This is a genomic window from Allobosea sp. RAF48 (assembly GCF_052114025.1).
In the GTDB taxonomy this organism is placed as follows: Bacteria; Pseudomonadota; Alphaproteobacteria; order Rhizobiales; family Beijerinckiaceae; genus Allobosea.
Map to the genome: position 1 here is coordinate 333,011 of NZ_JBFRDZ010000001.1, position 56,467 is coordinate 389,477.

Annotated in this window: 50 protein-coding genes (2 of these 50 cut by a window edge); 29 read left to right on the forward strand and 21 right to left on the reverse strand. The window is 67.0% G+C overall.

Annotated features, from left to right (window positions below; translation table 11 throughout):
- Positions 1 to 639: the 3' portion of a S1 family peptidase gene (locus tag AB4Z10_RS01675; protein ID WP_441468621.1), read on the forward strand. Its footprint begins 207 nt before the window's first position; the window shows 639 of its 846 coding nt (coding positions 208-846); its start codon lies beyond the left edge, outside the window; its stop codon occupies positions 637 to 639.
- Positions 640 to 645: 6 nt separating this feature from the next.
- Here the strand turns inward: AB4Z10_RS01675 and AB4Z10_RS01680 are convergent, their stop codons facing one another.
- The 5 genes from AB4Z10_RS01680 to AB4Z10_RS01700 all read right to left on the reverse strand — a co-directional run bounded on the left by AB4Z10_RS01680 (position 646) and on the right by AB4Z10_RS01700 (position 5,355).
- Entirely contained in the window at positions 646 to 1,893 is a 1,248-nt protein-coding gene (locus AB4Z10_RS01680; protein ID WP_441468622.1) for a phage major capsid protein, read from the reverse strand.
- Positions 1,894 to 1,914: 21 nt separating this feature from the next.
- Complete coding sequence (locus AB4Z10_RS01685; RefSeq protein WP_441468623.1) at positions 1,915 to 2,421, reverse strand: HK97 family phage prohead protease; 507 nt, start codon at positions 2,419 to 2,421, stop codon at positions 1,915 to 1,917.
- Between the two features lie 172 nt (positions 2,422 to 2,593).
- Positions 2,594 to 2,794 (reverse strand): hypothetical protein, encoded by a 201-nt coding sequence (locus tag AB4Z10_RS01690; protein WP_441468624.1) that lies wholly within the window; start codon positions 2,792 to 2,794, stop codon positions 2,594 to 2,596.
- Positions 2,791 to 3,972: a phage portal protein gene (locus AB4Z10_RS01695; protein WP_441468625.1), complete on the reverse strand. Its 1,182-nt coding sequence runs from the start codon at positions 3,970 to 3,972 to the stop codon at positions 2,791 to 2,793. Before AB4Z10_RS01695 ends, AB4Z10_RS01690 begins: the two co-directional genes overlap by 4 nt.
- Positions 3,973 to 4,092: 120 nt before the next feature.
- Positions 4,093 to 5,355, reverse strand: coding sequence for a DNA-packaging protein (locus AB4Z10_RS01700; RefSeq protein WP_441468963.1), 1,263 nt, complete (start codon positions 5,353 to 5,355; stop codon positions 4,093 to 4,095).
- 82 nt (positions 5,356 to 5,437) lie between these two features.
- Between AB4Z10_RS01700 and AB4Z10_RS01705 the strand changes: the two genes are divergently transcribed.
- Positions 5,438 to 5,923 (forward strand): hypothetical protein, encoded by a 486-nt coding sequence (locus AB4Z10_RS01705; protein WP_441468626.1) that lies wholly within the window; start codon positions 5,438 to 5,440, stop codon positions 5,921 to 5,923.
- Here AB4Z10_RS01705 and AB4Z10_RS01710 read toward each other — a convergent pair.
- Positions 5,893 to 6,474 (reverse strand): LOG family protein, encoded by a 582-nt coding sequence (locus AB4Z10_RS01710; RefSeq protein ID WP_441468627.1) that lies wholly within the window; start codon positions 6,472 to 6,474, stop codon positions 5,893 to 5,895. The two genes, AB4Z10_RS01705 and AB4Z10_RS01710, sit on opposite strands and share 31 nt — an antisense overlap.
- A complete protein-coding gene (locus AB4Z10_RS01715; protein ID WP_441468628.1) occupies positions 6,471 to 7,853 on the reverse strand; it encodes a M20/M25/M40 family metallo-hydrolase in 1,383 nt (460 codons plus the stop codon). Before AB4Z10_RS01715 ends, AB4Z10_RS01710 begins: the two co-directional genes overlap by 4 nt.
- 185 nt (positions 7,854 to 8,038) lie before the next feature.
- Between AB4Z10_RS01715 and AB4Z10_RS01720 the strand changes: the two genes are divergently transcribed.
- A complete protein-coding gene (locus AB4Z10_RS01720) occupies positions 8,039 to 9,382 on the forward strand; it encodes an Nramp family divalent metal transporter (protein WP_441468629.1) in 1,344 nt (447 codons plus the stop codon).
- Between the two features lie 141 nt (positions 9,383 to 9,523).
- On the opposite strand, the gene AB4Z10_RS01725 is transcribed toward AB4Z10_RS01720, so the two are convergent.
- Positions 9,524 to 11,068, reverse strand: coding sequence for a helicase HerA-like domain-containing protein (locus AB4Z10_RS01725; protein ID WP_441468630.1), 1,545 nt, complete (start codon positions 11,066 to 11,068; stop codon positions 9,524 to 9,526).
- Between the two features lie 156 nt (positions 11,069 to 11,224).
- On the opposite strand from AB4Z10_RS01725, the gene AB4Z10_RS01730 reads away from it, so the two are divergent.
- The 4 genes from AB4Z10_RS01730 (at position 11,225) to scpA (ending at position 16,770) form a co-directional block, all read left to right on the forward strand.
- Positions 11,225 to 11,611 (forward strand): DUF2267 domain-containing protein, encoded by a 387-nt coding sequence (locus AB4Z10_RS01730; protein WP_149130337.1) that lies wholly within the window; start codon positions 11,225 to 11,227, stop codon positions 11,609 to 11,611.
- Positions 11,612 to 11,792: 181 nt separating this feature from the next.
- Positions 11,793 to 13,766 carry a methylmalonyl-CoA mutase subunit beta gene (locus AB4Z10_RS01735; RefSeq protein WP_441468631.1) on the forward strand — a complete coding sequence of 658 codons (1,974 nt, stop codon included), beginning with the start codon at positions 11,793 to 11,795 and terminating at the stop codon, positions 13,764 to 13,766.
- 14 nt (positions 13,767 to 13,780) lie between these two features.
- Positions 13,781 to 14,605, forward strand: a complete 825-nt coding sequence (gene thiD / locus AB4Z10_RS01740) for a bifunctional hydroxymethylpyrimidine kinase/phosphomethylpyrimidine kinase (protein WP_441468964.1) — start codon at positions 13,781 to 13,783, stop codon at positions 14,603 to 14,605.
- Positions 14,602 to 16,770: a methylmalonyl-CoA mutase gene (gene scpA / locus AB4Z10_RS01745; protein ID WP_441468632.1), complete on the forward strand. Its 2,169-nt coding sequence runs from the start codon at positions 14,602 to 14,604 to the stop codon at positions 16,768 to 16,770. The genes thiD and scpA overlap by 4 nt, the downstream gene beginning before the upstream one ends.
- Before the next feature lie 64 nt (positions 16,771 to 16,834).
- On the opposite strand, the gene AB4Z10_RS01750 is transcribed toward scpA, so the two are convergent.
- From AB4Z10_RS01750 to AB4Z10_RS01770, 5 genes are all read right to left on the reverse strand, one after another.
- Positions 16,835 to 17,107: a hypothetical protein gene (locus tag AB4Z10_RS01750; protein WP_441468633.1), complete on the reverse strand. Its 273-nt coding sequence runs from the start codon at positions 17,105 to 17,107 to the stop codon at positions 16,835 to 16,837.
- 101 nt (positions 17,108 to 17,208) lie between these two features.
- Complete coding sequence (locus AB4Z10_RS01755) at positions 17,209 to 17,997, reverse strand: ABC transporter permease (RefSeq protein WP_441468634.1); 789 nt, start codon at positions 17,995 to 17,997, stop codon at positions 17,209 to 17,211.
- On the reverse strand, positions 17,994 to 18,896 hold the full coding sequence (locus AB4Z10_RS01760) for an ABC transporter permease (protein ID WP_441468635.1): 903 nt from the start codon (positions 18,894 to 18,896) through the stop codon (positions 17,994 to 17,996). The genes AB4Z10_RS01755 and AB4Z10_RS01760 overlap by 4 nt, the downstream gene beginning before the upstream one ends.
- A 148-nt stretch (positions 18,897 to 19,044) precedes the next feature.
- Entirely contained in the window at positions 19,045 to 20,214 is a 1,170-nt protein-coding gene (locus tag AB4Z10_RS01765; protein WP_441468965.1) for an ABC transporter ATP-binding protein, read from the reverse strand.
- A gap of 26 nt (positions 20,215 to 20,240) precedes the next feature.
- Positions 20,241 to 21,353, reverse strand: coding sequence for a polyamine ABC transporter substrate-binding protein (locus AB4Z10_RS01770; protein ID WP_441468636.1), 1,113 nt, complete (start codon positions 21,351 to 21,353; stop codon positions 20,241 to 20,243).
- Between the two features lie 148 nt (positions 21,354 to 21,501).
- Here AB4Z10_RS01770 and AB4Z10_RS01775 point away from each other — a divergent pair, with 148 nt between their 5' ends.
- From AB4Z10_RS01775 to AB4Z10_RS01785, 3 genes are all read left to right on the forward strand, one after another.
- A complete protein-coding gene (locus AB4Z10_RS01775) occupies positions 21,502 to 22,257 on the forward strand; it encodes a DUF3750 domain-containing protein (RefSeq protein ID WP_441468637.1) in 756 nt (251 codons plus the stop codon).
- A gap of 72 nt (positions 22,258 to 22,329) precedes the next feature.
- Positions 22,330 to 22,551: an antitoxin MazE family protein gene (locus tag AB4Z10_RS01780; protein ID WP_441468638.1), complete on the forward strand. Its 222-nt coding sequence runs from the start codon at positions 22,330 to 22,332 to the stop codon at positions 22,549 to 22,551.
- Complete coding sequence (locus tag AB4Z10_RS01785) at positions 22,548 to 22,871, forward strand: type II toxin-antitoxin system PemK/MazF family toxin (protein ID WP_441468639.1); 324 nt, start codon at positions 22,548 to 22,550, stop codon at positions 22,869 to 22,871. Before AB4Z10_RS01780 ends, AB4Z10_RS01785 begins: the two co-directional genes overlap by 4 nt.
- A 111-nt stretch (positions 22,872 to 22,982) precedes the next feature.
- Here the strand turns inward: AB4Z10_RS01785 and AB4Z10_RS01790 are convergent, their stop codons facing one another.
- Positions 22,983 to 24,266 carry a cystathionine gamma-synthase family protein gene (locus AB4Z10_RS01790; RefSeq protein WP_441468640.1) on the reverse strand — a complete coding sequence of 428 codons (1,284 nt, stop codon included), beginning with the start codon at positions 24,264 to 24,266 and terminating at the stop codon, positions 22,983 to 22,985.
- A 134-nt stretch (positions 24,267 to 24,400) separates the two neighbouring features.
- Here AB4Z10_RS01790 and AB4Z10_RS01795 point away from each other — a divergent pair, with 134 nt between their 5' ends.
- Positions 24,401 to 24,871, forward strand: a complete 471-nt coding sequence (locus AB4Z10_RS01795) for an Lrp/AsnC family transcriptional regulator (protein ID WP_441468641.1) — start codon at positions 24,401 to 24,403, stop codon at positions 24,869 to 24,871.
- Positions 24,872 to 24,883: 12 nt separating this feature from the next.
- Here the strand turns inward: AB4Z10_RS01795 and AB4Z10_RS01800 are convergent, their stop codons facing one another.
- Together AB4Z10_RS01800 and AB4Z10_RS01805 are read right to left on the reverse strand one after the other, a co-directional pair.
- Positions 24,884 to 25,888 carry an alpha/beta hydrolase gene (locus tag AB4Z10_RS01800; RefSeq protein WP_441468642.1) on the reverse strand — a complete coding sequence of 335 codons (1,005 nt, stop codon included), beginning with the start codon at positions 25,886 to 25,888 and terminating at the stop codon, positions 24,884 to 24,886.
- A 134-nt stretch (positions 25,889 to 26,022) separates the two neighbouring features.
- Positions 26,023 to 27,171, reverse strand: coding sequence for an alpha/beta hydrolase (locus AB4Z10_RS01805; protein ID WP_441468643.1), 1,149 nt, complete (start codon positions 27,169 to 27,171; stop codon positions 26,023 to 26,025).
- A 133-nt stretch (positions 27,172 to 27,304) separates the two neighbouring features.
- Here AB4Z10_RS01805 and meaB point away from each other — a divergent pair, with 133 nt between their 5' ends.
- Positions 27,305 to 28,291 carry a methylmalonyl Co-A mutase-associated GTPase MeaB gene (gene meaB / locus AB4Z10_RS01810; RefSeq protein ID WP_441468966.1) on the forward strand — a complete coding sequence of 329 codons (987 nt, stop codon included), beginning with the start codon at positions 27,305 to 27,307 and terminating at the stop codon, positions 28,289 to 28,291.
- A 104-nt stretch (positions 28,292 to 28,395) separates the two neighbouring features.
- Positions 28,396 to 29,766 (forward strand): TIGR03808 family TAT-translocated repetitive protein, encoded by a 1,371-nt coding sequence (locus AB4Z10_RS01815; protein WP_441468644.1) that lies wholly within the window; start codon positions 28,396 to 28,398, stop codon positions 29,764 to 29,766.
- A gap of 6 nt (positions 29,767 to 29,772) precedes the next feature.
- On the opposite strand, the gene AB4Z10_RS01820 is transcribed toward AB4Z10_RS01815, so the two are convergent.
- Entirely contained in the window at positions 29,773 to 30,771 is a 999-nt protein-coding gene (locus AB4Z10_RS01820; RefSeq protein ID WP_441468645.1) for an asparaginase, read from the reverse strand.
- 136 nt (positions 30,772 to 30,907) lie between these two features.
- Between AB4Z10_RS01820 and AB4Z10_RS01825 the strand changes: the two genes are divergently transcribed.
- The 5 genes from AB4Z10_RS01825 to AB4Z10_RS01845 all read left to right on the forward strand — a co-directional run bounded on the left by AB4Z10_RS01825 (position 30,908) and on the right by AB4Z10_RS01845 (position 37,481).
- Positions 30,908 to 31,732: an alpha/beta hydrolase gene (locus AB4Z10_RS01825; RefSeq protein WP_441468646.1), complete on the forward strand. Its 825-nt coding sequence runs from the start codon at positions 30,908 to 30,910 to the stop codon at positions 31,730 to 31,732.
- A 112-nt stretch (positions 31,733 to 31,844) separates the two neighbouring features.
- On the forward strand, positions 31,845 to 32,081 hold the full coding sequence (locus tag AB4Z10_RS01830; RefSeq protein ID WP_066610093.1) for an Lrp/AsnC ligand binding domain-containing protein: 237 nt from the start codon (positions 31,845 to 31,847) through the stop codon (positions 32,079 to 32,081).
- Between the two features lie 245 nt (positions 32,082 to 32,326).
- Positions 32,327 to 34,627: an NADP-dependent malic enzyme gene (locus AB4Z10_RS01835; protein ID WP_441468647.1), complete on the forward strand. Its 2,301-nt coding sequence runs from the start codon at positions 32,327 to 32,329 to the stop codon at positions 34,625 to 34,627.
- 208 nt (positions 34,628 to 34,835) lie between these two features.
- Positions 34,836 to 36,437, forward strand: a complete 1,602-nt coding sequence (locus AB4Z10_RS01840) for a peptide ABC transporter substrate-binding protein (RefSeq protein ID WP_441468648.1) — start codon at positions 34,836 to 34,838, stop codon at positions 36,435 to 36,437.
- A 186-nt stretch (positions 36,438 to 36,623) separates the two neighbouring features.
- The gene (locus AB4Z10_RS01845) at positions 36,624 to 37,481 is read left to right on the forward strand and encodes a D-amino-acid transaminase (RefSeq protein WP_441468649.1); all 858 of its coding nucleotides are present in this window, start codon (positions 36,624 to 36,626) and stop codon (positions 37,479 to 37,481) included.
- A 122-nt stretch (positions 37,482 to 37,603) separates the two neighbouring features.
- Here AB4Z10_RS01845 and guaD read toward each other — a convergent pair whose 3' ends face one another.
- A complete protein-coding gene (guaD, locus tag AB4Z10_RS01850; protein ID WP_441468650.1) occupies positions 37,604 to 38,923 on the reverse strand; it encodes a guanine deaminase in 1,320 nt (439 codons plus the stop codon).
- Positions 38,924 to 39,040: 117 nt separating this feature from the next.
- On the opposite strand from guaD, the gene AB4Z10_RS01855 reads away from it, so the two are divergent.
- The 10 genes from AB4Z10_RS01855 to AB4Z10_RS01900 all read left to right on the forward strand — a co-directional run bounded on the left by AB4Z10_RS01855 (position 39,041) and on the right by AB4Z10_RS01900 (position 51,075).
- Entirely contained in the window at positions 39,041 to 40,615 is a 1,575-nt protein-coding gene (locus tag AB4Z10_RS01855) for a xanthine dehydrogenase small subunit (protein ID WP_441468651.1), read from the forward strand.
- On the forward strand, positions 40,608 to 42,950 hold the full coding sequence (gene xdhB / locus AB4Z10_RS01860) for a xanthine dehydrogenase molybdopterin binding subunit (RefSeq protein WP_441468652.1): 2,343 nt from the start codon (positions 40,608 to 40,610) through the stop codon (positions 42,948 to 42,950). The genes AB4Z10_RS01855 and xdhB overlap by 8 nt, the downstream gene beginning before the upstream one ends.
- Before the next feature lie 139 nt (positions 42,951 to 43,089).
- A complete protein-coding gene (gene xdhC, locus AB4Z10_RS01865; RefSeq protein WP_441468653.1) occupies positions 43,090 to 43,932 on the forward strand; it encodes a xanthine dehydrogenase accessory protein XdhC in 843 nt (280 codons plus the stop codon).
- Positions 43,916 to 45,463 (forward strand): ABC transporter ATP-binding protein, encoded by a 1,548-nt coding sequence (locus tag AB4Z10_RS01870; RefSeq protein ID WP_441468654.1) that lies wholly within the window; start codon positions 43,916 to 43,918, stop codon positions 45,461 to 45,463. Before xdhC ends, AB4Z10_RS01870 begins: the two co-directional genes overlap by 17 nt.
- Positions 45,456 to 46,520, forward strand: a complete 1,065-nt coding sequence (locus AB4Z10_RS01875) for an ABC transporter permease (RefSeq protein WP_441468655.1) — start codon at positions 45,456 to 45,458, stop codon at positions 46,518 to 46,520. The genes AB4Z10_RS01870 and AB4Z10_RS01875 overlap by 8 nt, the downstream gene beginning before the upstream one ends.
- The gene (locus tag AB4Z10_RS01880) at positions 46,517 to 47,440 is read left to right on the forward strand and encodes an ABC transporter permease (protein WP_441468656.1); all 924 of its coding nucleotides are present in this window, start codon (positions 46,517 to 46,519) and stop codon (positions 47,438 to 47,440) included. Before AB4Z10_RS01875 ends, AB4Z10_RS01880 begins: the two co-directional genes overlap by 4 nt.
- Positions 47,441 to 47,473: 33 nt before the next feature.
- Entirely contained in the window at positions 47,474 to 48,553 is a 1,080-nt protein-coding gene (locus AB4Z10_RS01885) for a BMP family ABC transporter substrate-binding protein (protein WP_441468657.1), read from the forward strand.
- Positions 48,554 to 48,848: 295 nt separating this feature from the next.
- On the forward strand, positions 48,849 to 49,148 hold the full coding sequence (locus AB4Z10_RS01890; protein WP_441468967.1) for an HU family DNA-binding protein: 300 nt from the start codon (positions 48,849 to 48,851) through the stop codon (positions 49,146 to 49,148).
- Between the two features lie 143 nt (positions 49,149 to 49,291).
- Complete coding sequence (locus tag AB4Z10_RS01895; RefSeq protein WP_441468658.1) at positions 49,292 to 50,467, forward strand: vWA domain-containing protein; 1,176 nt, start codon at positions 49,292 to 49,294, stop codon at positions 50,465 to 50,467.
- A gap of 11 nt (positions 50,468 to 50,478) precedes the next feature.
- Entirely contained in the window at positions 50,479 to 51,075 is a 597-nt protein-coding gene (locus AB4Z10_RS01900) for a hypothetical protein (RefSeq protein ID WP_441468659.1), read from the forward strand.
- 3 nt (positions 51,076 to 51,078) lie between these two features.
- Here the strand turns inward: AB4Z10_RS01900 and AB4Z10_RS01905 are convergent, their stop codons facing one another.
- The 3 genes from AB4Z10_RS01905 to AB4Z10_RS01915 form a co-directional block, all read right to left on the reverse strand.
- Complete coding sequence (locus tag AB4Z10_RS01905; protein WP_441468660.1) at positions 51,079 to 51,501, reverse strand: universal stress protein; 423 nt, start codon at positions 51,499 to 51,501, stop codon at positions 51,079 to 51,081.
- Between the two features lie 114 nt (positions 51,502 to 51,615).
- The gene (locus AB4Z10_RS01910; RefSeq protein WP_441468661.1) at positions 51,616 to 51,936 is read right to left on the reverse strand and encodes a 2Fe-2S iron-sulfur cluster-binding protein; all 321 of its coding nucleotides are present in this window, start codon (positions 51,934 to 51,936) and stop codon (positions 51,616 to 51,618) included.
- A gap of 84 nt (positions 51,937 to 52,020) precedes the next feature.
- Entirely contained in the window at positions 52,021 to 52,359 is a 339-nt protein-coding gene (locus AB4Z10_RS01915) for an Hpt domain-containing protein (protein ID WP_441468662.1), read from the reverse strand.
- 253 nt (positions 52,360 to 52,612) lie between these two features.
- On the opposite strand from AB4Z10_RS01915, the gene AB4Z10_RS01920 reads away from it, so the two are divergent.
- Positions 52,613 to 56,467, forward strand: partial view of an apolipoprotein A-IV repeat region-like domain-containing protein gene (locus AB4Z10_RS01920; protein WP_441468663.1) — the 5' portion only. It continues 2,541 nt past the right edge of the window; the window shows 3,855 of its 6,396 coding nt (coding positions 1-3,855); the start codon lies at positions 52,613 to 52,615; its stop codon lies beyond the right edge, outside the window.

Consider the following 56,467-nt stretch of genomic DNA (forward strand, 5'->3'; position numbering starts at 1 on the left):
ATGGGCGGTGGCTCGATCAGCGTCGTCAGCCTCGATCCCCGTTTCCGGGCGCGGCGGCAGCTGGTCGTTGCCGTCCTGCCGCATCCGAGCTTCGTGCCCGGCACCACGCCGCGCACGCAGCCCGGCACCGACCTCGCCCTGCTGCGACTGGCACAGCCGCTGCCGCAGGACATTGAGCCGCTCACACTGGGCGGCGGCCTATGGCAGGGCGAAACCGTCACCATGGCGGGCTTCGGCCTCTCGGCCGAGAACAACAAGCGCACCGCCCRTCGCCTGCGCGAAACGCCGCTGCTCAACGCCGGCAACTATACGACCCAGAACACGGTCAAGGTCGCGGTGGATGTCGAGGCGCGCGGCGAAGCGCCGGGCGCCGGCGCCTGCCGCGGCGATTCCGGCGGCCCGGTGCTGCGCGGCTCGACGCAGTCGCGGGACCTCGTGGGAATCGTGAGCTGGTCGAGCGGACCGCTCAACACGCGCGCCCGGCGCATTTGCGGCGGCTTCACCGCCATCACGCCGATCAGCGATTACCGCGGCTGGATCTCCGAGGGTAGCGCGCGGCTGCTTTCATTCGGCGGCGAAGCGCAACCGAACGAAGCGGCCCAGCCGCGCGCTGCCTTCAGCTGGTGGTTTTCGCACTGAGCAACTTCAGACCGCGAATTTCAGCCCCTTGATCGCCGCAAAGTCCTGGACGCCGCCGCCGACGCGCTTAGTCGTATAGAACAGCACATAGGGCTTGGCGGAGTACGGGTCGCGCAGGATGCGCACGCCCGCCCGGTCGACGACGAGGTAGCCGCGCCGGAAATCGCCGAAGGCGATCGAGACCGCGTTGTTGGCGATATTCGGCATGTCCTCGGCCTCGACCAGCGGGAAGCCGAGCAAGGTCGCCGGCRCACCGGCGGAAGCCGGCGGCTGCCAGAGATAATTCCCGGTGGAGTCCTTGAACTTGCGGACCGCGGCCTGCGTCTTGCGGTTCATGACGAAGGAAGCGTTCTGGCGATAGCCGGCCTTCAGCGCATAGACCAGGTCGACCAGCACGTCGGACGGGTTCGAGGCGGCGAAGGCGCCGGCCACACCGGTGTTGAGCACGCCGATATTGCCCCAGGCCCAGCTCGCATCGGCCACGCTCGGATAGGCGAGGAAACCCTTGGGCTTGTCGGTGCCGTCGCCATTGACGAAGGCTGCGCCCTCCTGCTCGGCGAAAGCGCTCTCGACCTCTTCGGCGATCCACTGGTCGACGTTGACGATGGCGTCGTCGAGCAGCGTCTGCGTCGCGGCCGGCATGGCGTAGAGTTCCATCGCCGGAAAGGAGAGCTCAGCCAGGGTGGGCGAGCCTGTCTGCGGGCGCGCCGCCGTCTCCGCTACCCAGCCGGAGGCCGGGCCAGTAGTGGAGAAGGCCTTCTTGTAGGTGCCCGACGAGATTGTCCGCACCGTCGCCAGCGAACGGATCGGCGAGGCGTTGGCCAGGCGGCGTAGGATCTCGCCCTCGACGGTCGAAGGAGCCAGGTAGCCGCCATCCGGGCCGGAGCCGGCGGAAAGGGCCTTGGCCTCCAGCCGCTTCAGCCCGCCGGCTTCGCCCGTGCGGACATAAGCCGCGAAGGCGGCCTTGTGCTCGGCGACGAGCGGGTCGCGGGCCGGACCGTCCTGTCCGAGGGACGGCCGGGCGCGCTCCAGCGTCAGCCGGTCGATGCGGCGCATGGTGTCGTCGAGCGCGGCATCGATGCGGGTGAGCTTCTCCTCGGTCAGCGGATCGGCGCCGTGGCGGGTTTCGATGCCGGCGAGGCGCTCGTCATTGGCGGCGCGATAGCTCTCCAGCGTGTAGCGCAGGTCCTCGAAGGCAAGCGCGAGATCCGCGCCGGCGGCCTTGGTCTCCGGAGCAGTGTCGAGATGGGTCATGGCTTCTCCTCAGGGTGATGGTCAGGCGAAAGCGGGCCGGGGCCAGGCCGTCTTGACGGCACTGATCCGGGCCTGGGGCAGCATCGGGAAGGTGACGATCGAGACCTCCCAGAGGTCGACGCGCTCAAGCCGGCGCAGGCCCGTGCGGGGCTCGTTGCGGGCGCGCTCGGGGCGGAAGCCGATCGACAGCCCGTCGATCGCGCCTTCCCGCATCAGGGCGTGGATTTCGCGAGCCCGGGTGACGACGAGCGAAAGCCTGCCGCGGACGAAGAGGCCGCGGCTGTCCTCGGCGAGACTGAGCCAGCGGCCGAGCGGCTCGGCCGGGTCGTGCTGCCAGAGCAGCTTGACGCCGGAGGGGCCACGCCGGGCGAGACTGTCGCGGAAGGCACCGGGTTCGACTACGTCCTTGCCGAGATCGGGGATGCGGAAGAGGCTGGCATAGCCTTCGAAGACCCCGTCCGGCATGACGCGCGCCGGCTGCAGCGGCAGCAACTTGGATTCGAGCGGGAGCCGATGCGAGCCGCTCATTGGCCGCCCTCCCCGCCTTTGCCGGCTCGCGGACGCCCGCCCTCCAGCTTCGCAAGGTTGCGGACGAAGCTGCTGAAAGTCTCCGTCGTCACCCCTTGGGGACGCGCCTTGGCTGGTTGTGCCCGTCCACCCCCCTGCCGCTTCGACGGAGGTTTCGCGTCGCTACTGCCCTTCATGACTGGTCCCCCTCGTGGCGTGCATTGAAGCGGTTGAGTTCGCGGACGAAGTCGTCGAAGCGGCGGTTCGCGGCCGTGAGTTCGCGCAGGACGAGCCAGGCGAGGCCGGAGGCGCTCGCCGCCCAGAGCAGCAGGCCGAGATGGCCGACATCGGCCCGGCCGATGAAGGCTGTAACGATCTGGTCGAGCAGGTTCATGATCGCTCCTTGCCGAAGGCGCGCCGGCCGTAGCCGACCGCCTCGCGTTTCTCGTCGTCGTCGAGGAAATTCGCCGCGCCGAGGCGCCGCCAGAGCGACTCGCGCTCGTCGGCCAGTGCCTCGACCGCGTCGAGATCAGGTTCCAGCAAAAGGTCATCGCCGAAAGCCGGGCCAAGCCATTGCGCCAGAGACTGCGCCGTGCGCCTCACCAGCGGGATCACGGTCTGGCGCCAGAGTGCGCGGTTGGCCTCGGCGAAATTGGCGTGGGTGTTGTCCCCCGGCAGGCCGAGCAACAGCGGCGGCACGCCGAAGGCGAGCGCGATCTCGCGCGCCGCCACGCCCTTCGCCGCAACGAAGTCGAGCTCCGCCGGGGTCAGCGAAAGCGGCTTCCAGTCAAGCCCGCCTTCGAGCAGCAGCGGGCGGCCGGCATTGCGGGCGCCCTGGAAGGAATCCTCCAGTTCCTGCTTCAGCCGGTCGAACTGGGCCTCGGTCAGCGTCGCGCCTTCCGGCCCGTCATAAACCAGCGCGCCGGAGGGCCGTGCGGCATTGTCGAGCAAGGCCTTGTGCCAGTTGCTGGCGGCGTTGTGGATGTCGAGCGCGCTCGCCGCCGGCTCGACCGGCGAGAGGCCGTAGTGATCGTCGACCGGATGGAACAGCGTCAGATGCAGGATCGGCGGCAATTCGCCCTCGTCCTGCCGGAAGCGCACCGTGTCGCCGCCGACCGTGTAGTCGTAAGCCTCCGGCCAGCCGTCGCGGCCGGGCACGACCCGCATCCGGTCGGGCCTGAGCGCATAAAGCTCGCGTGGCTCGCGGCCCGTGCTTACCCCCTCGACATAGGCGTTTCCCGCGACGAGCAGATGGCCGAACAGCATCTCGCGGAAAGCGATACCGCACTGGCGCGGGTTGGGCCGCTCGATCAGCGCCAGCGCCGGATGCTCCGGCATCTCCCGCGCCCCGACCTTGGCGACGAGCGGCGTCTGCGCCGCAGCTTCCGCGATCAGGCGCACGCAGCGATGCACCACGGGATTGCGCTCATAGCCCTCGCGCGACAGGGCGACATAGTCGCGCGGGGTCCAGACGGCGCGCCCAGCCTCGTGCAGCGCGATCAGCGGCCCGACGCGCGAACGCTTCTGGTCCGGCGCGGCACCGCCGCGCAGGTTGCGAAGAAAATCGAACATGGGAATCTCGCTTTCTGACGTGCCGTCATGCTCGGGCTCGACCCGAGCATGTCGGAAACCAGCGCTGTCTCGTCATGAGATTCTCGGGTCGAAGCTTCGCTTCGCCCGAGAATGACACCCTTACATCCCCCTCACCCGCGGCCGGCCCTTCGGCGCGAGCATCAGATGGGTCAGCGCCCAGACGAGCGCGTCGAGCCGGTCGGGCGAACGGCCGCCTTCGAGGCCGCGTGGCCCGAAGGCGCACATCTCGTCCTCCAGATCCGGGAAGGTGCCGGCATGGCGCACCCGGCCCTGCGCATAGAGCGCGGCGACCGGCTCGGCGCGCAGGTATTTGCCCCGCGTCGCCCTGACGGAAACGACGGGAACGCCGGCATCGACCTCGCGGATCACGCTCTCGACCATCTCGCCGCCCTGGTTGACCTCGACGACCAGCGCGTCCGCCTCGTGCCGGCGATAGAGCGCGACAGCCTTCTCGGCCCACTCATGAGGTCTCGCGCCGGCGAGCGTCGCATCCTCCAGCACGTGGCCGATGCCGTCGCTATCGATGCCGGCCACGACCAGCCCGCAGCGATCGGCCCGCTGTGAAGAGGAAGCCGGCGGGTCGACGGCGACGGCGATGCGGGCGAGCGGCGGACGCTGCCGCTCGCGAGCCGACTCGATCATCACGCGGGTCCAGAGCGCGTCCGGGCTCTCCTCGACGATCTCGCCATCGAGCTCCTGCCGGCCAAGCCGCGTCCCGCCATAGGTTTCGGTGACGGTTCGGACGAAATCCGCGGCAAGGTTGAAGCGGTTGTCCTGTGTCTTCGCCCGGCTGACCGCGACATGCGGCTCGACCAGCAGACGTCTGACCAGAGGCACCGGACGCGGCGTCGTGGTGACGACCTGGCGCGGGCTGTCGCCGAGGCGCAAGCCGAATTGCAGCATGTCCCAGCACTCCTGAAGGTTCGGCCATTTCGCCAGCTCGTCGGACCAGGCGGCGCCGAATTGCGGGCCACGCAGCCCCTCCGGATCCTCGGCGGAGAAGACCTGCGCGATCGCGCCGTTCGGCCATTGCAGGCGGCGCAGCGAAGGCTGCCAGGTCGGTCGCTCCCAGCGCGTGTGGATCGCGAGCAGGCCGGAGACGCCTTCGATCATCACGTCACGGACCTGACCCTGTGTCTCGCCGACGAGGGCGATCCGCTCCGTCGGCATCTCCGCGAAGGGCGGATGGCCCAGAGCCATGCCTTTCACCCATTCGGCGCCAGTGCGAGTCTTGCCCGCGCCGCGCCCGCCCAAAACCAGCCAGATCGGCTTCAGCGGCTCGGGCGGCAACTGATCGGGGCGTGCCCACATGTCCCAGGTACAGCGAATGAGTTCGACGTCATCCGCGGTCGCCGTCGGCATCAGCTTCTTGAGAAGGCTCACCCGCATCCTGAGCGGCCAGCGCTTCAAGACGTCGAGCAAGATCCTGACGGAGCTGTGCGACATGTCGCAGATCGTCGGCAGCGGAAGGCTCATCCGTATGCTTGTCCTTCCTCGCGGCCTGAGGCTCCTCGATCGCGACCAGCTCGCGCACGGTGCGCGCAAGGACCGCCAGCGCCTTGGCGTCGGCCTCGCTTGCAGTGGTGCCTTTCGGCAGGTCGGCGAGATGCTCCTCATGCGCATCGATCTGGCGCTTGGCGGCGCGCCAGAGTTGGCCCACCACCGCCCGCCGGGAGACAGTCGCCCGCTTTGGCTTCGGCTGGGAGGGCGGTTGCGGCGTGGTGCCGTCCTGTTCAGCCATGCGTCCCTTCCCGATGGCAGGCACGAAAAAGCCGCCGGCTGGGGGCGCGGCGGCTTCGTTCGGGCAGATTTCGTGAGCGTTCCTGATCTCTACACGATCAGCGTCACGATGTCAAGACAATATTCCTACAACCTGGAGACGCAGTGCGCGAGAATAACTCAGGCCTGCTCCTTCTCGATCCATTTGTAGGTCGCGGCCGGAACATAGTTCTCCATCCGGTCGAGCAGCGTCGCCGGCTCGGTGTCGGTCATGGCCATGGCGCGATGACTCTGCTTCAGGAAGCCGACTTCGACGGTCTGGTCCAGGAAGGTCGCCAGCGGATCGTAGAAACCGGCGACGTTGAGCAGGCCGAGCGGCTTGGCATGGATCCCGAGCTGCCCCCAGGTCCAGATCTCGAACAATTCCTCGAAGGTGCCGATGCCGCCGGGCATGGCGATAAAACCGTCCGAAAGCTCGGCCATACGCGCCTTGCGGGTGTGCATGGTGTCGACGACCTCGAGCCGGGTCAGTCCGACATGCCCGACCTCCTTATCCTTCAGTGCCTTGGGAATGACGCCGTGGACTTGGCCACCGGCTTCCATCGCGGCGTTGGCGACGATGCCCATCAGCCCGACGGCACCGCCGCCATAGACCAGCGTCAGGCCGCGCCGGGCGATCTCGGCGCCCATGGCGCGGGCCCCCGCCGCGTAGATGGGATCATTGCCCGGGTTCGAACCGCAGAAGACGCAAACCGATCTCATGAACCAAGAGCCTGCAAGATACGGGCCCAGGAACGCTGGCCCTTGTGGAAGGAGGACAGGTCATATTTCTCGTTAGGCGAATGCACCCGGTCGTCGTCGAGGCCGAAACCGACGAAGAGCGTGTCGATGCCGAGCGTCCGCTTGAAATCGCCGCCGACGGGGATCGAGCCGCCGCTGCCGATCGAGACCACGCGCCCACCCCATTCGTCAGCGAGCGCCTTGCGTGCCTTCTGGAGCACCGGCGAATCCGTCGGAACCGCCAGCGCCGGGGAGCCGGAATGACTGATGAATTCGGCCGTGACGTCCTCGGGCAGCCGATCGCGGACGAACTGGCGGAAGGCTTCGGCGATCCTGACCGGATCCTGATCGCCGACGAGGCGGAAGGAAACCTTGGCCGAGGCCTTGCCGGGAATGACGGTCTTGCTGCCCTCCCCCGTATAGCCGCCCCAGATGCCGTTGACGTCGCAGGTCGGACGCGACTGGATCTGCTCGATCAGCATGCGCCCCTTCTCGCCGATGGAATGCTTCAGGCCGACCTGTCCGAGGAACTCCTCTTCCGTGAGGTTGAGATCGGCCCATTCGGCCTTCTGGGCGTTGGTCGGCTCGTGGACACCTTCATAGAACCCGGGAACGGTGATGCGGCCGCTATCGTCATGCAGTTCGCCGAGGATTTTCGTCAGCACATGGATCGGGTTGCAGGCCGCACCGCCAAACAGGCCCGAATGCAGGTCGCGATCGGCCGCGGTCAGCGTCACCTCCTGATAGACCATGCCGCGCAGGGTCGAGGTGATCAGCGGCGTCTCGCGGTCCCACATGCCGGTGTCGCAGACCAGCGCGTAGTCGGCCTTCAGCTCGGCGGCATTGGCCTTGATGTAGCCAGGAAGGTTGACCGAGCCGGACTCCTCCTCGCCCTCGACGAGGATCGTCAGGCCGATCGGCAGGTCGCCGGTCTCGGCGAGCGTCGCGCGCACGGCTTCGATGAAGGTCATGACCTGGCCCTTGTCGTCGCAGGCGCCGCGAGCCGAGATGACCTTGCGGCCTGGCTCCAGCTCGCGGACGGTCGGCTTGAAGGGATCGGTATCCCAGAGGTTCAGCGGATCGACCGGCTGGACGTCGTAGTGGCCGTAGAACAGCGCATGCGGCGCGCCCGGCTTCGGCCGATGGGCGAGGACGACGGGATGGCCGCCAGTCTCGCGCAGCTCGGCCTTGAAACCGAGAGATTCAAGATCGGCCCTCAGCCATTCGGCAGCGGCGCGCGTCTGCGCATTGAACGCCGGGTCGGTGCCGATCGAAGGGATTTCGAGCCAGGAAGACAGGCGTTCGAGGGAACCGTCGAGCCCGGTGTCGAGACGGTCGAGAATAGCGGGGAGCTTGGTCATGGCTGCCATCGGAAGCGATTCAGGTGACACCATCATGGCAAGAGCCCGCACGGGCGTCAGCCCACAATCATGCATTGCCGCCCGGCCTGGTCGCAACTCTAATTGACAACGCTTCGCAACTGCATTGACAGCACCCGGAACGGCAGCTACTCCTTATTGCGAACAAGTTGCAGCAAGGTCCAATCATGTCGCAGGGCGCCCCGGAATCTACCTCGATCTGGCTTCGGTCTCGGGGCGAACCTTCGCTGACGGACGTCTTCCGAACGGTCGCGGTGACGCCGACCTCCTCGTCCTGGCGCAAGTTCCTGGCCTTCTTCGGCCCGGGCTATCTCGTTGCCGTGGGCTATATGGACCCCGGCAACTGGGCGACCTCGCTCGCGGGCGGCGCTCAGTTCGGCTACACGCTGCTCGTCGTCGCGCTCGTCTCGAACTTGATGGCGATCATCCTGCAGTCGCTCTGCGCGCGGCTCGCCATCGCCACCGGGCGCGACCTCGCCCAGGCCTGCCGCGACGCCTATCCACCCTATATGGCCTGGCCGCTCTGGCTGCTGGCCGAACTGGCGATCTGCGCCACCGACCTCGCCGAGGTGATCGGCACGGCGATCGGTCTCAATCTGCTCTTCGGCATCCCGCTCGAGATCGGTGTTCTGATCACCGCCTTCGACGTGTTCATCATCCTGTGGCTGCAGACGCGCGGCTTCCGCTGGATCGAGGCCTTCATCATCACGTTGCTCGGCGTCATCGCGCTGTGCTTCGGCATCCAGATCGCGCTCGCCGATCCGAACTGGGGCGAGGTGATCCGCGGCTTCGCGCCGACGACCGAGATCGTGACCAACCCGAACATGCTCTACATCGCGCTCGGCATCATCGGCGCGACTGTCATGCCTCACAACCTCTACCTGCACTCCGGCATCGTGCAGACCCGCGCCTATGGCCACACGCTGCCGGAGAAGCGCGAGGCGCTGAAGTTCGCGACGATCGACTCCACCGTCGCGCTCTGCTTCGCGCTGCTGATCAATGCCTCCATCTTGATCCTCGCCGCCGCGACCTTCCACAAAGCCGGGCATACCGACGTCGCTGAACTCGGCAAGGCGCAGGAACTACTGCAGCCCCTGCTCGGCGCTTCGATCGCGCCCTCGCTCTTCGCCATCGCCCTGCTCTGCTGCGGCCTCAACTCGACCGTGACCGCGACCATGGCCGGGCAGATCGTGATGGAAGGCTTCCTGCGCATCCGCCTGCCAGCCTGGATGCGGCGGCTGGTGACGCGCCTCGTCGCGATCGTACCGGCGATCGCCGTCACGCTGATCTATGGCGAGAGCCAGACGGCGAAACTGCTCATCCTGAGCCAGGTCGTGCTCAGCCTGCAGCTGCCTTTCGCGGTAGTGCCGCTGGTCATGTTCACCGCATCGAAGGGCAAGATGGGTGCTCTGGTGGCGCCGCGCTGGCTCAGCCTGACCGCTGGCCTCGTCGCCGCGATCATCATCCTGCTGAACATCAAGCTGCTGTTCGACCTCGCGACCGGGGCGTAAGGGCGGCGACAGCGTTCCTATAATGAACTCGTCATGCTCGGGCTTGACCCGAGCATCTCCTGCCGAAAGAGGCGCCAGTGCCCTTTCGGGGCGGAGATTCTCGGGTCTGCGCTTCGCTCCGCCCGAGAATGACGACCGGGCTCAGCGCTTCCCGGACATGGAACCGAGAATGCCCCGCAGGATGGCGGTGCCGACCTGGCGGCCGATCGAAGTCGCGGCCGAGCGCGCGGCCGAGGTGATGACCTTCTCGGCCATGCTCTGCGGCAGCGGGCCGCCGCGAGAACCAGGCCCCGTCTTCGGGCGCTGTTGAGGCGCGCCGCCGCCGAGCCAGCCGCCAATCGTATCGAGGATACCGCCGCCCCCGCTGCCACCCGTCGAAGCCTCGACGGGCGAGCCGTCCGGATTGAGGTTCTTGCGCTTCATCAGCATTTCATAGGCCGACTCGCGGTCGATCATGGTGTCGTATTTGCCCTTCTCGGGCGAGGCATTGATGGCCTGCTGGCGCTGCTGGGGCGTACAGGGTCCGACCTGCGCCATCGGCGGCGCGATCAGCGCGCGCTCGACCATTTCCGGCGAGCCCTTGCCCTCCAGCATCGAAATCAGCGCCTCGCCGACGGCGAGCTGGCTGATCGCCTCCTCGGTCTTGATCTTCGGGTTTTGCCGGAAGGTCTCGGCGGCGGCACGCACCGCCTTCTGATCGCGCGGCGTGAAGGCACGCAGCGCGTGCTGGACGCGGTTGCCGAGCTGGGCGAGCACCGTATCCGGGATGTCGAGCGGGTTCTGCGTCACGAAATAGACGCCGACGCCCTTGGAGCGGATCAGGCGCACGACCTGCTCGACCGCCGTCAGCAGCGCCTTCGGCGCGCCGTTGAACAGCAGATGCGCCTCGTCGAAGAAGAAGACGAGCTTGGGCTTGTCGAGGTCGCCGACCTCCGGGAGCTGCTCGAACAGCTCCGAGAGCAGCCAGAGCAGGAAGGTCGCGTAGAGCCGCGGATTGTTCATCAGCTTGTCGGCGGCGAGGATGTTGACGATGCCGCGGCCATCGCGATCCGTCTTCATCAGGTCGTTGATGTCGAGGGCAGGCTCGCCGAAGAAAAGATCGCCCCTCTGGTTCTCCAGAACCAGCAGCGCGCGCTGGATCGTGCCGACGGTCGCCGAGGTGACGTTGCCGTATTTGGTGGTCAGCTCCTGGGCGTTCTCGGCGATGAAGGTCAGGATCGCGCGCAGGTCCTTCAGGTCGAGCAGCAGGAGCTTCTGCTCGTCGGCGATGCGGAAGGCGATGTTGAGCACGCCCTCCTGCGTGTCGTTGAGATCGAGCAGGCGCGCCAGCAGCAACGGCCCCATTTCGGAGATCGTGGCGCGGACGGGGTGGCCCTGCTCGCCGAACACGTCCCAGAACACCGTGGTGAACTGGTCCGGCTCGTATTTCAGGCCGAGTTCCTTGGCCCGGTTGACGAAGGCCGGGTTGGAATCGCCGGGCGCGACGATGCCGGAGAGATCGCCCTTGATGTCGGCCGCGAAGACCGGGACGCCGTTGCGGGCGAAGCCTTCGGCCATCACCTGCAGCGTCACGGTCTTGCCGGTGCCGGTCGCGCCGGTCACGAGGCCGTGGCGGTTGGCGAGCTTGAGCAACAAGTTTTCAGGCTTGCCACTCTTGCCGATCAGAATCGCACCGTCATCCGCCATCGCATCCGCCTATGAGATTTCTCAGAACCTGTGTGGAGGGTGTAACCAAACGACGCAGAAGGCGGAAGCCCGAGCCCGTTGGAATCAGATCGTAAATATGTAAACTATTTTTGGAGGGCTTCGCGGCGAAGCCGTTTTGGCGAGGGGATTGGGACTATGGAAGAACTGCTCACGCGGGTTGCTGCGGCGGCCGGCATCAACGAAGAACTCGCCCGCAAGGCGGTCGGCATCATCCTCGCCTTCCTGCAGAAGGAAGGTCCGGCGACCGAGATCGGCCAGCTGATGGCGGCATTGCCGGGCGCGCAGGCGCTCGCGGATGCCGAAGGCGGCGCCAAGGGCGGCATGCTCGGCGCGATCGGCGGGCTGATGGGCGGTGGCGGCGGCGTGATGGCGCTCGGCGGCCAGCTGATGGGCGCGGGCCTCTCGATGGGCCAGATCCAGAGCGTCTCGAAGGAAATGTTCGCCGTCGGCCGCGAGAAGGCCGGCGAGGACGCGATGGGCGCGATCGTGGGCGCCATTCCCGGCCTCGGTCAGTTCGTCTGATTTAATCGGAATTTGATGCCGCCGCTGCGCCGTCTTCGGGCGGAATCGCGGCGGCATTTTCGTATCCCTGCCCCTATTCTTGCACCTGCCCTGCGACGAAGTAGGGATGGCGGTGCGCACGCGCCCATGGCAATCAGCACTCCACGGCTGCACACTATGCGGAAGAGGAGCATTGGCGCGCATGAACTCGGCTGCCCCATCCGACCTTCCCTATCTCGACGCCTTCCCGGCGCCGTCGCATGACGTCTGGCGCGCGGCGGTCGACAAGGTTCTGAAGGGCGCGGATTTCGAGAAGCAGCTCGTCGGCCGCAGCGCCGACGGCATCCGCATCGAGCCGCTCTACCCCGCCGCCGCCTCGGCCGCGCGCGCCCTGCGCGCCGAAGCCGGGCGCTGGCATGTCGCCGCCCGGCTCGACCATCCCGAGCCGAAGGAAGCCCAGGCGCTCGCGCTGGCCGATCTGGAAGGCGGCGCCGACACGCTGACGATCAGCTTTGCAGGTGCGCCGGCGGCGCGCGGTTACGGCCTCGTCGCCGACGATGTCGCGGCTCTCGATGCCGCGCTCGACGGCGTGATGCTCGATCTCATCCGGCTGCGGCTCGACCCTGCCCCGGAGGGCCGCATCAACGCCTTGCTGCTGGCGGCGCTGATCGAGAAGCGCGGCCATGCACCGGCCGAGCTTTCCGTGGAATTCGGCCTCGACCCGATCGGCGCCTTCGCCGGGCTGGGCTCGCTTGCCGTCTCATGGCCCGAGGTCGGGCGCCGGCTCACTGAGACCATTCGCGCCCTCAAGGACCACGGCTTCTCCGGCCCGTTCATCACTGTCGACAGTCGCCCCTACCATGAGGCCGGCGCCAGCGAGGCGCAGGAGCTCGGCGCGGCGCTTGCCACCGCCGTCGCCTATCTGCGCACGCTCGAAGCCCAGGGTTTTTCACTGGCAGAGGCGCGCGACACCCTCGCCTTCACACTGGTCGCCGATACCGACGAATTCCTGACGGTCGCGAAGTTCCGGGCAGCGCGGCTGCTCTGGGACCGCATCCAGCAGGCCTGCGGCCTGTCACCGAAGCCGGCGCGGATTCATGCGGAGACGGCCTGGCGTTCGCTGACCAGGCGCGATCCCTGGGTCAATCTGCTGCGCGGCACCGTCGCCGCCTTCTCGGCCGGGGTCGGCGGAGCGGATTCGTTGAGCGTCCAGCCCTTCACCGCCGCGCTTGGCCTGCCCGATGCATTCGCGCGCCGTGTCGCGCGCAACACGCAGCTCATCCTCCTGGCGGAAAGCAACCTCTGGCGCGTCGCCGATCCCGCCGCCGGCGCCGGCGGCTTCGAGGCACTGACGCAGGCGCTCTGCCAGCAGGGTTGGCTGGCCTTTCAGGAGATCGAACGGCAGAACAGCGGCGACCTGCGCGGCATCGTCGCCGGGCTCACCAACGGCTCCGTGCAGAAGACGCTCGCCGAGCAGAGGGCGGCGCGCATGAAGGCGGTGGCGACGCGCCGGGAGCCGATCACCGGCACCAGCGAGTTCCCCAATATCGGCGAGGGTGCGGTGACCGTGCTGGAAGTCCCGCAGGTCGCCCGCAGAGAACGGCGTCCTCCCGGCAGCCTCGCCGAGCGGAACCAGGGCGAACTCATCCGCTCCTTCGTAGGCGGCGCCGGCCGAGCCGATGCCCGGATCGCGCCCGGTGAGGCCCTGCGCGCGGATGCGCTGCCCTCGGTCAGATTGCCGGAGCCGTTCGAGGCCCTGCGCGACAAGGCCGATGCCCTGCCGCAGCGGCCCGTCGTCTTCCTGGCGACGCTGGGCTCCGTCGCCGAGTTCACCGCGCGTGCCGGCTTTGCCCGCAACCTGTTTGAGGCCGGTGGCCTTGCCGCGCCGAGCGGCGACGGCTTCGCCACGGACGGCGCCACCGATCTCGACGCGCTGGTCAGCGCCTTCCGCGCCTCGGGTGCGAAGCTCGCCTGCCTGTGCGGCTCGGACCCGTCTTATGCCGAAGAAGGCGCGGCGGCTGCCGAAGCGCTCGCCACAGCCGGCGCAACAGTGTGGCTCGCCGGGCGCCCCGCCGAGAGCGAGGCGTTGAACAAGGCCGCCGTAGCATCGTTCATCTTCACGGGCTGCGACGTTGTCGAGACGCTCGAACGCGCGCAGGCCATCGCAAGCGCCTGACCGGAGACATGAGTTTGACTGCCATCGCCCTCACCATCGCCGGCTCGGATTCGAGCGGCGGCGCCGGCATCCAGGCGGACCTGAAGACCTTCGCGGCGCATCAGGTCTACGGCGCCAGCGTCATCGTGGCGCTGACGGCGCAGAATACGAAGGGCGTCAGCGCCATCCATGCCGTGCCGCGCGATTTCGTCGCCCAGCAGATGGACGCCGTTTTCGAGGATCTCGATGTCGGCGCGGTCAAGATCGGGATGCTGGCAACGGCCGAACTGATCGAGACGGTCGCCTCCGGGCTGAAGCGTCACGGAGCGAAGAACGTCGTGCTAGACCCGGTGATGATCGCGGCCTCGGGGGCGAGGCTTCTGGAAGCGTCGGCGGTCGAGGCGATCCGCAAGCATCTCTTTCCGCTCGCGACGCTGATCACCCCCAACCTCCCCGAGGCTGCCGCCCTGCTCGGCTCCAGCATCGCGGAAACGGAACTGGCGGTCGACGAACAGGCAGAAAAGCTCGCGGCGCTCGGCGCGGCCAATGTCCTGATCAAGGGCGGCCATGGCAGCGGCGATCTCAGCAGCGACCTGCTCCTGCTCGCCGGGGGAGCGCGCCAACACTTCAACGCCCCCCGCCTTGCGACCCGCAACACGCATGGCACCGGCTGCACCTTATCCTCTGCGATCGCGGCGAACCTCGCCAAGGGCTTGCCGCTGCCGGAGGCGATCGGCCACGCCAAGAGCTATATTTCCGCCGCCATCGCCGCAGCCGACGAGGTTGCGGTTGGCCACGGCCACGGACCGGTGCATCATTTCCACCATTGGTGGGACAGGACCGACGGGAGCAAACCATGACCGCGATCCCGGATTTCACGAAACTCGCCTTCTCCGCCACCCGGACGGCGGCCTCTGCAGAGCTAGCGGCGGCCGACCCCTGGCTGACGCCGGAAGATATCCCGGTGAAGCCGCTCTACACGGCCGCCGACCGCGAGGGGCTGCCCTTCGTCGACAGCCTGCCGGGCCTGCCGCCCTATCTGCGCGGCCCCTACCCGACCATGTACGTCAACCAGCCCTGGACGATCCGGCAATATGCCGGTTTCTCCACGGCCGAGGATTCGAACGCCTTCTACCGACGCAACCTCGCCGCGGGACAGAAGGGCCTCTCGGTCGCCTTCGATCTCGCGACTCATCGCGGCTATGACTCGGATCATCCGCGCGTCGCCGGCGATGTCGGCATGGCCGGCGTCGCGATCGACTCGATCTACGACATGCGCACGCTGTTCTCAGGCATCCCGCTCGACCAGATGAGCGTGTCGATGACGATGAACGGCGCGGTGCTGCCGGTGCTGGCGCTCTATATCGTCGCGGCCGAGGAACAGGGCGTGCCGCAGGCGAAGCTCTCGGGGACCATCCAGAACGACATCCTCAAGGAGTTCATGGTCCGCAACACCTATATCTATCCGCCCTCGCCCTCGATGCGGATCATCGGCGACATCTTCGCCTTCACCTCGGCCAATATGCCGAAGTTCAACTCGATATCGATTTCCGGCTATCACATGCAGGAGGCCGGAGCGACGCAGGATCTCGAGCTCGGCTACACGCTTGCCGACGGGGTCGAATACATCCGTGCCGGCCAGCGCGCGGGCCTTTCTGTCGATATCTTCGCGCCGCGCCTGTCCTTTTTCTGGGCGATCGGCATGAACTTCTTCATGGAAGTCGCCAAGATGCGTGCGGCGCGGCTGATCTGGGCCAAGCTCGTCAAGGATTTCGGCGCTGAGAACGAGAAGTCCCTGCCACTGCGCACCCATTGCCAGACCTCGGGCTGGTCGCTGACGGCGCAGGACGTGTTCAACAACGTGCCGCGCACGATGATCGAGGCGATGGCGGCAACGCAGGGGCACACCCAGTCGCTGCACACCAACGCGCTCGACGAGGCGCTGGCGCTGCCGACCGACTTTTCGGCGCGTATCGCCCGCAACACCCAGATCCTGCTGCAGCAGGAAAGCGGCACGACCCGGATCATCGATCCCTGGGGCGGCTCCTATTATGTCGAACGTCTGACCGCGGAACTCGCTGAGAAGGCCTGGAGCCATATCCGGGAAGTCGAGGCGCTCGGCGGCATGGCCAAGGCGATCGAGGCCGGCATCCCCAAGCTCCGGATCGAGGAAGCCGCCGCCAAGACGCAGGCCCGCATCGACGGCGGGCAGCAGGCGATCATCGGCGTCAACTGCTTCAAGCCGGAGAACGAGGCTTCGATCGAGGTGCTCAAGGTCAACAACGCCTCGGTGCGCGCCCAGCAACTCGACAAGCTTAAGCGCCTCAAGGCCGAACGTGACGAGACCGAGGTGCAGGCGACGCTGACCGCGCTGACCAATGGCGCGGCCGGCAATGCCAATCTGCTCGACCTCGCGGTCAAGGCTGCGCGCGCCAAGGCGACGGTCGGCGAGATCTCGCTGGCGATGGAGAAGGTGTTCGGTCGTCACAGGGCCGAGATCAAGGCGATCTCGGGGGTCTACAAGCGGGAGGTCGGCGAGATGAACCCAGCCGTCACGCGCGTCCAGTTGATGTGCCAGGCGTTCGAGGAAGCCGACGGACGCCGCCCCCGCATCCTCGTCGCCAAGATGGGCCAGGACGGCCATGATCGCGGCCAGAAGGTCATCGCCTCGGCCTTCGCCGATCTCGGCTTCGACGTCGATATCGGGCCGCTCTTCGCCACGCCGGACGAGGCGGCGCGGCAGGCGGTTGAGAACGATGTCCACATCGTCGGCGTGTCGTCGCTCGCGGCAGGTCACCTCACGCTCGTGCCAGAACTGAAGGCGGCRCTCGCCAAGGCAGGCCGGCCGGACATCATGATCGTGGTCGGCGGCGTCATCCCGCCGCAGGATTTCGAGGCGCTGATGGAGGCCGGCGCCTCGGCGATCTTCCCGCCCGGCACGGTCATCGCCGATGCGGCCGAGAAGCTGCTCGAGGAGCTCAGCCAGCGCCTCGGCTACGCCCAGCACACCGCCGCCGCCGAATGACAGAAAAGGCGGGCGCTGCCCTCAGGCCGCGCCCGCCCTATGGTCACAGCCGGCGTGGCGACACTTACCGCCAGCCGTAACCATAGCTGGAACGCGGCGGGGGCGGCCGCATGCCGTAGCCGTCATAGTAGCGATGCCAGCGGCGCTGCCCCCAGAAGCCGTGGACGGCGGGCGGCGCAGGCCGCCAATCGGCGCCATAAGCCGGGCGCTCATAGGCGCGTTCGTAACGGTCGCCGAAAGCCTGGGCGTTTCCTGTTCCGGCGAAGGTGGAAGCGGCGAGCACGATGCCGCCCAGTGCGAGGGCCGCCAAACCGATGCGGGCGCGATTGCGGAACATGATCCTTGTCCTGTCTCGTGGCGGGGAGAATTCCCCTGCCGTGAGAAGGACATTCGCAAAATCCGCCTGAACGAGCTTTGAGGGCGCCGTTCAGCCGCCGTTTAACCTCCGGACAACTGCTCGCGCTTCAACAGCAGCGACGCCGCGATCACCACCACGGCCACGGCCGCGATCATGATCGTGCAGGCGGCATTGATCTCGGGCGAAACGCCGAGCTTGACCGCCGAATAGAGCCGCATCGGCAGCGTCGTCGCGCCGGGGCCCGTCGCGAAGCTCGCGATGACGAGATCGTCGAGCGAGAGCGTGAAGGCGAGCATCCAGGCCGCCGCTACCGCCGGCCAGATCAGCGGCAGGGTCACGGTCCAGAAGGTGACGAAGGGCGTGGCACCCAGATCCTGAGCCGCTTCCTCCAGCGAGCGATCGAAGCCGGCGAGCCGCGACTGAACGACGATGCAGGCGAAGCCGAGGCCGAAGGTCGCGTGCGCGATCGTCACGGTCCAGAAGCCGCGCTCGACATCAACAGCCACGAAGAGCAGCAGCAGCGACAGGCCCGTCACCACCTCAGGCATGACGAGCGGCGCCAGGACCATGCCGGAGAACAATGTTCGCCCGCGAAAGCGGCCGTGGCGGGCGAGCGCCAGCGCCGCAAGCGTGCCGAGGACCGTCGCCAGCGTCGCCGAGACAACGCCGAGGCGGATCGAAAGCCAGGCGGCGTCGAGCAGCGGCTCGTTGGCCATCAGGGCGCCGTACCAATGCGTCGAGAAGCCGCCCCAGACCGTCACCAGCCGCGAGGCGTTGAAGGAATAGGCGACGAGCGTGAGGATCGGCAGGTAGAGAAAAGCGAAGCCGACGATCAGCGCGAGGATCAGTCCAGGGCCGAGCCGGTTCATGCCGCCATCTCCCGCCGCAGGCGCGCCCGTTGCAGCAGGACGAGTGGCAGCACGAGCACGACGAGCAGCACGACCGCGACCGCCGAGGCCAGAGGCCAATCGCGATTCGAGAAGAACTCGTTCCAGAGCACCTTGCCGATCATCACCGTGTCCGGGCCGCCGAGCAGGTCGGGGATGACGAACTCGCCCACCGCGGGAATGAAGACCAGCGCCGAGCCGGCGAGAATGCCGGGCAGCGAGAGCGGCAGCGTCACCGTGAAGAAGGCCGTAACCGGGGTGGCGCCGAGATCGGCCGCTGCTTCCAGCAGCCCGCGATCGAGTTTTTCCAGCGTCGCGAAGAGCGGCAGCACCATGAAGGGCAGATAGGAATAGACCATGCCGAGCTGCACGGCCGCCTCGGTATTGAGCAGGCGCAGCGGCTCCGCCTCGAAGCCGAGGAAGGCGAGCGCCGCGTCGAGCTGCCCGTCCGGCCTGAGGATGCCGATCCAGGCGTAGACGCGGATCAGGAAGGAGGTCCAGAACGGCAGGATGACGAAGACGAGCAGGATGCCGCGCCAGCGCGCCGGCACCGAAGCCATGGCGTATGCGAGCGGATAGCCGATCGCGAGGGCGAAGACGGTGGTCAGCGCCGCGATGCGCAGGGAGTAGAGATAGCTCTGCCAGTACAGCGGGTCGTCGCCGAGCAGCTTGAAGTTCTCGATATCGAGCTGCGACAGGAATTCGCCGAGCTGCGCCAGCCCTTCGAAATGCGGCGCATAAGGTGGCAGCGCCGTCGCAGCATGTGAGAAAGCCATGCGCAGGACGATGGCGAAGGGCGCAAGGAAAAACAGCGCGAGCCAGAGATAGGGCACGGCCACGACGAATCGACCAAGTCGCTGCAGCGAAGCGACCGCTCTCATGGCGTCGTTCCGCCGTCATGCTCGGGCTTGACCCGAGCATCTCTTGCCGGAGATGGCGCAGGGGCCTCTGCCTGCCGGAGATTCTCGAGTCTGCGCTTCGCTCCGCTCGAGAATGACGCGCCACTCCGCCGGGCTTTCCCCGCCCATCTCATGGCGGCAGCACCACGCCAGCCTCGACGTCCCAGGAGAGCCAGACCTTGTCGTCCCAAGCAAAGGGCCGGGCCATCCGGCGCGTGCGGTTGGCGAGCGCGACCTTGACGAGCTGCCCGCCCTCCCCCTGATCATTCTGCCCGCCGAGCATGACCTGGATCATGGTGAAGTCGCCGAGATAGCCGATGTCCCAGATCTCGCCCGCGACCTTGTTGACGGCCTGCGCCGGCTCGTCATGGCCAATCTCGATCTTTTCCGGGCGGATACCGACGATGAGAGGGTCGCCCAACTTCAGCGCCGGCGCCTCCTCGTCGAGTTCGACGGTGCCGACGAAAGGCACGTCCGCGCGCACCAGTTCGCCGTCAACGGCCTCGACCCGGCCCTCGAAGATGTTGATGTCGCCGACGAACTCCGCGACGTGCCGGTTGGCCGGCGCCTCGTAGATCACATCCGGTGGACCGATCTGGACGAGCTTGCCGTGATCCATCACCGCCATGCGGTCGGCCATCGTCATCGCCTCGTCCTGGTCGTGGGTGACGACCATGAAGGTCAGGCCGAGCTCGCTCTGCAGATCCATCAGCTCGAACTGGGTCTGCTCGCGCAGCTTCTTGTCGAGCGCCGCCATCGGCTCATCGAGCAGGAGCAGCTTCGGCCGCTTGGCGAGCGAGCGGGCGAGCGCGACGCGCTGGCGCTGGCCGCCGGAGAGCTGATGCGGCTTGCGGCCGCCAAACCCGGAGAGCTTGACCAGCGCCAGCATCTCCTCGACGCGTCGGTCGATCTCGGCGCGCGGCAGCCCCTCGCGCTTCAGCCCATAGGCGATGTTGCCGGCCGCGTTGAGATGCGGGAACAGCGCATAGGACTGGAACATCATGTTGATCGGCCGCAGATGCGGCGGGATGCCGGTGATGTCCTGCCCGTCGAGCAGGATCGTGCCCTCATCCGGCCTTTCGAAGCCGGCGAGCATGCGCATCAGCGTGGTCTTGCCGCAGCCGGAGGGCCCGAGCAGTGCAAAGAACTCGCGCGGATAGAGCGCGAGCGAGAGATCGGCCACTGCGGTGACGTCGCCGAAGCGCTTGGTCACGCCCCGGAACTCCACCAGCGGCTTCGCCGCAGGGTCGTTCCAGGGTTGAAAAGCCCGGCGCACGCTGCCGGGCGAGGTCTTCTTCATGGGATTGGCGACCTGTCCGGAACCGGTCACTTGCCGGTCTTCACGCGGGTCCAGAGCCGGTTCACCAGCCGCTGTGCCTTCTGGTCGTATGGCGTGATCGTATAGAGCCGCGCCATCACCGCGTCGGACGGGTAGATACCGGGGTTGTCGCGCACCGCAGCCGAGAGCAGCGGCTTGGAGGCGATGTTGCCGTTGGCGTACTGGATGAAGTCCGAATTCTTCGCCGCCATCGCGGGCTTGTTGACGAAGTCGATGAACTTCAGCGCCGCGTCGACATTGCCGGCATCCTTCGGGATCACGAAGGAGTCGAACCACATCAGCGCGCCTTCCTTCGGGATCGAATAGGCGATCTGGACGCCGTTCTTGGCCTCCTCGGCACGCTTCTTCGCCTGGAGGATGTCGCCGGAATATCCGACGGCCAGGCAGATATCGCCATTCGCCAGCGCGTTGATGTATTCCGAGGAATGGAACTTCTGGATGTGCGGGCGGATCTTGCGCAGGAGCTCGTCGGCCTTGTTGAGATCGGCCTCGTTCTTCGAATCCGGATCGAGCCCGAGATAACGCAGCGCCGCCGGGAACATCTCCTCGACCGCGTCGAGCACATGGACGCCGCAGTTGGAGAGCTTCTTCAGCGTTTCGGGCTCGAAGACGATCTTCCAGCTGTCGATCACGGCATCGGGGCCGAGGCGTTCCTTGATCTTGGCGACGTTGTAGCCAATCCCCGTGGTGCCCCACATGTAGTTCACGGCGTATTTGTTGCCGGGATCATACTTGGACAACCGGGTCTGGATCTCCGGCCAGAGGTTCTTGAAGTTCGGCGCCTTGTCCTTGTCGACCGGCTGGTAGAGGCCGAGCGGGATGTGGCGCGGCAGGAAGGAAGCCGTGACGACGATCAGGTCGTAGCCGGTCTTGCCAGCCAGAAGCTTGGTCTCCACCGTCTCCATCTGGTCGAAGGTGTCGTAGACGACGGTGATGCCGGTTTCCTTCTTGAAGGCATCGAGCACCTCCGGATCGACATAATCCGACCAGTTGAAGATGCGCAGCTGCTTGTCCTGCGCGGCCGCGGGCGCGGCGAGAAGTCCCAGTCCGACCGCACAGGCGGCAATGGCCTCGGTCAGTCGCTTCACAGTCCTACCCAATCTTCCCCTCCATCAAGCTCAGGCGCGCGCACGCTACCAGCTTTCCCCCCCGCATCAACCGGCATAAGGCGCGACCGGATGCCCGCGCACAGCCAAGCTGCGCCTGACGCAAGCGTGAACGGCCGCAGCCTTGCCGGCCTCCGCCGTCATGCACATACCGTACCGCATGCGCCTGTTCCGCCGCTTCCTGCTGTTCTTCGCGGTCGCCTTCCTGCTGCCGCTCGCGAGCCATGCGGGCTGGTGGTACTGGCAGACACATGCGCCGAACTGGCAGCGCGCCGCCTGGACGAGCGCCAAGCTCCTGCCGGCGGCTTCCGCCGAGCCCGAAGCGACGGTGCATGTCTTCGCCGCGCGTGTCGGGCGCTGGCGCGGAATCTTCGCGCATCATTCCTGGATCGTGGTGAAGGAACGGGGCGCCAGCGCCTATACACGCTTCGACGTGGTCGGCTGGGGCACGCCGGTCCGGGTCAACCACCGCGAGGCCGACGGGCACTGGTTCGGCAACATGCCGGAGCTGGTGACCGAGATCCAGGGCAAAGCCGCCGAACGCCTGATCCCGCGCATCCGTGCGGCGGTGACGAGCTATGCCTATTCAAGCCCCGGCAGCTATCTCGCCTGGCCGGGGCCGAACTCGAACAGTTTCGTCCAGCATGTGCTGTCGGAGGTGCCGGAACTCGGACAGGCGCTGCCGCCGACCGCCATCGGCAAGGATTGGCGCGCCGACGGCGTCTTCGCCGGGCTGACGCCGAGCCGCACCGGCATCCAGGCCTCGCTCTACGGCCTTGCTGGCGTCACCGTCGGCTGGGTCGAGGGTATCGAGATCAACCTGCTCGGCCTCGTCGCCGGGCTCGACCTGCGCAGCCCGGCGCTGAAGCTGCCGGGCTGGGGGCGGATCGGGGTTTAGCTTTCCGGCATCCGCCAGCCTTGCAGAGCGCAGCGGCAAACGTTACATGTAACATTCCCGGGAGTGACCCGCATGGCCAGTTCGACCGCTAGACGCGTCCAGAAGCGCCGCGACGCTTTGCGGGCGGCTGGATTGCGCCCGGTGCAAATCTGGATTCCCGATACGCGGCGGCCCGGCTTCGGTGAGGAATGCCGCCGTCAGGCCCGCCTTGTCTCCCTCAGCGACAGTACTGATCGGGAGCTCGATGCCTTCCTTGACGCGGCCCTGGAAGATCTGGACGGCAGCCCTGAATGAAGCGCGGCGACCTTGTCACCGTTGCGCTCGGCGGCGATTTCGGCAAGCCCCGCCCTGCCCTGATCGTCCAGGCCGACCCGTTCGACCTGACGGCGACGGTGACCCTGCTGCTGATGTCCAGCGACATCGTCGATGCGCCGCTGATCCGACTGACGGTCGAGCCTGACGCGACGAACGGCTTGCGCCTTGCTTCCCAGATCATGGTCGACAAGGCGATGACCGTGCGGCGCGACCGGATCGGCCAGGCTTTCGGCTATCTCGATCCGGAAACGATGATCACGGTGAACCGGTCTCTGGCGCTGTTCCTCGGCCTCGGCTGAGCCCGATCGTCATTCTCGGGCGAAGCATAGCTTCGATCCGAGAATCTCGGGACCAGAAGATTCTGGTTTCCGAGATGCTCGGATCAAGCCCGAGCATGACGGCAATGTCCCTCAAACCGCCTCGAAGGCCTGCGCCAGATCCGAGATCAGGTCCTCGATGTTCTCGATGCCGACCGAGATGCGGATCAGGGCGTCGGTGAGGCCGATCTCCTCACGCAGCTCCCTGGCGACGCCGGAATGGGTCATCGCGGCGGGGTGCGAGACCAGCGTCTCGGTGCCCCCGAGGCTGACGGCGAGCTTCATGATCTGCAGGTTGTCGAGCAGCGCGAAGGCTTCCTTCTCGCCGCCCTTGACATCGAATGCGAAGGTCGAGCCGGCCGCGGTGCACTGCCGGTCGAAGACAGGCTTGCGAGGATCACCGTCCTTGAGGTTGCCGAGATAGTGGACCTTGGCGACCTTCGGGTGGTTCTCGAGGTATTCCGCCACCAGCTTGGCGTTCTCGTTGGCGCGGCTCATGCGGATGTCGAGCGTCTCCAGCGAGCGCATCAGCATCCAGCAGGAGTTCGGGTCTGCTTGCGTGCCCAGCGAGCCGCGCCAGGCCTTCACCTGCCGCACCAGCGCCTCGGAACCGCTGATCGAGCCGCCGACGAGGTCGGAATGGCCGCCGACATATTTCGTCAGCGAGAGCAAGGTCAGGTCTGCACCGAGTTTGAGCGGCTTCTGATATTTCGGGCCCAGCAGGGTGTTGTCGACCACGACCGGCGGGCGATGGCCCTGCGACTGCTCCAGTTCATCGGCAATCGCCTTGCAGGCGGCGAGATCGACGAGGCCATTGGTCGGGTTGGCCGGGGTCTCGACCAGGATCATCGCGACGCGGCCCTTGGCGGCGGCCGCCTTGGCGACCTCCCGCATCTGCTCGATGTCGAGCCCGTCGGTGAAGCCGAACGGCGTGATGCCGAAGGCGCCCATCTGGTTCTTGAGCAGGGTCTCCGTGCCGCCATAGAGCGGCCGCGAATGGAGGATCGTGTCACCCGGACGCAGGAAGGCGAAGCAGGTCGTGGCGATCGCGGCCATGCCGGACGCGAAGACGGCGCATTTCTCGGCCTCGTCCCAGATCGCCAGGCGATCCTCGAGGATTTCCATGTTGGGATGGTTGAAGCGTGAATAGACCAGCCCCGGCTTCTCGCCCGGCTTCGGCTGGCGCCGCCCCGAGGTGAAGTCGAAGAAATCCTTGCCCTGCTGGGCGTTCTCGAAAACGAAGGTCGAGGTCAGGAAGACCGGCGGCTTGAGCGAGCCTTCCGACATGGCCGGCGAATAGCCGAACCCCATCATCAACGTCTCCGGATGGAGCCGGCGATTGGCGATCCGGTCCTTGTGATAGCTGTCATCGCTCATGGGCTGTCTCCCTTTTTTCCGGCCGCGCCGCTGAATCCCTGTCGTTCAGAATAATCTCATCGGAGCGCCATTGCTTGGTTGATGAAGCTCACCGTAAACTCACGATTGCAGCTTCCTGCTCACAAACCTGCACAATGGAGCATATCGTGCTCGATACGATCGATCGTCGGATTCTCTCGGTGCTCCGCGATGACGGGCGGATCACCAATCAGGATCTCTCGCAGCGCGTCGGACTGTCGCCGACGCCCTGCCTGCGCCGCCTCAAGCGGCTGGAAGAGACCGGCGTCATCCAGGGCTATACAGCAGTCGTCGACCCCAAGGCCTACGGCCTGCCCTTCAGCGTCTTCGTCTCGGTCAGGCTGACTCAGCAGAACCAGGAGCAGATCACCGAATTCGAGAAGGCGGTCGAAAGCTGGAGCGAGGTTGCCGAATGCTACCTCATGACCGGCTCGCAGGACTATCTTCTGCGCGTCGTCACCGACGGCATCGAAGGCTATGAGCGCTTCCTGAAGCAGAAGGCGACGCGGCTGAAATGCATCCAGTCGGTCGAATCCAACTTCGCGCTGGCGACGATCAAGAAGCGCTCCGGCCTGCCACCGATCTAGGGGCTGGCCTCGTCAGGCGCCGCGATCCATGGCGCGGCGGACGACCTGCGTGACCTCGCTGTTCGACAGGAAGAGGTCGTGACGCAGCATGCTCCAGCCGCGGCCAGACGTGTCGGCGACGCGGACGCCCAGCGCATCGAGCCGCGAGCGGTCGGCGGCGCCGGCACGCGCGACGCCGCCGGCGATGCGCGCCGAGACCGCCAGTGCCCGGTCGCCCGGGTCGATGATGACGGTCATGCGCTGGGCCAGGGGGCCGAGCTTCTTCACCGTCTGCTCGAAGGCGTCGATGTCGACATCGGGCGAGGCCAGCACGACCGAGCCGATACGGGCATAGACATCCTGGGAGTCGCGCAGTTCGCGCAGCCCTTCCAGCGTCAGGAAGGTTCCCATCGAGTGCGCGACGATATGGATGCGCCCGACCGTCGGGTTGGAAACGAGCGCCTGCAGGCTCTGGACGAACCCGTCGCGCGACCAAAGCGCGCTCTCTCGATCATAGGCATAGTCGAAGAGCTTGCCGCCGGACGGCCAGGTGAACAGCGCCGCGCGGCCCTGGAATTCGAGCGAATGCGAGAGCTGGCCGGCGCTGCGGGCAGCCGATTCGAAGGTCTCGTTGAAGCCGTGCACATAGAGCAGCACATCGCGGCCATTGGCGGCATCCGAGAAGGCGCGCGGGGCGTCGTTGGTCACCTCGCGGCCAACGCCGAGCACGGCCCAGTCGCCGCTGACGGCGGAGGAGACGCGCCCCGAGATCCCCCTTCCCGGCGGCGACAGGCGCACCTCGGCGAAGGTCAGCGGTCCGCGATCGGTGCCGAAATAGGGCGCGACATTGCCCACAGATCTGCGGGTTGTCATGACCAGCAGGCGCGGATCCTTGCCGAGCGCCGAGGCGTCCGCACGCTCCGGCTCGGCGAAGGGCGAGACGCTCGCTTCGCTCTGGGCGCAGGCGGCGAGCCCGAGCGGCAGCAGCGCGGCGAGCGCCAGCGAACGGCATGAAAAGTCGCGCCTCGTGACAGGCATGGCGGCAGGCATCCAAAATCGATCGTGAGAGGCCGGAATGGCCAACCGGCCCTTAAGGGCAGGCTAACGCGGCCAGAATGGGGCAACCTCGCGGCCTGGCTGCGGGGATCGCCGGCCGTTGCAGCCATGTGACATCACCGCCCGCCCGAAAGGATCGTCACCGGCGCGTTGACGACGAGCCCGACCGTCGAGCCCACGGTGCCGACGACGCCGCCGGCGATATCCCCGATTCGGTCGCCGAATTGCGGCCCGGCGAAACCGATACCCTTGTCCTGCCGCAGCCGCTCGCCGATGAGCTGAACCACTTTTGGCGAGGAAGCGAACTTGGCGTGGTTCAGGCTGTCGCTGGACGACACCTCCGAGAGGTCGATGATCCGCGCGCCGAGCTTGTCCAGCTCCGCGATGATCTCCGTGTCCTTCGCAGAGACGGAGCCCAGCCGGGTCTTGTCGCCCGCGAAGCGGCGCGAGAAGTCGAGCGCCTTGTCGTCAGCCGACACGAAGACGGTGACGGGCCGCCGGATCTGCGCCATCTGCGTCTTGAAGACGTCGAGATCGACATCGGGCGCGGCCAGCATGACGTCGCGCAGCTTGCCGCCGAAGGCCCCGTCGCCGCGGATCGCGGCCTGGCGCAATGTCTCCAGCGTCAGCAGCGTGCCCATGGAATGAGCGAGAATATCCATGCGTGTGGAGCCGAGATCGCGCGGGATGCCGCGCAGACTGGCTTCGAGGAAGTCGCGCGAGTAGTAGGCGCTCTCGCGGTCATAGGGATAGGCGAGGAGTTCGCCGCGCGAGGGCCAGGAGAACAGCACCGGCACGCCCTTGAAGCCGGAATCATAGACGATCTGGGCGAAGCGGTAGACCGCATCGGCGAAATTCGTGTTGTAGCCGTGGACGAAGACGAGCACGTCGCGCTGATCGGCCGGCCGGCTCTGGAGCTCCTTGCGCACATCCGAGATCACGGGCGCGAGGTCGAGCCGCTGGACATAAGTCGCGGTGAAATGCTTCGCCGGATCGCCCGGCCCGGAGCTCGGCAGCTCCAGATTGCCGGGCTTGTGGCTGCGCGGCACCGTGATGTCGAGCCGGGCGAAGGAGAGCTTGGGCGCCCGCTCTCCATTGAAATAGACCGGCTGCGCCGAGGGTTCGCGCGTGGTCGCGACATAGATCTCGACGGTGCCGGCGATATCGGCGGCAGGTGCCTGGTTCAACGCAAGGGTGCGCGGCGTCGCGCAGGCTGCGAGAGCGAGCGGCAGCAACAATGCCAAAACCACACCACGAAACCGCATTGCCGCGCCGATCATCGCCCAGTCGTCTCACCGCCCACGCAAATCTTCAAGATGCGTGCATGACACAGTGATGAAGCAGATACGACGCAGGCGATGCCTTGTCGCCTTCGGCAGCGGCTTGCTAACTGGCGGCATGGCCGACCGCATCTCTCCTGCCGACTCGCTCGGCGACGCGCTCCTCGCCGGCGAACGCGCCGCGCTGGCCCGTGCGATCACGCTGGCGGAATCGCGCCGCGCGGACCATCGCGAGCAGGCGCAGGCATTGATCCAGCGGCTGCTGCCCCACACCGGCCGCGCCATCCGTGTCGGCATCACCGGAGTTCCGGGCGTCGGCAAATCGACGACGATCGACGCGCTCGGCAGCTACCTTACGGCCAAGGGCCACAAGGTGGCGGTGCTCGCGGTCGACCCCTCCTCGACCCGCACCGGCGGCTCGATCCTCGGCGACAAGACCCGGATGGCGCGCCTCTCAGTCGATCCCGACGCCTATATCCGGCCCTCCCCCTCCTCCGGCACGCTCGGCGGCGTCGCGGCCAAAACGCGCGAGACGATGCTGCTCTGCGAGGCCGCCGGCTTCGACATCATCCTGGTCGAAACGGTCGGCGTCGGGCAGTCGGAAACGGCAGTCGCCGATCTCACCGACTTCTTCCTCGTGCTGATGCTGCCCAATGCCGGCGACGAGTTGCAGGGCATCAAGAAGGGCATCATCGAGCTCGCCGACATGATCGCGGTCAACAAGGCCGACGGTGCTGGTGCGACCGCAGCCCGCGCGGCCGCAGCGCAATACAAGGCCGCGCTCCACATCCTTGCGCCTACCTCGACGCTGTGGAGCACGCCGGTGGTGACGATCTCGGGGCTGACCGGAGAAGGGCTCGACGCGCTCTGGGCCAAGATCGAGGACCACCGCGCCCGCTTCGAGGCCAAGGGCCTGATCGCTGAGAAACGCCGGCGCCAGGACGTCAAATGGATGTGGGCGATGGTGCAGGATCGGTTGCAGGCCAAGCTCAGGCATGACCCGGCCCTGAAGGCGCGCACGCCGGAGCTCGAGGCCGCAGTCTCCTCCGGCAAGCTCGCCCCGACGCTTGCCGCCGAGGAGATCGCCCGGGCGCTCGGGCTCTAGCCGACGCCCGCCGCATCTTGCGTGTTCTTGGCGGCGGCGGTTCCAAATCGGGACAGCAGAGCTGGCACGCCGCTTGATCGTGGCGGAACCGAAGGGGAGGTTCCATGGTGCTTTCGCGGCGCGGTTTCCTGGCTGCCGGCCTGGTCGGCCCGGCTGTGTTCCACCTGCCGGCCCGTGCGCAATCGGTTTCGCCGCCCCGCGGCCCACTCGGCCATCTCGGTCTGGACGCCAGCCAGTTCGGGCTGCGGCCGGGCGCATCGGAGGATCAGTCAGGGCGGTTCCAGGCGGCGGTAAACGAAGCGGTGAAGCGCAATGCGCCGCTCATGGTGCCGCCCGGGCGTTATCGTCTCGGCTCAGTCCAGCTGCCGGAAGGCGCGAGCATCGTCGGCTTGCCGGGGGAGACCCGCCTTGTGACCGCAAACGGCAGCCCGCTGCTTGTCGCCAACAATATCGCGCGCGCAAATCTGACCGGCCTTGCCTTCGATGGGCTCGACATCCCCTCGCCACAACGCGGAGGCCTCGTCACCGGCAACAACATCGGCGCGCTCACCATCTCGGATTGCGACTTCGCCAAGGCCGGCTCGGTCGGCCTGACCCTGCACCGCTGCGGCGGGCGCATCACGACCAGCCGCTTCCACGCCATGCGCGATTCCGCCCTGTTCTCGCTCGATTCGCTGGGCCTCGTTATCGAACAGAACGATGTCGAGGACTGCGGCAACAATGGCATCCAGATCTGGCGGAGCCAGCCCGGCGACGACCGCTCGATCCTGCGCAGCAATCGCGTCAGCCGTATTCGCGCCGATGCCCGCGGCGACGGGCCGAACGGCAACGGCATCAGTCTCTACCGGGCCGGCGGCGTCATCGTCGAGGGCAACCAGCTGCGCGACTGCGCCATGACCTTCATCCGCAACAATTCCGGCTCCGGCGTGCAGATCCTCGGCAATCAGGGCCGCCGCTGCGGCGAAGTGGCGCTCTACGCCGAATTCGCCTTCGAGGGTGCGATCATGGCCAATAATCTGATCGAGGACTGCGCGCAGGGCGCCAACATCACCAATCTCGACCATGGCGGGCGAATGGCGGTTTTCGCCAACAACATCATCCGCAATGCCCGGCGCGCCATCGCGCCGAACGGCAGGGAGCCGATCGGCGGCATCGGCGTCCATGTCGAGGCCGAAGCGGCCGTGACCGGCAACGTCATCGAGAATGCGAGCGAGATCGGCATCTCGCTCGGCTGGTCCTGGGGGATGCGCAATCTCGTCGCGACCGGCAATGTCGTGCGCAAGGCCGGCATCGGCATCGCGGTGTCGCTGGTGCCGAAGGAGCGCAACGCCCTGATCGCCAACAACCTCATCGACGAGGCGCGCGACGGCGCCATCGTCGGCACGGAATACGGCAAACCTGTCACCGGCGATCTCGCCAAGGCGCCCGACGCAAAAGCGGCGGGCATCAGGATCGAGAACAACGCCGCGCGTTGAGATATCCTAGGCCGCCGGGGCGCGGATGCGCCCCACCTCGATGCCGTTCCAGTTCTTCAGGACGGCCTCGCGCAGCGGCGCAAAGGCAGTCTGCGTCGCTTCGTCCATCGGCAGGAAGCGGGCGATCAGCGCGCCGAGCGCGACTTCCGCGGCACGGCCAGCGCCGTCATCGCATTTCAGCGCAATGCCATAGCCGAGCTCCGGCAGCGCGGCGCAGTAGACGCCCTCGGCCCCGGTCTTGGTAAAGGCGCGGGCGCCCAGCAGGCCCATCAGCCGCGTGTCGTACCGCCCAGTGCCCGCGACCATGAAGGGATGCCCGGCCGCAGCAGCTCGGATGCGCGCGGCGGCCTTGGCCCGTTCGGGACCGAAGCCGCGACCGGTGCCGAAGCGCGCAAAGCCGAGCGCCAGCGCCTTGAGCGGCACGGCGTAGGAGGGAATCGAGCACCCGTCGATGCCCATGCGCACGCTGGAATGCTCGGCGCCGGTCACCTCTTCAAGGGCGCCGCGCACCGCCCGCTGGACGGCATGACCCTGCTTCACATAGCCGGCCGGATCCTCGTCTAGGCTGCAGGAGAGGCAGACGAAGCCGGCGTGCTTGCCGGAGCAGTTGTTGTTGAGGGCGCTCGGCTCGGCGCCCGACTTCGCCAGCGCCCGCGCCACGGCCTCGTTCATGGGCCAATGCGCGCCGCATTCCAGGCAGCCGACGTCGCGGCCGGCCTTCTTCAGTATCGCGAGCGAGGTCTCTGCATGCAGCGGCTCGCCGGAATGCGAGGAGACGGCGAGCGCGATCTCCGCCTCTGTCAAGCCGTAACGGTCGGCAGCACCGCTTTCCAGCAGAGGCAGGGCCTGGATCGCCTTCACCGCCGAGCGCGGGAAGACCGGTCGCTCGATGTCGCCGGCTGCGAAGACGACGCCGCCATCGGCATCGACGACAATCGCAGACCCCCGATGACGCGATTCGACGACATTGCCGCGCGTGACTTCGGCGAGGACGGGGTTTTCCATGGCGACCTCCAGATTCCGCTTGCTGCGGATTGCCGCTTTTGGCGCCGGGCGCGCCACCTGTCAAAAGCGCTGGCGGAAACCGCCAACGGCTGCCACCGTAGGCCCGTCAGCCGTGCCCTTCCCGAGCAGGATACCGATGTCGCCGGACTATGAGACCGAGTACAACAACCGCGCCCGCGTGCCGGAGCATCCCGGCATCATTGCCGGCTGGCAGACGGACGCCGCGGCGTACCGCGCCGCGGCGCTGTGCGAGCTCGGCGTCTCCTATGGCGAGGGCGAACGGCAGCTCTACGACGTATTCAAGCCGGAAACGATCCGCGGCAATGCGATCGTCATGTTCATCCATGGCGGCTACTGGCAGGCGCTCGACCGGAGCTTCTTCTCGCATATGGCGCGCGGGCTGAACCAGCTCGGCCTGCCTGTCGCGGTCGTCGGCTACGATCTCTGCCCGCAGGTCAAGCTCGGCCATATCGTCTGGGAGTTGCAGCAAGCCACGGCGGCGCTGTGGCGGCGCTTCGGCCTGCCGGTGGTCGCGACCGGCCATTCCGCCGGCGGCCACCTCAGCGCCTGCATGCTCGCCACCGGCTGGAAGAATGTCGGTGCCGACCTGCCGGAGCATCTGGTGCCGGCGGCCTATGGCATCTCCGGCCTCTACAACCTCAAACCCCTGACCGAGACGAGCATCAACACGGCGCTCGGCCTCGACATGCAAGCGGCCGAGCTCGAAAGCCCCCTGTTCTGGTCGGCGCCGTCGCGGCTGACGATGGATGCCGTAGTCGGGGGCGAGGAGAGCGCCGAGTACCACAAGCAGAGCCGCCGGCTCGTCGATGTCTGGGGGCTGGAAGGCGTGACGACGCGCTATGAGGAAATCCCCGGCGCCAACCATTTCACCGTCATCGCCGGGCTGACGGACCCGGACAATGCGATGACGCGGCGCATTGCGGCGCTCGCGGGCGCTTGATCGCACCACTCTGAGGATCGCCTTTGTTTCGGCATCGGCCTTGTCCGAAAACCGCATTCCACTTTTCGGGCCGATGCCTTATCCAGACCGCATCAGAGTTTCGGAGCGAGCGATGCAAACCTTCTTCGTCGAGATCAAATGCAAGCTCGGCAAGACCTACGAGGTCGCCAGCGAACTGGCCGATCGCGAGATCGCTTCCGAGATCTACTCGACCGCCGGCAACTACGACATCCTCGCCAAGTTCCATGTCGGCGCGGATGTCGATATCGGCCATTTCGTCGCGCAGAAGGTGCAGTCGATCCCCGAGATCGCCGACACGCACACGATCATCACCTTCAAGGCGTTCTGAGCCGCGCCCGCGGCTGAGCTTTCGATTCACCCGACCCATCCTCTGGTTCAAGGCCGCGATTCCTGAGTCGCGCCAACAGGTTGTCATCGCCGGCTCACAAGGCGATTCACCTCGTTCACAAATTGATTCAATCCGCCGCAGCCCGATCTTCGCGCGCGCTGCGGCCGCCGAGGCATCCTGACCGCTTGACGCCGCATGGCCTTTCGCGCGACCAGCATCCTTCGGACCGCAGGGACCATCGCGCCATGAAAAGCACGCTCTCCACCGATCTGCGCTCGGGCGCGCTCGTCTATCACCGCCAGCCCCGGCCCGGTAAGCTGGAGATCCAGGCGACCAAGCCGCTCGGCAACCAGCGCGACCTGGCGCTGGCCTATTCGCCCGGCGTCGCGGCTGCCTGCGAGGCGATCGTCGACGACCCGTCGGAAGCCGCCGAGCTCACCTCGCGCCAAAATCTCGTCGCCGTCATCACCAATGGCACGGCTGTGCTCGGCCTCGGCGATATCGGCCCGCTGGCCTCCAAGCCGGTGATGGAGGGCAAGGCCGTCCTCTTCAAGAAATTCGCCGGCATCGACTGCTTCGATATCGAGGTCGAGCAGAAGAACGTCGAGAAGTTCGTCGAGGTCGTCGCGGCGCTGGAGCCGACCTTCGGCGGCATCAACCTCGAGGACATCAAGGGGCCGGAGTGCTTCGAAATCGAGGAGCAGCTCAAGGCCCGGATGAAGATCCCGGTCTTCCACGACGACCAGCACGGCACGGCGATCATCGTCGGCGCAGCCGTCCTGAACGGCCTCGACCTCGCCGCCAAGAAGATCGCCGACGTCAAGATCGTCGTCTCCGGCGCCGGCGCAGCCGCGCTGGCCTGCACCAACCTGCTCGTCGAGCTCGGTGCGCAGCGCAAGAACATCTGGGTCACCGATCTCGAAGGCGTGGTCTACAAGGGCCGCAACACGCTGATGGACCGCTGGAAGGAGGTCTATGCGCAGGAGACCGACGCCCGCACGCTCAGCGACGTCATCGGTGATGCCGACATCTTCCTCGGCCTTTCCGCCGCCGGGGTGCTGAAGCCGGAGATGGCCAAGCGCATGGCGGCGAAGCCGCTGATCCTGGCGCTCGCCAACCCCAATCCCGAGATCACGCCGGAGGACGCCCTCGCCGTGCGACCGGACGCAATGATCTGCACCGGCCGCTCGGATTATCCCAACCAGGTCAACAACGTCCTCTGCTTCCCCTACATCTTCCGCGGCGCGCTCGACGTGCAGGCGACGACGATCAACGAGGCGATGAAGCTCGCCGCGGTGCGCGCCATCGCCGCGCTCGCCCGCGAGGCGAGCTCCGACATCGCGGCCCGCGCCTATGGTGGCGAGACCTCGACCTTCGGCGCGACCTCGCTGATCCCGAATCCCTTCGACCCGCGCCTGATCATGCGCATCGCGCCGGCCGTGGCGGAGGCTGCGATGGCCACCGGAGTCGCGCGCAAGCCGCTGGTCGATGTCGAGGCCTATCGCGACCAGCTCTCGCGCTTCGTCTTCCGCTCCGGCTTCCTGATGAAGCCGCTGTTCCAGCAGGCCAAGGCCGATCCCAAGCGCGTGATCTACGCCGAGGGCGAGGACGAGCGCGTGCTGCGCGCTGCCCAGGTTGCGCTCGAGGAAGGGCTCGCCGTGCCGATCCTGATCGGCCGCCCGAGCGTGATCGAGACCCGCATCCAGCGCTTCGGCCTGTCGCTGAAGCCCGGCGTCGATTTCCAGGTCGTCAACCCCGAGGACGACCCGCGCTATCGCGACTATGTCCAGACCTATCTCGACATCGCCGGCCGGCGCGGCATCACGCCGGAAGCGGCGCGCGCGCTTGTCCGCACCAACAACACGGTGATCGCGGCGCTTGCGGTGGCGCGCGGCGACGCGGACGCAATGATCTCCGGTCTAGAAGGCCGGTTCATGTCGCGCCTGCGGCACATCAAGGACATCATCGGCCTGGCGCCCGGCGTCTGCGACATCGCGGCGATGACGCTGATCATCACCAACAAGGGCGCTTTCTTCCTCTCCGACACGCATGTGAAGCACGATCCGAGCGCCGAGGAGATCGCGGACATGACGGTGCTTGCCGCGAGCCATGTCCAGCGCTTCGGCCTCGAGCCCAAGATCGCTCTGCTCTCGCATTCGGATTTCGGGGCGGCCGATACGCCCTCCTCGCTCAAGATGCGCAAGGCGTTGAAGCTGATCCGCGAGCGCGCGCCGCAGCTGGAATGCGACGGCGAGATGGAGGCCGATACCGCGCTGGTGCCGCTGATCCGCGAGCGCGTCCTGCCTTCCTCGACACTGAAGGACATGGCGAACATCCTGATCTTCCCTAATCTCGACGCCGCCAACATCTCCTACCAGTTCGCGAAGGTGATGGCGGATGCGCTGCCGGTCGGGCCGATCCTGATCGGCACCGCCAAGCCCGCGCATATCCTCACTGGCTCGGTCACGGCCCGCGGCGTGGTCAACATGACCGCCGTGGCGGTGGTCGAGGCGCAGGAGAGCGCCGCGAAGGCGGCCAACCGCTGAGCCTGTAGCCAGCTGCTGACAAACCCAAGCAGGCCTGCCTTGGCGAGCCTGCTTGGGTCTCCGAAGCCGCTGGCCCCTTTTGCAGAACCTTCACGGCGGCGAAAACCGCGGCCGCGCCGCCGTTTCCCGCTTGGCAGACTCACTCAGGCAGGTTCTACTTCCTTTGTCGGGCATCGCTCGCAACGACGCCCGGTCGAGGGAGGTTGCCATGCTCGACGTCACGCGCCGCACCGCACCTCTGGCGTTCGCCGCCATCCTGGCCGCGACCCGCGCTGATGCGGTCCAGGGCCGGATCGTCTTCCACCGGGGCAATGACGGCGACCCGGAAACACTCGATCCCCACAGAACCTCGACGGTCGCCGAAGCCCATCTGCTGCGCGACCTGCGCGAAGGCCTCGTCATCCACAACATGAAGGGAGAGGTCGTCCCCGGCGTCGCCGAAAGCTGGACGATGAGCCCGGACGGAAAGCTCTGGCGCTTCAACCTGCGCGCCAATGCGAAATGGTCCAATGGCGACCCGGTCCGGGCCGCCGACTTCGTCTATTCCTTCCGGCGCATCCTCAACCCGGAAACCGGCGCCCGATACGCCAACCTGCTCTATCCGATTGGGAATGCCGAGCCGATCCACAAGGCGACGGCAGGCTCATCGCTCGACAGTCTCGGCGTTTCGGCCGTCGACGAGCGGACGCTTGAGATCAAGCTCGAACGGCCGACGCCCTATCTACTCGAATTGCTGACCCATCAGAGCGCCCTGCCCGTCCACCCCGCCAGTATGGCCCGGGCGACGCAGGAGCCGGGACGACCCGAGAACCTGATCACCAATGGCGCCTATATGCTGAAGGAGTTCGCGCCGAACTCGCATATCCGGCTCGAACGAAACCCGCATTTCCACGACGCGGCGAATGTGAAGATCGACACGGTGATCTTCTATCCGGCCTCCGATCTGGTGGCAGCAGCCCGGCGCTTCCAGGCCGGCGAGTTGCACCTGACGACCGACATTCCGGCCGACCAGTTCAAGCAATTGCGCCAGAGACTTGGCGATCAGGTCCGGATCGGCCCCTATCTCGCGACGTATTTCCTGATCCTCAACAGCGCCAAGCCGCCCTTCGACGATGCCCGCGTGCGCCGGGCACTGTCGCTCCAGATCGACCGCGAATTCATCGCCGACCGGGTCTGGGGCGGGACGATGCTGCCGGCCTACGGCGTGGTACCGCCCCATATCGGCAATTATGGTGAGCGGGCCGAGCTCGATTTCCGCTACGCCTCGGTGCTGGAGCGCGAGGAGGAGGCCAGGCGCCTCCTGGCCTCGGCCGGCTTCGGCAGCGGCATCCCGCTTCAGGTCGAGTTCCGCTTCAACACGACCGACAACAATCGGCACACGGCCGAGGCGATCGCCGGGCAATGGCGCGCGATCGGCGTCGAGACCCGCTGCGTCGAGACCGACTACCGGACGCATTTTGCCTATCTGCGCGAAGGCGGGGATTTCGACGTGGCGCGCTATGGCTGGATCGGCGACTACTCCGATCCGCAGAACTTCCTGTTCCTGTTCCAGAGCGACAACGCCGGCTTCAACATCGGCAAGTACAGCAACCCGCAATTCGATGCGCTGATGAAGCTCGCCGCCGATGAACTCGACATCGCCAGACGCGCCGTCATTCTGCGCGAGGCCGACAGCATCGTCATCGCCGAAGAGCCCTGGATCCCGGTGCTGCACTATTCGACGAAGAATCTCGTCTCGCCGAAGCTCATCGGCTTCGAGCAGAACCTGCGCGGCGCGATCCCGACGCGGTTCCTGAGCCTGAAGCCCTGAAACTCGTTTGGTTAGGAAGCCCTCATCCTGAGGAGCGGACGCAAGTCCGCGTCTCGAAGGATGGGTTGTGAAAATCTGCCGACCCCTGCGCCAGACGCCGGGCCGTTTCCCCGCCTTGAGGCTCGCAACCGGCGCAAAGCTTCGCTAGGAAGGGCGCGTTCCTCTCCATCCAGCAGGTCCGCAGCGATGAGCCGTATCGTCTATGTCAATGGCGCCTACCTCCCAGAGGAGGATGCCAAGATCTCCGTATTCGATCGCGGCTTCATCTTCGGCGACGGCATCTACGAGGTTTCGGCCGTGATCGGCGGCAAGCTCGTCGATTGCGAGGCGCATCTGGCCCGCCTCGAACGCTCCTGCGGCGAAATCCGGCTCGACCTGCCCTGGTCGAAGGCCGAGCTGGTTGCGATCCACGAGGAACTGATCAAGCGCAACAATCTCGACGAGGGCGGCATCTACCTGCAGGTCTCGCGCGGCGCAGCCGATCGCGACTTCCCCTTCCCGAAGGATGTCCAGCCGACGCTGGTGATGTTCACCCAGGCCCGCAACTTCGTGAACGCGCCGACGGCGAAGACGGGCATCAAGGTCGTTTCGACGCCGGACCTGCGCTGGGCCCGCCGCGACATCAAGAGCGTCAACCTGCTCGCGCCCGTGCTCGCCAAGCAGTTCGCGCTGGAGAGCGGCGCGCAGGAGGCCTGGCTGGTCGAGGACGGCGTGGTGACGGAGGGCGCCTCCTCCACAGCCTGGATCGTCAAGGGCAAGACGCTGATCTCGCGCCCGCTTTCTAACAAGGTGCTGCCGGGCATCACCCGCAAGGCGGTGCTCGCCTATCTGGCGGAATCGGGCTTCTCCTTCGAGGAGCGCGAATTCACGCTGGAGGAGGCACTCGACGCCGAGGAGGCCTTCATCACCTCCGCGACCAGCCTGGTGATGCCGGTGACCTCGATCGACGGCCACACGATCCACAACGGCGCGCCCGGCCCGACCGCGCAGCGCCTGCGCGAGATCTATATCGACTACGCCCGCAAGGGCGGCGTTCTGGGCTGAGATAGAGCTCTCGTGACCTTGGCGTCATGCTCGCCCTCGTGGCGAGCATCCACGTCTTGAACACTGCCCTCGGTCAGGGAAGACGTGGATGGTCGGGACAAGCCCGACCATGACGGCTGGCGTCAGGGAGCGCCTTCCACGCGCCCCACCCTCTCCCCCATCACATAGGTCGCGGCGACGTTGCGCTCGTCGCCGAGCGTGACGAGTACGAAGAGCTCCTCCGCCAGATCTCGCACCGTCTCCATGCGATGCGCCATAGCCCGMGTCGCAGCCGTATCGATCACCACCGCATCCGCCTCACGGCCGGTTTCGAAGCTCCCGATCAGATGATCGAGGCCGAGCGCGACGGCATTGCCGAGCGTGATCGCATGCAGCGCCGCGAAGGCCGAGAGCGACTGGCCCTGCAGCTGCAGCACCTTGTAGGCCTCAGCCATGGTCCGCAGCATCGAATAGGAGGTGCCGCCGCCGATATCGGTCGCGACGGCAACCTTCACGCCGCGTTGCCGGGCATGGGCCCAGTCGAACAGGCCTGAGCCGAGGAACAGGTTCGAGGTCGGGCAGAACACCGCGACCGCACCCGTCTCGGCGAAGGCCTTCCATTCATTGTGAGTCATGTGGATGCAGTGGCCCATCAGACTTCCGGGGCCGAGCAGCCCATAGCCCCGATAGATGTCGGCATAGTCAGCCGCCTGCGGAAAGAGCTCACGGGCCAAGGCGATCTCGGCCCGATTCTCGTTGATATGGGTCTGGACGTGGCAGTCGGGATGCTCGGCCGCCAGCCTCCCGGCCGCCGCCATCTGCTCGGGCGTCGAGGTGATCGCGAAGCGCGGTGTGACGGCGTAGAGTTGCCGGCCCTTGCCGTGCCAGCGCGCGATCAGCGCCTTCGAATCGCGATAGCCGCTCTCGGCCGTATCGGTCAGCGCTTCCGGGGCATTCCGGTCCATCATTACCTTGCCGGCGATCATGCGGGTGTTGCGGCGCTCCGATTCGGCGAAGAAGGCCTCCGCCGATCGCGGATGGACCGAGCAATAGACCGCCGCCGTGGTGGTGCCGTTGGCCAGAAGCTCGTCGAGGAAGAAGCGCGAGAGCTTTTCGGCATGCCCCTGCTGGGCGAGCTTCTGCTCCTCGACGAAGGTGTATTTGTTCAGCCACTCCATCAGCTGCGCACCATAGGAGGCGATGACCTGAGTCTGCGGCATGTGGATGTGAGCGTCGATCAAGCCCGGCATGATCAGATGCGGGCGGTGATCGACGACCTCGGCATCGGCCGGCAGCGTCCGCAGCAGTTCCCGCGCCTCGCCTGCCGCCTTGACCAGCCCGTTCTCGACGACCAGCAGCCCGTCCTCGACATAGCGATGCGCGCCCTCGCCTGCGGTCTCAGGGGCGTCGACGAACCAGAAGAGGCGGCCGCGCAGGGCGCGGAGGGAGGTGGAGGCGGTCACGTCGGGCAGCTCCGGCACAATTCCACATCACATCTGCACCAAATCGAAGCTTCCGGCCAAGGCCGGATCATGCCTAATCTGCAGGCATGAAATGGCTGTGCGAGCGGAGCGGGCGGGATGCGTGAGATGTTGCGCTTTCTGCTCGGCGACAGGCTGGTCGAACTCGACCGCTGCGACCCGACCTTGACGGTGCTCGACTGGCTGCGCCTGGACCAGCGCATGACCGGCACGAAGGAAGGCTGCGCCGAGGGCGACTGCGGCGCCTGCACCGTCGTGGTCGGCCGGCTCGACAAGGGGCGGCTGCGCTACGAGGCGATCAATGCCTGCATCCGTTTCCTGCCGACGCTGGATGGCTGCCAACTCCTCACCGTGGAGCATCTGAAGGGGGCGGACGGCAGCCTCCATCCGGTCCAGCAGGCGATGGTGGAGTGTCACGGCTCGCAATGCGGCTTCTGCACGCCGGGCTTCGTGATGTCGCTGCTGACGCTCAGGCTTAACGAAGCAGAGCCGAGTGTCGGGCGCATCGAGGATGCGCTCGCCGGTAATCTCTGCCGCTGCACCGGCTATGAGCCGATCATCGCCGCAGGCCGCCGCATGGACGAGATCGCCCCGCGCGAAGCGGATCGTTTCCATCAGGAGCGCGAGGCCATTGCGGGCCGCCTCATCGCCCTGAATGATGACGAGACGCTGTCCCTGCAAGGCGAAGGCGGGCGCTTCTACGCCCCCGTGACGGTCGATACGCTGGCCGAACTCGTCGCCGCGCATCCTCAGGCGACGCTGGTGGCGGGCGCGACTGATGTCGGACTCTGGGTCACCAAGGCGATGAAGCGCCTCGATCCGGTGATCTATCTCGGACGGATCGAGCCGCTGCGCGCCATCACCGACGAGGGCGACCATCTGCGCATCGGTGCGATGGCTGGTCATATCGATGTGCGCGAAGCGCTCGCGGCCCTGTCGCCGCAGCTCGATGAATTGATGCGGCGCTTCGGCGGCGAGCAGGTGCGCAATGCCGGCACGATCGGCGGCAACGTCACCAACGGTTCGCCGATCGGAGACCTGCCGCCGGCGCTGATCGCGCTGGGCGCGACGCTGGTGTTGACCTCTCGTCATTGCGAGGAGCGCAGCGACGAAGCAATCCAGGGGGACGTAGAGCGCGCGCGCCTGGATCGCTTCGCTGCGCTCGCGATGACGGGTGAGGATGAACTGACTCGCCGCGCCATCCCGCTCGAGAGCTTCTTCCTCGACTATCGCAAGCAGGACCGGCGCCCCGGCGAATTCGTCGAAGCCGTGCTGGTCCCCAAGCTCGCAGACGGCATGCTGTTCCACACCTCGAAGGTCTCGAAACGCTTCGACGAGGATATCTCCGCCGTCTGCGGCGCCTTCCGGCTGACGCTCGGCAGCGATGACCGCGTCAGCGAGGCCCGCCTCGCCTATGGCGGCATGGCCGGCATTCCGAAGCGCGCGGCTGCGGCCGAGGCTGCCTTGATCGGCCGAGCCTGGGACGAAAAGGCCGTCAGTGCCGCAATCGCTGCCCTGTCTCAGGATTTCACGCCGCTCGACGATATGCGCGCCTCGGCGCATTATCGGGTCAAGATCGCCGGCAACCTGCTGCGCCGCTTCCTGATCGAGACGACACAGCCCGAGACGGAAACGCGGGTCGCCGGCCTGCTGGCGGAGGCCGCCCATGGCTGACGCGCGTCGCAAGCTTGATATCGTGGCGGAAACCGGGCCGGTCGGCTCTGCCCGGCCACATGATTCCGCTTCCAAGCATGTCGCGGGAGAAGCGCTCTATATCGACGACATCGCCGCGCCCGAAGGGCTGCTGCATGCCTATCTCGGCACGAGCAGCATCGCCCATGGCAAGCTCATATCGCTCGATCTCAAGGCCGTCCGCGCCGCGCCGGGCGTCGTCGCCGTCCTGACCGCGGCCGAGATTCCCGGCGTCAACGACATCTCCTCGACGCATCTCCATGACGAGCCGGTCTTCGCGACCGAGGCCATCCTGTTCCACGGCCAGCCGCTCTTTGCCGTCGTCGCCGAAACGCGGGAGCAGGCGCGGCACGCCGCCGTCTTGGCGAAGGCCGAATACGCCGAGGAAGTACCGCTGATCGACATCGCCGCGGCGCGTAAGACGGGCGGCCAACTCGTCACCGCGCCCCTCAAGCTCGAACGCGGCGACGTCGCTGCCGCGCTCGTCGAAAGCCCGCGCCGGCTGAAGGGTTCGATGGCGATCGGCGGGCAGGAGCATTTCTACCTCGAAAGYCAGATCGCGCTGGCGATCCCCGGCGAGGATGAGGACATGCACGTCCTTGTCTCGACCCAGCATCCGAGCGAGGTCCAGCACATGGTTTCCGCCGTGCTCGGCACCGGCTCGCATGCGCTGACGGTCGAGGTCCGGCGCATGGGTGGCGGCTTCGGAGGCAAGGAAACGCAGGCCAATCTCTTCGCCTGCGTCGCCGCGCTCTGCGCCCACAAACTGAAGCGCCCAGTCAAGCTCCGGCCCGACCGCGACGACGACATGGCGATCACCGGCAAACGCCACGACTTCGTCTGCGACTACGAGATCGGCTTCGACGATGACGGCCGCATCCATGCGCTCGATGCTGTCTACGCCGCGCGCTGCGGCTGGAACGCCGATCTGTCGGGGCCGGTGACCGACCGCGCGCTGTTCCACATGGATAACTGCTATTTCTACCCGGCGGTGCGCGCCCGCTCGGAGCCGCTCTTCACCAACACATGCTCGAACACCGCCTTCCGCGGCTTCGGCGGGCCGCAAGGCATGGTCGGGGCCGAGCGCTTCATCGAGGAAGTCGCCTATGCCACCGGGCTCGACCCGCTGGAGGTGCGCCGACGCAATCTCTATGGCGGCCCGGGCCGGGACGTCACGCCCTATCACCAGACGGTCGAGGACAATATCGCGGCCGATGTCATCGCCGAGCTGGAGCGGCGCTGCGACTACCAGGCACGCAAGGCGGCGATCCGCGAAGCCAATGCCAAGAGCCCGATCATCAAGCGCGGCATTGCGCTGACGCCGGTGAAATTCGGCATCTCCTTCACCGCGACTTGGTTCAACCAGGCCGGGGCGCTGGTGCATGTCTATACGGACGGCACGGTTGCGCTGAACCATGGCGGCACCGAGATGGGGCAAGGGCTCTACATCAAGGTGGCGCAGGTAGTGGCCCATGCCTTCGGCATCGGGCTCGATCAGGTGAAGATCACCGCAACGACCACCGGCAAGGTGCCGAACACCTCGGCCACCGCCGCCTCCTCCGGCTCCGATCTCAACGGCATGGCCGCGCTCGACGCCTGCGAGACGATCAAGCAGCGGCTGACGGCCTTCGCTGCGAGGCACTGGCAGGCTGCGCCGGAGGATATCGCCTTCCTGCAAGGGCGCGTGAAGATCGGCCCCCGCGAGATCGCATTCAAGGAGCTGGTCGCCGCCGCCTACCTGGCCCGCATCCAGCTTTCGGCGACGGGTTTCTACGCGACGCCGAAGATCCATTGGGACCGCAAGGCCGGGCGCGGTCATCCCTTCTACTATTTCGCCTATGGCGCGGCGGCGGCCGAGGTCGCGATCGATACGCTCACCGGCGAGTACAAGTTCGAGCGCGTCGATATTCTCCACGATTGCGGGCAATCGCTGAACCCGGCGATCGACAAGGGGCAGATCGAGGGCGGCTTCGTGCAGGGGATGGGCTGGCTGACCACCGAGGAACTGGTCTGGGACAGGAAGGGCCGGCTCTGGACGCATGCGCCGTCCACTTACAAAATCCCCGTCGCGTCGGATCGGCCTCGCATCTTCAACGTGCATCTGCTGGAGAACGCGCCGAACCGCGAGCCGACGATTCATCGCTCCAAGGCTGTCGGCGAGCCACCATTGATGCTGGCGATCTCGGTGCTGCACGCTCTGTCCGACGCTGTCGCGAGCGTCGGCGATTACCGGATTTGCCCGCGCCTCGATGCGCCCGCGACGCCGGAGCGGGTTCTGGACGCGGTCGAGCGTGTAAGAGCGGAAGCGGGACGATGAGGCTTTCAAGCGGCCTGCGCTCCTCGCGCGTCATGCTCGGGCTTGACCCGAGCATCTCGGGACGAGAACACTCCTTTTCCGGCCAGAGATTCTCGGGTCTGCGCTTCGCTCCGCCCCACAATGACGGCGGAGGTTCTCCATGACCCTCGCCGCCTTCATCACCGGACATCAGCATGAAGGCATCGTTCTCGTGCGGATCGAGGGCACGGAAGGCTCGACGCCGCGCGAGGCCGGCGCCTGCATGGCTGTCAGCCCTACGGCGATCGCGGGAACGATCGGCGGCGGGCAGCTCGAGTTCCACTGCATCGACCTCGCCCGGCATATGCTGAGCGAGGGCGCCGAGGACCAATTGCTCGACATTCCGCTCGGCCCGCAGATGGGGCAGTGCTGTGGTGGGCGGGTGCGCGTCTCGCTGCGCCACGCCGGAGCTGCCGAAATCGCCCTGTTCGCCGCCTGCGAAAAGGCGGAGGCGGCGGCGCGGCCCCCTGTCCTGATCTTCGGTGCCGGCCATACCGGCAGGGCCCTGGCCCATGCGCTGGCGCCCCTGCCCTTCTCGATTGCGCTGATCGACGATCGCGACGACGTCATGAGCGGGCTGCCGCCGGCCGTCACCTGCATCCGCATTGCCGATCCGGTCGATGCAATCGCAAGCGCGCCGGCGAACGCAGCTTTCGTCGTGCTGTCGCACAGCCACGCGCTGGACTACCGTCTGGCGGAGTCGGCGCTGGCGCGCGGCGACGCTGCCTATGTCGGCATGATCGGCTCGGGCACCAAGCGCGCCCGTTTCGAGGCCAGCTTCCTGCGTGCCGGTGGCCGGCGTGCGACGCTGGCGCACCTGACCTGCCCGATCGGCGGTTCGGATGTGGACGACAAGCGCCCGGAGGTGATCGCGGCCTTGACGGCAGCCGAGCTGGTGCGTTGCTTGCTTGGCCGCCGGGAGCCGGCGAAAGGGAGACGCTCGAAACATGAATCAGCCGCGTGAGCAGGAAGTGCCGCCGCGGCTGGCGCTCGCCCATATCTCGAAGAGCTTTCCCGGCGTCAAAGCCAACGAAGACATCAGCTTGAGCGTCCGGCCCGGCGAGATCCACGCCCTGCTCGGCGAGAACGGCGCCGGCAAATCGACGCTGGTCAAGATCATCTACGGCGTGCAGCAGGCCGACGAGGGCACCATCTCCTGGAACGGCTCGCCCGTCTCGATCCCTTCGCCCAAGGCCGCGCGCAAGCTCGGCATCGGCATGGTCTTCCAGCATTTCTCGCTGTTCGACGCGATGACGGTGATCGAGAACATTGCGCTCGGGCTCGACGAAGCGGTGGACCGCGAGGAGCTGAAGCGCCGCGTCGCCGCGATCCTGCAATCCTATTCGCTGCCGCTGGATCCGGAGCGGGAGGTGCATACGCTCTCGGTCGGCGAACGCCAGCGCATCGAGATCGTGCGCTGCCTGCTGCAGAAGCCGAAGCTGCTGATCATGGACGAGCCGACCTCGGTGCTGACGCCGCAGGAGGTCGAGCGCCTGTTCGCGACGCTCAGACAGATCGCGGCGGAAGGCTGCTCGATCCTCTACATCTCCCACAAGCTGCATGAGATCAAAGCGCTCTGCGACGGTGCCACCATCCTGCGGGCAGGACGGGTCGTGGCGACCTGCGATCCGAAGGCAGAAACGACCAAGCGCATGGCCGAGCTCATGATCGGCGCGGAGCTCCGCAAGATCGAGCATGGCAAGACGGCCGGCGGCGGTGCTGTCCGGCTGGAGGCCAAGGGGCTTTCGCTGCCAGGCGAGCCGCCCTTCGGCACCGATCTGGAGAACGTCTCGTTTGAGGCGCGCGCCGGCGAGATCCTCGGCATCGCCGGCGTCGCCGGCAACGGGCAAGCGGAGCTGCTGACCGCGCTCTCCGGCGAGCAACTGGTTGCCAATGCCGAAGCGATCAAGCTCGACGGCAAGGCCATCGGCCTGGAAGGCGCCGGCGCGCGCCGGGCGCTCGGCCTCGCCTGCGTGCCCGAAGAGCGCAACGGCCACGCCGCCGTGCCGGATTTCTCGCTCGCCGACAACGGTGTCCTGACCGCGCGCCACCGGCTGCCGCTGGCGCCGCATGGCATCATCAGCCGCGGCGCCGTCCAGCGTTTCGCCGACGGCGTCATCAAGCTCTTCGACGTCAGGACCACCGGCAATGCCGCACTGGCGCGCTCGCTTTCTGGCGGCAACCTGCAGAAGTTCATCATGGGCCGCGAGATCGGCCAGCAGCCGGCCGTGCTCGTCGTTTCGCAACCGACCTGGGGTGTCGATGCGGGCGCTGCCGCCGCGATCCGGCAGGAGCTCGTCGACCTCGCCGCCAAGGGCTCGGCCGTGGTGGTGATCTCGCAGGATCTCGACGAATTGCTCGAGCTCGCCGACCGGCTCTGCGTCATCAACGAAGGCCGCCTCTCGGCCCCGCGCCCGGTCGCGAGCCTGGGCATCGACGAGATCGGCCTGATGATGGGCGGCGTCCACGGCGCGGAGGAAGCCGTTCATGCTTGAATGGCGCCGCCGCCGCGAGCCGAGCACGCTGATGCTGGCTCTGAGCCCGCTGATCGCGATCGGGCTCACCATGCTGCTCGGCATGATCGTCTTCACCGCGATGGGCTATGACGGTTTCCATGCGGTCGGGAGCATCTTCCTGACACCGCTCCTGGAGCCGCAGCGCTGGGCCGATATCGGCGTGAAGGGCGCGCCGCTCATCATGATCGCGCTCGGACTTGCCATCGGCTTCCGGGCCAATGTCTGGAACATCGGCGCCGAGGGCCAGTACATCATGGGCGCCATCGCCGGCACAGGCGTCGCGCTCGCGACCTACGACATGACCGGCTGGTGGATCCTGCCGGCCATGGTGCTGGCCGGCATCCTCGGCGGCATGGCCTGGGCCGCAATCCCCGCCTTCCTGCGCGTCAAGCTGCAGGTCAGCGAGATCCTGACCAGCCTGATGCTGACCTATGTCGCCGTGCAGTTCCTGTATTTCCTCGTTCGCGGCCCCTGGAAGGACCCGGACGGCTTCAACTTCCCGCAAACGCGGATGTTCACCGCCGACCAGACGCTGCCGACGGTGCTCGAAGGCTCGCTCGTCCATCTCGGCATCCCGGTCGCGCTCATCCTCGCCATCGTCGCCTGGCTGCTGATGGAGAAGACCACTGCGGGCTACGCGATCAAGGTCGTCGGCCTCGCGCCCGCCGCCGCCCGCCATGGCGGCTTCAGCGCTGCGCGCACGACCTGGGCAACGCTGCTGATCAGCGGCGCGCTCGCCGGCCTTGCCGGGCTGTTCGAAGCGGCCGGGCCGTTCGGGCAACTCACCCCGCAATTCCCGGTCGGCTACGGCTTCACGGCGATCATCGTCGCCTTTCTCGGCCGGCTCAATCCGCTCGGCATCGTCTTCGGCGGCATCGTACTGGCCGCGACCTATGTCGGCGGCGAGATCGCGCAATCGACGGTGAGACTGCCGCAGGCGGCGACCGGCATGTTCCAGGCGATGCTGCTGTTCATGCTGCTCGCCACCGACGTGCTGGTCCGCTGGCGCATCGTCTGGAAGCGGAGAGCGGCATGACCACGGCCATGCTCGTCTCCATCCTGATGACCCTGATCGCGGCTTCGACGCCGCTGCTGCTCGCGGCGCTGGGCGAGCTCGTCGCCGAGAAGGCCGGCGTACTCAACCTCGGCGTCGAGGGCATGATGCTGTGCGGCGCGGTTGCGGGCTTCGCCGTCGCCTTCTCGACCGGCAGCACAGGCTTCGGTCTCCTCGCCGCAGCATTCGCCGGCGTCGCCGCCGCGATGATCTTCGCCGTGCTCGCCCTCTCGCTGATGGCCAATCAGGTCGCGACCGGCCTCGCGCTGACGATCTTCGGCATCGGCGCCTCCTCCCTCATCGGCGCGGGCTTCGTCGGGCGCACCGTGACGCGCCTGCAGCCGGTGTTTCCGGCGGCGCTTTCGGAACACCCGCTGCTGCGGGTGATCTTCGGCCACGACATCCTCGTCTATCTCTCGCTGGCACTCGTCGCGGGCGTCAGCTGGTTCCTGCGCCGCACGCGCGCGGGACTGATCCTGCGTGCTGTCGGCGAGAACGACGCCTCCGCCCATGCCATCGGCTATCCCGTGATCGCGATCCGCTATGCCGCGATCGCCTTCGGCGGGGCGCTCGCGGGACTCGGCGGCGCCTATTTCTCGCTGGCGCTGACGCCGATGTGGGCGGACCGTCTGACGGCCGGACGCGGCTGGATCGCGCTCGCCCTCGTCGTGTTCTCGGCCTGGAAGCCCGGCCGCCTGCTGCTCGGCGCCTATCTCTTCGGCGCTGTGATGACGCTGGAGTTGCAGGCCAAGGCAGCCGGTGTCACCTGGCTCGCGCCGGAGGTGCTGGCGATGGCCCCCTACCTTGCGACCATTGCGGTTCTGACCATGATGTCGCTAGGACGGAAGACCGGCCGGCTCGACGCGCCCGCCTGCCTCGGCAAACCCTTCTCGGCGTCCTGACGCCGCAACCGACAACGAGGAGTTCACAGGACAATGACCAGCATCATCACCCGCCGCAGGCTGACCTTCGGCGCGGCCGCCGCCTCCACCCTGCCGATCCTCGGCCGCGGCGCCTCGGCGCAGGCGCCGCTCGGCGTCGGCTTCATCTATGTCGGCCCGATCGGCGACCATGGCTACACCTGGACGCATGACCAGGGCCGGCTCGCGCTCGAGAAGGAATACGGCGCGAAGATCAAGACCAGCTTCATCGAGAACGTCGCGGAAGGCCCGGATGCGGCCCGCGCGCTGCGCCAGCTCGCCCAGGCCGGCAACCAGCTGATCTTCGCGACCTCCTTCGGCTTCATGAACCCGACCATCCAGGTCGCGAAGCAGTTCCCGAAGATCAAGTTCGAGCACGCCACCGGCTATATGCGCGCCGAGAACGTCGCGACCTACAACGCACGCTTCTATGAGGGCCGCGCCGTGATCGGCACCATCGCCGGCCACATGTCGAAGACGGGCCAGGCCGGTTACGTCGCCTCCTTCCCGATCCCGGAGGTGGTGATGGGCATCAACGCCTTCCACCTCGCCGCCCGCAAGGTGAACCCGAACTTCAAGACCAAGGTCGTCTGGGCCTCGACCTGGTACGACCCTGCCAAGGAAGCCGACGCGGCCAAGGCGCTGATCGACCAGGGCGCCGACATGATCACCCAGCACACCGACTCCGCCGCCCCGCTCCAGGCGGCCGAGCAGCGCGGCGTCTTCGCCTTCGGCCAGGCGTCGGACATGAAGGCCTTCGCGCCGAAGGCTCATCTCACGGCCATCGTCGACGACTGGTCGGGCTACTACATCAAGCGCGTCAAGGAGGTCATGGACGGCAGCTGGAAGACCGGCGACGTCTGGGGCGGTATCAAGGATGGCTTCGTCAGGCTCGCGCCCTATAACGACGCCGTTACGCCCGCAGCACGCGCAGCCGCCGACGAAGTGATCAAGGGCATCTCGGCCGGGACGCTGCACCCCTTCACGGGCGAGCTGAAGGACCAGAAGGGCGAAATTCGCCTCAAAGCCGGCGAGACGGCCAGCGACGAGATGCTCTCCAAGATGGACTGGTACGTCGACGGCATCCAGGCCTGATCCTGCTTTCCATCAACGCCGGCGGGCTTCCAATCCGCCGGCGTTTTGATTCGCGCGATGCGCTCCTCGTCCTGTCTCCAAGTCCGCGTCGGGACGCGTCCCCCTAAAAAGCGGCATTATCAGCCCTTGTATCGACGGAACGAAGCCGTTTTCTGTGCGTATCTACCGCCGCGGGCATCGTCTTTCCTCGATAACCGTGGCAACTGCGTGAGTTGCGCGCCGCGAATAGCATCCATGTGTCGCGGTCGCTCGTGTCGGAAACGAGCATGAACGGCCGTCATCCAGCACGCGACGCCTGAAGCACCTTCTCAAGGAGGATTTCATGACCAAGAATGAACTGATCGCTGCCATCGCGGACGAGACCGGGAAGACCAAGGCGGACGTCTCCGCCATCCTGGCCTCTCTCGGCACGACCGTCGCCAAGACCCTCAAGAGCGGCGACGACGTCACGCTCGGCGGCATCGGCAAGCTCTCCGCCGCCAAGCGCGAGGCCCGCGAGGCCCGCAACCCGTCGACGGGCGCGACCATCAAGGTTCCGGCCAAGACCGTCGTGAAGTTCAAGGTCACCAAGGACCTCGCCGACGCGGTGGCGTAAGCCAACGTTCGGGATCGAGCGGCGTTCGCGCTTCGCGTGGACGCTGCTTGAGTCTCGCCGTCATGCTCGGGCTTGACCCCGGCATCTCTTCGACGCGATTCTCGGGTCTACGCTTCGCTCCGCCCGAGAATGACGCTGGCTGCATGTTCCTTCGCCTCTTCACCGATCTGCGCGCCGCCAAGGTCCCAGTGACCCTGCGCGAATACCTGACGCTGCTCGAAGGCGTCGAGGCCGACCTTGCCGAGCACAAGGTCGACGAATTCTACTACCTCGCTCGCGCCACGCTGGTGAAGGACGAGCGCCATCTCGACAAGTTCGACCAGGTCTTCGCTCAGGTATTCAAGGGCATGGAGACACTGGGCCAGGCGATCGAGCAGGCAGCCATCCCCGAAGAATGGCTGCGCAAGCTTGCCGAGAAATTCCTGACCGACGAGGAAAAGGCGCAGATCGACGCGCTGGGCTGGGACAAGCTCTGGGAGACGCTGAAACAGCGGCTTGAGGAGCAGAAGGGCCGCCACCAGGGCGGCAACAAATGGATCGGGACCGGCGGCACCTCGCCCTATGGCGCCTATGGCTACAATCCCGAAGGCATCCGTATCGGCCAGGACAAGAACCGCAACTTCCGGGCCGTGAAGGTCTGGGACAAGCGCGAGTTCAAGGATTTCGACGACACGCGCGAGCTCGGCGTGCGCAACCTGCGCGTCGCGCTGAGGCGGCTGCGCCGCTTCGCCCGCACCGGCGCGGCCGACGAGCTCGACCTTGACAACACGATCAGCGAGACGGCCAAGCACGGCTATCTCGACGTCAAGCTCAGGCCCGAGCGCCGCAACGCCGTGAAGGTGCTGCTTTTCCTCGATGTCGGCGGCTCGATGGACTGGCATATCGAGCTGGCAGAGGAGCTGTTCTCGGCGGCGCGGGCCGAGTTCAAGCATTTCGAGCACTTCTACTTCCATAACTGCCCCTATGAGCGCGTCTGGAAGGAGAACCGCCGCCGGCATGATCAGGTCATCCCGACCTGGGACGTTCTGCGCACCTACCCCTCCGACTACCGCCTCGTCTTCGTCGGGGATGCCTCGATGAGTCCCTACGAGATCGCGATGCCCGGCGGCTCGGTCGAGCACTGGAACGAGGAGGCCGGCGAGGTCTGGATGAACAGGCTGGTGAACAGGTTTCCTAAATCGGTCTGGCTCAATCCGGTGCAGCAGCACCTGTGGAACTATACCCAGTCGATCCGGCAGATCGGCGGGCTGATGGCTGGGCGCATGTTCCCGCTGACGCTCGACGGGCTGGACGGTGCCATGAGGGTTCTGGCGCGTTGACGATGACGATCATGAACGAAGAGCTGGACGACACCCCTCCCCCAAGCTGGCGCCAGCGGCCGAAGCCGGTTGGGTTCGAGATCAGCTACGAGCTCGTCGGCGACAGCCTCGAGATCGACCGGACACGCCGCGTCGACAGCATCAGGCTCAGCGCCGTCGAGCAGGTGCGCTTCGTCTATGCGCCAGGCAACATCTCGTCCAAAGGCTACAAGACGCAGCTGCGGCTCAGCGATGGCCGGACCGTGACCTTCGGCAACCTCTCGTGGCGCTCTCTGACCGATCTCGACCGCGACGATGCGCGCTATCACCGCTTCGTCTCGGCACTGTCGGCTGCGATCGCGCGGGCCAATCCCCGCGCCCGCTTCGTCGCCGGGCGGCCGAAGCCGCTCTGGCTCGGTGTCGCCCTGGTCGGGGCGCTGTCGTTGCTGATGCTGACCGTCTTCTCGCTGCGGGCCTTCCAGCAGGGCGCGACCAATGCCGGATTGCTTGGCGTCCTGCTGATCGCCGCCTCGTTCTGGCAGGTGTGGCCGCTCGTCAGCCTCAACCGGCCGCGCGAACTCGCGACCGGTGAAGTGCCCGACAGCCTCGTTCCGGGCCGGGCGGACTGAAGGTCAGCGAACCACCAGCACCGAGCACTTGGCTCGGCGCACGATGGCCGACGCGTTCGAGCCGATGACATAGGCCAGCATGCCGGGCTCATGCGATCCGATCACGATGAGGTCGATGCCGGCGGCATCCGCCTCGGCCAACACCTCGCCATGGACCGAGCCCATCAGCACCTTGGCCGAGACGTGATCGGCGGGCAGGTCTACATTCGCCGCAATCTCGGCGAGCTTCGCTTCAGCATCCTGCTGCTGCTCGGTATCGAAATCGGCCGGCACGAATTCCATGTAGGTGACGGGAACCAGCGAGCGGACATAGACCAGCCGCACCACACCGCCCGACACCTTGGCAAAGGATACGGCAGCCGCGATCGCGGGCTTGGCAAGGTCGGCCTCCGCGAGATCGACGGGGACCAGAATCGACTTATACATCGCATGCTCCAAGGCTGGTTGCAGAACCATTCTGGAGTTTGCCAGCACGCGCGCCATGATCCAGCGCAAAATGCGCGATACGGCAGGGCGCCGGGCGCGCGTCGGTCAGCGGGCTCAGCCCTGGCGCGCGGGGGTGCGCACGACGAGCCCGTCGAGGTCGTCCCTGATCCGGATCTGGCAGGAGAGGCGCGAGGTCGGCCGGACGTCGAAGGCGAAGTCCAGCATGTCCTCTTCCATCGGCTCGGCGTGGCCCACCGCTCCCATCCAGGCATCGTCGACATAGACATGGCAGGTGGCGCAGGCGCAGGCGCCGCCGCATTCGGCCTCGATGCCGGGAATCGCGTTGCGGATCGCCGTCTCCATCACCGTGGAGCCCGTGTCGCCCTCGACGGTGCGGCTTTCTCCGTGAGCGTCGATGAAGGTGATGTTCGGCATAAGAGACTCCGGCGGGGCGATGACGGCCCCGCTTAGAGCATTTCAAAGCGGCAAGGAACGGGGTTTTGCGCCGCAGCGCCCCGATCAGGCCGCACAGTCGAAGCGCGCGATCACGGCCCGTGCCTCCGCGGCGGCCAGCGCCAGCTCGTCCAGGGCGTTGTCGGCCAAGCGCGCCTCCGCGTCGCCGAGACCGTGCTCGATCCGATCGGCCGCTTCGGCGACCTGCCAGGCGCCAATGGCGCGGGCTGCGCCCTTCAGGGTATGGGCCGCGTCCATGCGGGCCTGCCTGTCGGCGCTGCCGTGGATGGTGCGCAGATGCACGACGCACTGCTGGGCGAACAGGGTCAGCAATTCGCGCTCGAGCTCATGATCGCCGCCGGTCTGGCGGTGAAGATGCTCTGTATCGATCGCATTCTGGGGCATGGGCAACTCGTGAATATCGAACCGCCACATGGGCGATCTCACCCACTCCAAGAAGCGCCCCGATGGTGAACGAGGCGTTAACGACGTTTGTGAATCGAGCACTCAAATGGGTTTCCAAGGGTCCGGGGCTCCACTACCCTTCCAATTGGTAAATGATGGGCGCAGTGTCTCCGATCATCCCGGCCAGAGGCGGCAAGGGGCGACGGGGACGGGCTTTCGCGTCCATCGTCAGTAGCGTGGCGAGGCGGCAACGATGAATCGACCCAAGAAGCTCCAGGATCCCACTGAAGCTGCGATGTCGGCGATCGAGGAGGCGCTTCGACTCGACCAGCCCCAATCCGACATCGCCAAAGGCGAGACGGAAACGCCGGTCAGCGCCGAGCCACGGCTTCCCGCCACCAGCGACAGCGATCTCAAGCTCGAATTGCCGCGTGTCGAGCCTGCGCCGGCCGCTGCGCAGCCCGCGCCCGTAACCCCTCCCCCGGCGCAGCCGCGCGCCAGTGCCGTACTTGCGCCCGACACGACGCGCGTTGCCAATGACGACCGCCGCGATTCCAGTTCCCTGGTGCAGGCCTTCGCCGTGCGCCCGTCGCGCAAACCCTATTGGTTCGCTGCGCTTGCCTCTATCGCCTGGCTGGGCGGCGCCGCCTTCGTGCTGTTCGGCCGCTACGGCTCGTTCAGCAATGGCCTCCCCGAGCCGGTCGCCAATTTCGGCATCGGCGAATGGACGCTGCTCGCGCTCTCGATCGGTGCGCCGGTCGTGTTCTTCTTCGTCCTGGCGGCGCTCTATCGTCGTACCCAGGAGATGCGCCTGATCTCGCGCGCGATGACCGAGGTCGCGCTGCGCCTCGCCGAGCCCGAGGTCGCAGGGGCGGATTCCGTCCTGTCGCTCAGCCAGACCATCCGCCGCGAGGTCGCCGCCATGGGCGACGGCATCGAGCGCGCTGTGGCGCGCGCCGGCGAATTGGAGACGATCGTGCGCGGCGAGATCTCGACGCTCGAGCGCGCCTATGCCGACAACGAGATCCGGCTGCGCTCGCTGATCGACGAACTCGTCACCCAGCGCGAGGCGGTGGTCGGCAATGCCGAGCGCGTCAAGCTCGCGATCAGCGGCGCTCATGACGGCCTCGCCAAGGATCTCGACAGCGCCAGCCGCGTCATCGCCGAGGCGGTCACGCAGGCCGGCGACCGCGTCACCGGCTCCCTCAGCGCCAAGGGCGACCAGATCACCCAGGCGCTCGGCCGGGCCGGCGAACGGATGGTCGAGGAGATCAGCGGCCGCGGACATGATCTCGTCGAGCGACTTCAGGTAACCTCGGGCGAGGTCTCAGAGCGGCTGGCCGGCGCCAGCGACAATCTTTCGACCATGCTCGACGGTCGCGCCAAGGAGATCGCCGGCTCGCTGGAGCGCACCGGCGCCTCGCTGACCGACGGTCTGACCGCCAGCGCACAGGGCGTCACCCGTGCCATCAGCGAGACCGGCATGCAGGTCGCGGAATCGCTGACCGCCCGCGTCGATGTCGTCAACGAGACGCTGAAGAGCACCGGCGAGACGCTGGCCAAGGATATCTCCGCCCGCGGGACCGAGGCGGCGGAGCGCTTCGAGACCAGCAGCCGCAACATGGTCGCGCTGATCGAAAGCCAGAGCGAAGCCCTGCAGAAGCGTCTGTCGGAGTCCGGCGAGGCTCTGCGCAGCGCGCTCTCCGACGAGGGCGAGAGCGTCACCGTCCGCCTCGCCGAGGTCGGCCGCGGGGTCAACAGCCTGCTCAGCCGCCAGAACGAAGCGATCGCCAGCCGGCTCACCCAGGTCGGCGAGAGCGTCCATGCCCTCATCGGCACGCATGGCGACACGCTGGTCGGCCGTCTCAACGACACCGCGCGAACCGTCGACGACGTGCTGCGCGAGCGCAGCGAGGCGATCATCCTGCGTGTCAACGACGCCGGCGAGACGCTGAGCAACGCCGTCGAGAAGCATGGCGACAGCCTGACGAGCCGCATCACCGACGTTGCCGGCCAGGTGCACGGCCTGTTCACCGAGCAGGCCGGCAAGCTGGTCGATCGTCTCGGCGAAACCGGTGAGACCGTGCACGCACTGCTCGACCAGCAGGCGGAGAAACTCGTCGAGCGCGTTTCCGGCGCCGGCAACGAACTCGCCAATCTCGTCGGCCAGCAGAGCGGCTCCGCTGTCGCCCGCGTCTCGGAAGCCGGCAGCGAGTTGGCGCGCCTGCTCGTGGAACGCAGCGAAGCGGCCGTCGCCAATGTCTCCGAGGCCAGCCGCAATCTGACCGCGCTCATGGGCGAACAAGGCGATGCCACGGTCGCCCGTGTCTCCGATGCCGGCAGCGAGCTGGCGCGCCTGCTCGTGGAACGCAGCGAAGCGGCCGTCGCCAATGTCTCCGAAGCCAGCCGCAATCTGACCGCGCTCATGGGTGAACAAGGCGATGCTACGGTCGCCCGTGTCTCCGATGCCGGCGCGGATGTCGCCCGGCTGCTCTCGGAGCGCAGCGAGGCGCTGGTCGCCAGCGTGTCGGGTGCCGTCAATACCGTCGAGACCCGCCTGCGCGACGAGAGCGACCTGCTCGTCGGCCGCCTGACCCAGGCCGGTCAGGATGTCGGCAATGTCGTCGGCAGCCAGAGCGAGCGCCTGATCTCCGGCCTCTCCGAGACCGGTATGCGCGTCAGCGCCCTGCTGGAAGAGCAGGCCGGCGCGATGACCGTGAAGGTTTCTCAGGCAGGCCTCGAGATCAAGGATCTGCTCGGCAGCGAGAGCCAGGCTCTGGCGAGCCGCGTCGCCGATGTCGGCCGTTCCGTGCACGGCATCCTGGCCGAGCGCAGCAACGCGCTGATCTCCCGCCTCGCCGAAACCGGCGAGAGCATCGACCAGAAGCTGGAAGAGCGCGGCATGGTGCTCGCACAGCGCATCACCGGCAGCGTCGAAGCCGCGCAGAACGCGCTGGAGCAGCAGCAGACAGGTTTCCTCGCCAGCATCGGCGAGACCGGCGACAAGGTCGGCGCCCTGCTCGGCGAGCAGCGCGAGACGATGGTCCGCGACCTCGTCAACGCCGGCCGCGAGGTCCGCACCCTGCTCGGCGAGCAGAGCGAGGATCTGGCCCACCGCATGACCGAGGCGACCCGCACGCTCACCGAGACGATCAATGTCGACGGCCGCCATGTCGCCGACCGCGTCGTCGAGGCGACGCAGGGCCTGCGCGACACCTTCACGGTCCATGCCGAGGACGCGCGCACCATGCTCGCCGGCACCGGCCGCGAGATCGTGATGGCGCTCACCCAGCAGGGCGGACGTGTCAACGAAGCCCTTTCCGCCAACGCCGAGTCGATGCTGCGTTCGGTCGAGGGCCGCGCCCAGGCTCTGACCGAAGCTCTGGCGCTGCGCCACGACGCGCTGACGCGCCTCTTCGACGAGCGTGGCCGGGAGATCGAGACCGCTCTCGGCTCGCGCATGGCGTCGCTGTCCACGCTGTTCGACACGCAGGGCCGCGATATCGACACCGCGCTCGGCGCCCGCCTGTCGGCCCTCGCCACGCTCTTCGACACGCAGGGCCGCGAAGTCGAGACGGCGCTCGGCGCACGCCTGAGCGCCTTCGAGGACCTGATCCTCATCCAGGGCGGTGCGCTCACCGCCAAGATCTCGGGCGATGCCCGCGATCTGACCGAAGCGCTGCACAGCGGCATCGCCCAGGTCGAGAAGCTGATCTCCGAGGACGGCGTCTCGCTGGCCGACAAGGTCGGCACGCGCGCCCTCGAAGCCGCCGAACTCCTCGCCAGCCGCACCCGCGAGGCGGCGGACGCGATGGAAGGCCAGATCAAGCTGTTCGAGGACCGCTCGGGCGCCAAGAGCGCCGAGATCGCCGGCACGCTCGACAGCCTGATCGCCCGCATCGACGGCAGCCTGGGCTCGCGGGCCACGGCCCTCAACGAGGCGCTGGTGGAGCGCACGGTCGACATCGCCCGCGTCCTGGCCGAGGGCGGCCGCGAGGTCACCCGCGCGCTCGCGGCGAAGGCGGACGAGATCGGCGAGGTCGTCACCTCGAAGAGCGAGTCGCTGACCCGCACGCTCAGCGACAAGGCCGACAGCATCAACGCCACG

Coding starts and splice junctions, on each gene's coding strand:
- AB4Z10_RS01685 (WP_441468623.1), bottom strand. CDS start 2,421: ATGAGCGGCTCGCATCGGCTCCCGCTCGAATCCAAGTTGCTGCCGCTG.
- AB4Z10_RS01690 (WP_441468624.1), bottom strand. CDS start 2,794: ATGAACCTGCTCGACCAGATCGTTACAGCCTTCATCGGCCGGGCCGAT.
- AB4Z10_RS01695 (WP_441468625.1), bottom strand. CDS start 3,972: ATGTTCGATTTTCTTCGCAACCTGCGCGGCGGTGCCGCGCCGGACCAG.
- AB4Z10_RS01700 (WP_441468963.1), bottom strand. CDS start 5,355: ATGCCGACGGCGACCGCGGATGACGTCGAACTCATTCGCTGTACCTGG.
- AB4Z10_RS01705 (WP_441468626.1), top strand. CDS start 5,438: ATGTCGCAGATCGTCGGCAGCGGAAGGCTCATCCGTATGCTTGTCCTT.
- AB4Z10_RS01710 (WP_441468627.1), bottom strand. CDS start 6,474: ATGAGATCGGTTTGCGTCTTCTGCGGTTCGAACCCGGGCAATGATCCC.
- AB4Z10_RS01715 (WP_441468628.1), bottom strand. CDS start 7,853: ATGACCAAGCTCCCCGCTATTCTCGACCGTCTCGACACCGGGCTCGAC.
- AB4Z10_RS01720 (WP_441468629.1), top strand. CDS start 8,039: ATGTCGCAGGGCGCCCCGGAATCTACCTCGATCTGGCTTCGGTCTCGG.
- AB4Z10_RS01725 (WP_441468630.1), bottom strand. CDS start 11,068: ATGGCGGATGACGGTGCGATTCTGATCGGCAAGAGTGGCAAGCCTGAA.
- AB4Z10_RS01730 (WP_149130337.1), top strand. CDS start 11,225: ATGGAAGAACTGCTCACGCGGGTTGCTGCGGCGGCCGGCATCAACGAA.
- AB4Z10_RS01735 (WP_441468631.1), top strand. CDS start 11,793: ATGAACTCGGCTGCCCCATCCGACCTTCCCTATCTCGACGCCTTCCCG.
- AB4Z10_RS01750 (WP_441468633.1), bottom strand. CDS start 17,107: ATGTTCCGCAATCGCGCCCGCATCGGTTTGGCGGCCCTCGCACTGGGC.
- AB4Z10_RS01755 (WP_441468634.1), bottom strand. CDS start 17,997: ATGAACCGGCTCGGCCCTGGACTGATCCTCGCGCTGATCGTCGGCTTC.
- AB4Z10_RS01760 (WP_441468635.1), bottom strand. CDS start 18,896: ATGAGAGCGGTCGCTTCGCTGCAGCGACTTGGTCGATTCGTCGTGGCC.
- AB4Z10_RS01765 (WP_441468965.1), bottom strand. CDS start 20,214: ATGAAGAAGACCTCGCCCGGCAGCGTGCGCCGGGCTTTTCAACCCTGG.
- AB4Z10_RS01775 (WP_441468637.1), top strand. CDS start 21,502: ATGCACATACCGTACCGCATGCGCCTGTTCCGCCGCTTCCTGCTGTTC.
- AB4Z10_RS01780 (WP_441468638.1), top strand. CDS start 22,330: ATGGCCAGTTCGACCGCTAGACGCGTCCAGAAGCGCCGCGACGCTTTG.
- AB4Z10_RS01785 (WP_441468639.1), top strand. CDS start 22,548: ATGAAGCGCGGCGACCTTGTCACCGTTGCGCTCGGCGGCGATTTCGGC.
- AB4Z10_RS01790 (WP_441468640.1), bottom strand. CDS start 24,266: ATGAGCGATGACAGCTATCACAAGGACCGGATCGCCAATCGCCGGCTC.
- AB4Z10_RS01795 (WP_441468641.1), top strand. CDS start 24,401: ATGGAGCATATCGTGCTCGATACGATCGATCGTCGGATTCTCTCGGTG.
- AB4Z10_RS01800 (WP_441468642.1), bottom strand. CDS start 25,888: ATGCCTGTCACGAGGCGCGACTTTTCATGCCGTTCGCTGGCGCTCGCC.
- AB4Z10_RS01805 (WP_441468643.1), bottom strand. CDS start 27,171: ATGCGGTTTCGTGGTGTGGTTTTGGCATTGTTGCTGCCGCTCGCTCTC.
- meaB (WP_441468966.1), top strand. CDS start 27,305: ATGGCCGACCGCATCTCTCCTGCCGACTCGCTCGGCGACGCGCTCCTC.
- AB4Z10_RS01815 (WP_441468644.1), top strand. CDS start 28,396: ATGGTGCTTTCGCGGCGCGGTTTCCTGGCTGCCGGCCTGGTCGGCCCG.
- AB4Z10_RS01820 (WP_441468645.1), bottom strand. CDS start 30,771: ATGGAAAACCCCGTCCTCGCCGAAGTCACGCGCGGCAATGTCGTCGAA.
- AB4Z10_RS01825 (WP_441468646.1), top strand. CDS start 30,908: ATGTCGCCGGACTATGAGACCGAGTACAACAACCGCGCCCGCGTGCCG.
- AB4Z10_RS01830 (WP_066610093.1), top strand. CDS start 31,845: ATGCAAACCTTCTTCGTCGAGATCAAATGCAAGCTCGGCAAGACCTAC.
- AB4Z10_RS01835 (WP_441468647.1), top strand. CDS start 32,327: ATGAAAAGCACGCTCTCCACCGATCTGCGCTCGGGCGCGCTCGTCTAT.
- AB4Z10_RS01840 (WP_441468648.1), top strand. CDS start 34,836: ATGCTCGACGTCACGCGCCGCACCGCACCTCTGGCGTTCGCCGCCATC.
- AB4Z10_RS01845 (WP_441468649.1), top strand. CDS start 36,624: ATGAGCCGTATCGTCTATGTCAATGGCGCCTACCTCCCAGAGGAGGAT.
- AB4Z10_RS01855 (WP_441468651.1), top strand. CDS start 39,041: ATGCGTGAGATGTTGCGCTTTCTGCTCGGCGACAGGCTGGTCGAACTC.
- xdhC (WP_441468653.1), top strand. CDS start 43,090: ATGACCCTCGCCGCCTTCATCACCGGACATCAGCATGAAGGCATCGTT.
- AB4Z10_RS01870 (WP_441468654.1), top strand. CDS start 43,916: ATGAATCAGCCGCGTGAGCAGGAAGTGCCGCCGCGGCTGGCGCTCGCC.
- AB4Z10_RS01875 (WP_441468655.1), top strand. CDS start 45,456: ATGCTTGAATGGCGCCGCCGCCGCGAGCCGAGCACGCTGATGCTGGCT.
- AB4Z10_RS01880 (WP_441468656.1), top strand. CDS start 46,517: ATGACCACGGCCATGCTCGTCTCCATCCTGATGACCCTGATCGCGGCT.
- AB4Z10_RS01885 (WP_441468657.1), top strand. CDS start 47,474: ATGACCAGCATCATCACCCGCCGCAGGCTGACCTTCGGCGCGGCCGCC.
- AB4Z10_RS01895 (WP_441468658.1), top strand. CDS start 49,292: ATGTTCCTTCGCCTCTTCACCGATCTGCGCGCCGCCAAGGTCCCAGTG.
- AB4Z10_RS01900 (WP_441468659.1), top strand. CDS start 50,479: ATGAACGAAGAGCTGGACGACACCCCTCCCCCAAGCTGGCGCCAGCGG.
- AB4Z10_RS01905 (WP_441468660.1), bottom strand. CDS start 51,501: ATGTATAAGTCGATTCTGGTCCCCGTCGATCTCGCGGAGGCCGACCTT.
- AB4Z10_RS01910 (WP_441468661.1), bottom strand. CDS start 51,936: ATGCCGAACATCACCTTCATCGACGCTCACGGAGAAAGCCGCACCGTC.
- AB4Z10_RS01915 (WP_441468662.1), bottom strand. CDS start 52,359: ATGCCCCAGAATGCGATCGATACAGAGCATCTTCACCGCCAGACCGGC.